Origin of the sequence: Sulfitobacter sp. W074 (assembly GCF_025142275.1) — a bacterium.
Taxonomy (GTDB): domain Bacteria; phylum Pseudomonadota; class Alphaproteobacteria; order Rhodobacterales; family Rhodobacteraceae; genus Sulfitobacter; species Sulfitobacter profundi.
In genome coordinates this window covers 1,739,557-1,797,227 of sequence record NZ_CP081130.1, presented here as the reverse complement: position 1 = coordinate 1,797,227, position 57,671 = coordinate 1,739,557, and the positions used below count along the sequence as shown (strand labels likewise).

Below are 57,671 nucleotides of genomic sequence, written 5' to 3'. Positions count from 1 at the left end.
CGCATCCCCGCCAGAAATCGCCACATCGCGTGAGATCGCCAAAGCCGCGGCCAACAGGCTGCGGTCGAACAGGGTTTCAGAGGTGCGCTGCGCCACTTCAAAGCGCCAAAACCCCAGAACGATCGAAAGCAACAGCAGCGGCGGCAGGATCAGCATGAACAGCCTAGAGCGCAGCGACATCGAGGTCATGCGCTATCGACCTCCAGCATATAGCCCAGCCCGCGCGCCGCTTTAATGCGGATGCCGAAGGGCTCCAACCGTTTGCGAAGACGGGAGACATGCGGCTCGATTGCGCTGTCTTCCTGCGCGGCCCCGGTGCCATAGACATGGGTGATCAGTTGTGATTTCGAGACGATCCGCCCGCGCCTTTCCAGCAGGCATTCAAGCGTCGCCAGTTCTTTGCGGGGGAAGGCCAGTGGCTGTTCATCCTTCAACAACTGGCGGTTAGTGCGGTCAAAGACCAAGGGACCAATCGCGTCGCGGGCGGCGAACTCAAGGTTCTTGCGCCGCGCCATGGCCCGGAGCCGCGCCTCCAACTCATCCATCTCGAAGGGCTTGGTCAGATAATCATCGGCCCCGGCATCCAGCCCGGCCACCCGCTCTGAAGTCTCTGCCCGCGCGGTCAGCAGGATCACCGGCGTTCCATCGCCGCGGCGGCGCAGGCGGCTCAGAACCTCCAGCCCATCACAGCCGGGCAAGTTGCAATCCAGCACGATTAGATCTGCCCCCTCATGGCGCAGAAATGCATCGGCCTCTTCCCCGTCGTGCAGCAGGTCTACTGCATGGCCGCGATCCCGCAGGCGATGGGCAATTCCTTGGGCAAGGGCTTCATTGTCTTCGATGACTGTAATGCGCATGATTAAAACTTAATCCTAATGCGCAAGTTTCGCGCAAGGTTGGAAAGGCAGAGTGCCCGTGTTGGAGGAGGGATTCGTTCCCTAAACAAATCCGAACGACGGCAGACGTGAAAGTCTGACCGGTACAGAATGTCTACGGGAGGACACCTATGACTATCAAGTATTTCGCCGCCACCGCTGCATCCGCCGCCTGCCTCGCCGCCCCGGCGCTGGCCGAGGTCGATTTTGCAGGCAAAACCATCGAGTGGGTCATCCCCTTCTCGGAAACCGGCGGCTCGGCCAAATGGGCCAACTTCTTTGCGCCGCTTTTGTCCGAAGAACTGCCCGGCAACCCCACGGTCGTCGTCAAGTTCATGCCGGGTGCAGGTTCAACCAAAGGCGCCAACTGGTTCCAAGAGCAAGAGCATGACGAGGGCACGGTCCTTTTTGGCACCTCCGGTTCGACCCAGTTCCCCTACCTGTTGGACGATCCGCGGGTGCGCTATGAGTACAGCGACTGGAACCCGGTCATGGCCTCGGGCACCGGCGGGGTCGCTTATCTGAACCCCACGGACGGTGAGAAATTCGACGGCACCGCCAATAACCTCAAAGACGTCAACTTCATCTACGGCTCGCAGGGGGCCACCCGCCTTGACCTCGTGCCGCTGCTGGCATGGGAAATGCTGGGCATGAACGTCGAGCCTGTCTTTGGCATCAAGGGCCGTGGCGATGGCCGTTTGATGTTTGAGCGCGGCGAGGCCACGATCGACTATCAGACCTCGTCGAGCTACCTCGGCGCCTCTGCGGATCTCGTCGAAAAAGGTCAGGCCGTGCCGATGATGACATGGGGCGCGCTGGACGAGGACGGCAACATCGTTCGCGACCCCACCTTCCCCGACATCGCGACTTTCAAGGAAGTTTGCGAAGCGACCGAAGGCTGCGCCACCGAAGGCGAGGCATGGGACGCATGGAAAGCCTTCTTTATCGCAGGTTTCCCTGTGCAAAAGATTGCCTTCCTGCCCGCAGGCACCCCCGACGATGTGATCGCGACCTACACGGCGGCCTTTGACGCGGTGCGCAACCGCGAAGACTTTGCCCAGATTGCCGAGAAACGTGTCGGTAAGTACCCCGTCTTCGTAGGCGAAGGCGCGGCAAAGGCGACGCAGCGCGGCACGACCGTCTCTGCGGAGGCGAAAGCCTTCGTCACCAACTGGCTGCAAGAAGCCTATGGCGTTTCGCTGAAGTAAGCGGAACCCTCTCGGCCCCGGGTCAATCCCGGGGCCACCCCCCTTTATTCTAACATTTCGAGGTCGGTGCGATGGATCTGTTCGCAACCGCTCTGCCTGCGCTTGGCGAGGCATGGGCTCTAATTCTGCAACCTATGGTTCTGGGATATCTGGTGCTGGGCGTGGTCATGGGCCTCGCTGTCGGGGTCTTTCCCGGCCTCGGCGGGATCGCGGGGCTGTCGCTGCTTTTGCCTTTCATGTTCGGCATGGACCCTGTGCTGGGTCTGGCGCTGATGATCGGCATGGTCGCGGTGGTGCCAACCTCTGACACATTCGCCTCGGTCCTCATGGGCATACCAGGGTCTTCGGCCAGCCAAGCCACGGTGCTCGATGGCTTTCCGATGGCCAAAAAGGGACAAGCCGCACGGGCGCTTTCGGCGGCTTTCACCTCATCGCTCTTCGGCGGTCTGGTTGGCGCGGCTTTCTTGACGATGTTCATCGTCATCGCGCGGCCCATCGTCCTGTCCTTCGGCCTGCCCGAAATGCTGATGATCTCGATCCTCGGCCTGTCGATGGTGGCGGTGTTGGCGGGGCGCGTAGCGCTCAAAGGTCTGGCGGCGGCGGGCCTCGGCCTGCTGATCGGCACCATCGGTGAGGCCGACGCGGGCGGCTCCCTGCGGATGGCGACCTATGACATTCCCTACCTGACGGACGGCTTGAAACTGGTAATCGTCGGCCTTGGCATCTTTGCCGTGCCAGAAATCGTCTCGCTTCTGCGCCAAGACCGGGCGATTTCCAAAGAAGCCAAACTCGGCGCGGGCTGGGGTGAAGGCGTGCGCGACTGGGTTGCCAACAAATGGCTGTCGGTGCGCTGCTCGTTGATCGGCGTGGTCGTCGGTGTCATCCCCGGCCTTGGTGGATCAGTCGTTGACTGGATCGCCTATGGCCACGCGGTTCAAACGACGAAAGACAAATCGAATTTCGGCAAAGGCGAAGTGCGCGGCGTGATCGGGCCGGAAAGCTCGAACAACGCGAAAGAGGGCGGCGGCTTGGTCCCTACCCTGCTCTTCGGCATTCCGGGTTCTGGCTCGATGGCAATTTTCATCGGTGCCATCGCGCTTTTGGGCTCTGGCGAGATCGAAGTCGGCCCCTCGATGCTGCGCGACAACCTCGACATCACCTATTCCATCGTCTGGTTGCTGGCGCTGGCCAACGTCGTCGGCACGCTCTTGTGCATCGCGGCCTCGGGCGGCATTGCCAAGCTGACCACCATCCGCTTCACCTATCTCGCGCCGTTCCTGTTCATGCTGATCTCTTTCGCGGCGTTCCAGTCGGGGCAGAACTTCGAAGACATCCTCGCGCTCTTCGTGATCGGCCTGATCGGCATCTTCCTGCGCCGCTTTGACTGGTCGCGCCCAGCCTTCTTGATCGGTTTCGTGCTGTCCAACCCGGTCGAGAAATTCTCGAACCAAGCGTTCCAGATCGCATCGTTCCGGTTCCGCAAATCTTTTGAGGAAGGCATGGAGTATGTCTTCTCCCCTATCGTCATCGTGCTACTGATCATCACTGTGGTCTCTGTCGTGCTCGGACTACGTCAAGCCAAGTCGATCATGGCCGAGGGCGATGTTCAGTCCGGCTCCAAACGCGCGCCGTTGGTCTTTTTGCTGATCATCATGGGCTACGTCGTGGCCGCGCTGATCAATGCCTCGCTGATCCCCGACTACAACATGACCGACAAGATCGTGCCGCTGGTCGTGGGGGGCATCGCCTTGGCCGCGCTGCTGATCTTGCTGGTGCAGATGATCCTGCGGCCTGAAGGAGATTCGATCTTTGCCGACAAGGAAGTCTCAGGCGAGGACGCTGATGCACCCTATGGCCTCTGGAGCACGCTCGCGTGGTTCGTGGGGCTGATCGTCGCCACCTATTTCGTCGGCTTTATCCTCGCGCTCTTGGGCTTTTTGATCAGCTTCCTGCGGGTTCGTGCACAGGCGCATTGGCCGAAAACCCTGATCCTGACCGCCTGCGGCATCGCGCTGATGTGCGTCATGGCCGGGGCACTCAACCGTGATTTCCCGCCGGGTCTGCTGCAAGGCGCAGTCGACCTGCCCTGGCCGCTGAACTGAGGAGTTTAGAGATGACACAGACAGCTATCCCCTATCTCTTCATGCGCGGCGGCACATCGCGGGGGCCATACTTCAACCGCGCGGATCTGCCTGAGGATCGCGAAACATTGGCCGAAGTGCTGCTCGCCGTCGTCGGCTCCGGCCATCCGCTCAACATCGACGGCATCGGCGGCGGCGCGGCGGTGACCACCAAGGTCGCGATGCTTTCACCTTCGGAGGACGGTTGGGCCGATGTGGACTATTTCTTTGCTCAAGTTTCGGTCGAGGATCGGCTGGTCGATTTTAAACCGACCTGCGGCAATATCCTGTCGGGCGTCGGGCCAGCGGCGGTCGAGTTGGGCCTCGTCCAACCCACCGGCGATGTGACAGATGTCAAAATCCACGCCGTCAACACCGGGGCCAAGGTGCTGTCCAAAGTGCTAACCCCCGGCGGCGTGCTCACCTATGACGGCGACACCGAGATCGCGGGCGTGCCCGGTGCCGGTGCGGCTGTGGCACTGAATTTCATGGGGGTCGTCGGCTCTTCGACCGGGGCGTTTTTACCCACGGGCAACATCCGCGATACCTTTGACGGGATCGACGTCACCTGCATGGATGTCGCCATGCCGATGGTCATTGCCCGCGCGGCGGACTTTGGTCTGACGGGGTATGAAAGCGTCGCCGAACTCGACGCGAACAAAGATTTCTTCGCGCGGATGGAGGCAATTCGCCTTCAGGCCGGGGCCGCCATGGGCATGGGGGATGTGGCAAAATCCGTCACGCCGAAGTTCGGCCTGCTGGCCCCTGCCCGCGATGGCGGCACAATCGCGACGCGCTATTTTATGCCGTGGAACACGCACCCCTCCATGGCGGTGACCGGGGCGCAATGCCTCGCGTCCTGCGCGCTCACGCCCGGCAGTGTGGCCGATGGCCTGCTCGACCGCCCCACCCAAAGCCCCGCCGACGTTGTGCTCGAACATGCTTCTGGCACGATTGACGTGCTGGTGGATTATGACACGTCGGACGGCTTCGCGCTGAACTCTGCCGGTCTGCTGCGGACGGCGCGCAAGCTGGCGGATGGCTGTGTCTTTGTCCCCTCACGCATCTGGGAGGGTCGCTGACATGCCCGTGATGAACCTTCTTGTCGCCTTCAACGGCTCCGACGCCTCCATCGCCGCATTGCGCTATGCCGCCTCACTGGCCAAACAGCGCGGCGCGCATGTCACGGCGATCCTTGCCCATACCGCGCATGAGGTGATCGACCGCCGCTCGCGCTGGATCCCCGAAGAGGCCCGCGCCCTATTGGAGGCTGCCAACAGCGAAATCTTGGCCGAAGTCACCCGCCGGTTCGAAGAGCTACGCCCGGCACTTGATCTGGGCGACGCGCTAGATTTTCGCGATGAGACTGGCCGCGTCGACACGCTGCTTTCCGAAGGCGCGCGGTACTATGACATGCTGATCGTCGGTGCCCGCGCCGAGAGTGATGATGCCCATGTGACCCACCACCCAGACCGGATCGCGCTGCAATCCGGGCGACCGGTGATCGTGGTTCCGGCAGGCTATGACGCAGGCGCGCAGCATAGTCATGCGGCATTGGCGTGGGACGGCGGACGCGCCGCCGCGCGGGCACTGTCGGACAGCCTGCGCCTGCTTGAGGCCGATGGCCGGGTCAGCGTTTTGACGGTCGGCAAACGCACCTCTTGGCCGATCGCCGATCTGATGAGCCATCTTGACCGCCACGGCGTCGAAGCGGTGCATGAGAACTTTCCCACCACCCATCCGGTGGCGCAGACCCTGCTGTCCTACTGCGAGCGGCACGATCCCTCGCTGCTGGTGCTCGGTGCCTATGAGCACTCCAAATTCCGCGAAGATTTCCTTGGTGGCGTGACCGCCGAGGTGCTGGAAAAGATCAAAATCCCCGTTTTGTTGTCCCATTGAGAAGCGAATGATGACCAATTACGAGAAAATCCACGTCGCCCGCCGTGATCTGGAAAAACTGCGCGCCGAGTTGATCGCCAAAATCGGCACGCAGAAGGACCGCGACCCTGATCTGCTGATCCTGCATGAGCGGGTCAGCAAAGCGATCAACGCGCTTTCCGCATAGGGTGCCGGGATGAAGGTTCATATCCTCGACGACTGGTTCGACACCCTGCGCGGGTTGCCTTGCTTTGACCTGCTGGCGGGACACGACGTGACCGTCTGGACGGATCATCAGCCTGTCGAGGCGGTCTTGGCCGACCGTTTGCAGGATGCCGATTGCGTGGTGCTCTTTCGCGAGCGGACCAAGGTGACGCGGGGGCTGCTTGAGCGCCTGCCGAACCTGCGCCTGATTTCGCAACGCGGCGCTTATCCGCATGTGGATGTCGCGGCCTGCACCGATCAGGGCGTGCTGCTGTGTTCCAACAAAGGCGCGGATGGGGCCAACCACGCGGCAGCTGAACTAACCTTTGCACTGATCCTTTCAGCCATGCGGCAACTGCCGCAGCAGATGGCAAGCGCCAAGGCGGGCAACTGGCAGATGGGGGTCGGACGCAGCCTGCGCGGACGGCGGCTGGGGCTTTATGGCTATGGGCGCATCGGGCGTGTGGTGGCGGACTATGCCCGCGCCTTTGGCATGGAGGTTGTCTGGTGGGGCTCTGAAGCCGGACGCGCGCGGGCGAAAGCCGATGGGGAAACCGTCGCCGAAAGCCGCGCGGCGTTTTTCGGGTCCTGCGACGTGGTCTCCCTGCATCTCCGGCTGACACCTGAGACCCGCGGCAGTGTCACCGCGGAAGACCTCAGCGCCATGTCGCCCCGCGCGGTACTGGTGAACACCTCCCGCGCCGGACTGATTGCCGAAGGCGCGCTGCTGCAAGCGCTCAACGCCGGGCATCTGGGCGCAGCGGCGGTGGATGTCTTTGATACCGAGCCGTTAACGGATCCCAATGACCCGCTGCTCTCGCACCCCAGATTGATCGCCAGCCCGCATATCGGCTTTGTCACCGAAGACGAATTCGACAAGCAATTCACCGATATTTTCGAACAGGTGAATGGCTTTGCGGCAGGCGCGCCGATCCATATGATCAACCCTTCCGTCTACGCGCCATAAGTCCCGCAACCAGCGGCGCGCCGACGATCACCAACACGATGCGGGTGAGGTGGTGCGTGATGACAAAACCCAGATCCGCGCCGGTGACGATGGCCAGCACCGTCATCTCGGCCTGCCCGCCCGGCGCGAAGGCAAGGAACGCCTCGACCGGATCGCCCAACCCGGCCCAAGTGACGAGCCCGGTGAAACCTGCGGCCAAGACGGCGAGCACCAGCACATAGGCGATGCCTGCCAGCACCACCCGTGTCAGCTCGCCCCATGTCACGCCCAGAAAATGCACGCCGATTCCGCAGCCGATAAAGAACTGCGCGGCAAGGATGGCCTCGGCTGGCGGGCGGCTGTGGATCAGGCCCGAGAGTGACAGAATGGCGGTCACGATCATGGGGCCAAGGATGGACGCGCCGAACAGGCCGATCCGCTCTCCTCCCTTCCAACCGATCAGGGCTGCGGCCGCCATCAAGGCCATCTCCCCCACCGGCAGTTCCGTTACCGGCGCGCCGATGGGATTGGTCAGCCCTGCCCCGTATGCCAGCGTCAGGAAAGCAGGCGCGAGGGTGACGATGATCAACACCCGCGTGGCATGGATCAATGACAACGCCCGCGGATCGCCCCCTGCTTCGGTGCCGAAGATCACCATGTCCTGCAAGCCGCCCGGCATCGCGGCGTAATAGGCCGTCGGCGCGTCGAACCCCCAAACATGCCGAAAGAAAGGGACGCCGATAATCCCGATCAGCGCAATAAAGACCGGGACCAGCGCCACCGACATCGCCATCTGTGGCAGTTGGTGGAAAAGGTCAGGCGTGATCGAGGCCCCCACCGCCACCCCAAGGATCGTGCGCGCCGCGACCGAGACTTGGCCGAAGCCTTTGATCGGCACGTTCGACAATGCCGCGATAAGGCAGGCGGCCATCGGCCCGAAAAGGAATGGCAGCGGCAGATCGAGCCACCAAAAGAGCAAAGTTCCAGCCGCGGCGAGGATCAAGGTCAGCGCACGACGGCGGGTCGGTTGGGAGAGGCGCATAGGGTTCAACTCACTTCTTCTTCCGGGCTTGACCCTTTCTGGATACGATTGTATCCACCTGTATGCAATACCTATCGGAGGGGGTTTCATGAGCGAAGAAGACCGCACACCGCAAGGCAACTCTGCCTACAATCAGTTGATGGATGAACTTCGCGCCGGACGGCTCAACCCCGGCGACCGCCTGCGTGAAACGGAGTTGGCCGAGCGCTTGGGCGTCTCCCGGACCCCCGTGCGCGAAGCGATCCGACAGTTGGAGGCCGATGGCGTCGTGGCCCATATCCCCCGCCAAGGGGCGAGTATCCGCACACTGGACTATGCTGAGGTGATGGAGCTTTACGAGATGCGCGCCGTGTTGGAGGGCACCGCCGCGCGGCTGGCCGCCCGCGCCGCCTCGGATATCGAAATCGAAGAACTTCAGGACATGAACCAGTCGCTCGCCACCTTGGGCAACGTGCCCGAAGCCTTCACCCTCAACCGCCAGTTCCACGCAGCCCTTCTGGACGCCGCGAAGAACCGTTTCCTGACCCGGTCGATCCATACGCTGCAAAAGACGCTGATGATCCTCGGCCCGACGACGTTGACCGACCCTGCCCGCGCCGAGAATGCGGTGGAAGAGCACTTTGGCGTCCTCGACGCGATCAAGGCCCGTGATGCCGCCCTCGCCGAAGCAGCGATGCGCGCGCATATCGAAGCGGCCCAACGGGTCCGGGTTCGTGCCCTGCGCGCGCAGCCCTCGCGTGATGAGACCTATGACGGAGACCTGCTGTGACCGAAGCTTACGATATCGTCGTGATCGGCGGCGGCAATGCGGCGCTTTGTGCCGCGATCACCGCCGCCGAGGCCGGTGCCCGCGTCTTGATCCTAGAGACCGCGCCAAAGCCTTACCGAGGAGGTAATTCGCGCCACACCCGGAACTTCCGCTGCATGCACCACGGGCCGCTGGGGCCGTTGGTGGAGAGCTACACCGAAGAGGAATACCTCGCCGATCTGATGAAGGTGACGGGCGGCAAGACGGATGAGCACCTCGCCCGCCTCGCCATCCGCACCTCAGAGGAATGCCTACCCTGGATGGAGGAACATGGCGTCCGCTTTCAGCCATCGCTCTCTGGCACCCTGTCACTGGCCCGCACCAACGCCTTCTTCCGTGGCGGTGGCAAAAGCCTTGTGAATGCGTATTACCGCACCGCCGAGGGTTTAGGCGTGGATGTGCTTTATGAAGCTGCCGTGACCCATCTCGAACTGGAAGGCGACCGGGTGACGCGGGTGGACTATACGCATGAGGGGGCGGCCAAGAGTCTCTCGCCCAAATCCGTCGTCGTTGCCTCTGGCGGCTTTCAGGCGGATACCGACTGGCTCGCCCGCGCATGGGGGCCAGCGGCAAAGAATTTCCTGATCCGGGGAACGCCCTATAACCGCGGCGTGGTACTGGCGGACCTGCTGGACCAAGGCATCGCACAGGTGGGCGACCCGACGCAGTGCCACGCGGTCGCCATCGACGGGCGCGCGCCAAAGTTCGACGGCGGAATCGTCACGCGGTTGGATTGCGTGCCCTTCTCCATCGTCGTTAACAAGGACGCACAGCGGTTCTATGACGAGGGCGAGGATGTCTGGCCCAAACGCTACGCCATCTGGGGCCGTCTGGTGGCCGCCCAGCCCGATCAGGTCGGCTATGTCATCATCGACGCGAAATCGCTGAACCTGTTCATGCCTTCGGTCTTCCCACCGATCAAAGCCGATACGCTGGCGGAACTGGCGGGAAAGATGGGCCTGCCTGCTGATGCGCTGGAGCACACCGTGGCCGAGTTCAACGAAGCCTGCGGCGATCAAAGTAACTTCCACCCAACCGAACTTGATGGCGTGGCGACCACGGGTCTGACCCCGCCCAAGACAAACTGGGCGCGACCGATCACCGAGCCGCCGTTCTACGGCTATTCCCTCAGGACCGGCGTCACCTTTACCTACCTTGGCCTGAAAGTAGATGAAAACGCGCAATGCTCCATCGGCGACCGCCCTGTCAGCAACCTCTGGGCGGCGGGCGAAACCATGGCGGGCTCGATCTTGGGCCAAGGCTATCTTGCCGGATTTGGCATGACCATCGGCACCGTCTTCGGACGTATCGCAGGCAAGGAGGCCGCAGCCCATGCAAATTGATCTACTCCAAGAAGCACGCCGTCAGGCCGAAATCTGCAACGCCTGCCGCTATTGCGAGGGCTACTGTTCGGTCTTCCCTGCCCTTCAGGCCGAACGCGCCTTTTCTGACGGGGATTTAACGCAACTGGCGAACCTTTGTCACAACTGCCGGGGCTGCTATTACGCCTGCCAATACACCGCTCCGCATGAGTTTGACCTGAACCTGCCCCAAGCCTTGGCCGATGTGCGCCAAGACAGTTGGGAGGAGTTCGCCTTTCCACGTGCCGCCGGGAAAACGTTCCAGAAAAACGGCCTCGCCATCGTGCTCGCCACTGTCGTGGGCTTTGCCCTGCTGTTCTGGGCTGCCCGTGCGCTGGCCGCCGCAGGAGGCGAAGGTTTCTATGCGGTGCTGTCTCACAATGCGATGGTGTCGATCTTTCTGCCCGCCTTTCTGTTTCCGCTGATCAGCATCGCCATCGGGCTGCGCCGTTACTGGCAAACCGTCGGCGGTGCCCCGGTTCGCCTCTCGCATCTGCGCGGGGCCGTTGCCTCAATCGCGTATATGCGCAATCTCAAGGGCGGGCACGGCGACGGTTGCAACTTTGAAGACGAAGACCGTTTCACCCACACCCGCCGCTATGCGCATCAGGCAATCATGTACGGCTTTCTGTTGTGCTTTGCTTCGACCAGCGTGGCGACGCTTATGCACTACCTGCTTGGTATGCCCGCTCCTTACGGGCTGTTCTCCGCCCCCAAAATCCTTGGACTGTCGGGCGGTGTTCTGTTGGTGTTGGGCTGTGGCAAGATGGTCTGGCTCAAGCTGCGGTCGGACAAATCGCTCGGTGCGACCAATGCCTTTGGCGGAGAGATCGCCTTTACCGGGTTGCTGGGGTTTGTCGGGCTGAGCGGGCTGTTGCTCTATGCGGCAAGCGGTTCTGGCTGGATGCCGGGGCTGTTGGTTATACACCTCGGCGCTGTGCTCGCGTTCTTTTTGCTGACACCCTTCACCAAAATGGCCCATGGTTTTTACCGAATGGCGGCTTTGGTAAGGGATGCGCAGCGGCGTGAGGCGGTTTGAGCGAAATGGTACAGCGCGGGCGGGGCGCGCGGCGGCGCAGGTTCATGACAAAACCGATGTTGGGAATTTTCATCCTCTGAGCCGATAAGGCCAGCATTGGGTTTTACCCAGCATCCAATTGCGGTAAAAAGCGCCTATCCGCTGAAGCTTAGGCTTTGGCGGCTTACAGGGTCGGGCGTTGCATGGAGCCGGAACATTGAGTTTTACAGCGCCTGATTCCGACCAATTGCCCCGCACATTGAACGATTATTACAGCCGTGCACGCGCAGGGATGAGCCCGCGCAACCGCGCGTATTTCTTGGCCGGTGCCGGGGATGGGCAGACTGCTTCAGCCAATGAAACCGCTTTTCAGCAGGCTGAGGTCACGCCACGGATGTTGCGCGATCTGCGGGGCGGGTCGACAGAGGTGTCGCTGCTGGGACAAAAGCTTGTTGCGCCCTTTCTGATTGCGCCCTTTGCCTATCACCGACTGCTGCATGACGCAGGCGAGAGCGCAACCGCCCGCGCGGCCGAGGCCCAGTCGATCAAGATGGTGCTGAGCGCGCAGAGCAGCGAACCACTCGACAGGGTGCGCAGCAGCGGCCCCGGCAGTGACTGGTTTCAGCTGCACTGGTTGGGGAGCAGAGAGGCCACGCAAGCGCTTGCGCAGATGGCACTGGACGCGGGTTTCACCAGATTGATCCTGACCATTGATGCGCCCGTCCAAGGGGTGCGGGACCGCGAAATCGAGGCGCAGTTTCAGCTGCCGCCCGATGTCAGCGCGGTCAATCTCGCGCGGTTCACGCCGCCTGCCTTCACGTCGCGTGAAGACGCGCAGTCGATCATTTTTGACCACATCGCCGAGACCCTGCCCACATGGGCTGATATCGCTTGGCTGATCGAGACGTTAGAGGCTCCGCTGCTGCTGAAAGGCGTACTGCATCCCGAAGATGCAGCGCAGGCGCAGAGGATCGGCGCGGCGGGCGTTATCGTGTCAAACCATGGTGGCCGGGTGCTGGACCGCGCGCCCTCAACGCTAAGCGCCCTGCCCGCCATAGTTGCCAAGGTCGGACCGGATTACCCTGTGTTGATGGACGGAGGCATCCGGCGCGGGGTCGATATCCTGATCGCGCTGGCGCTCGGGGCAAAGGCCGTTTTGATCGGGCGGCCCATCGCCTGCGGATTGGCGGTGGCTGGCGATCTGGGCGTCAGCCATGTGTTGCGCTTGCTGCGCGACGAGTTGGAAATCGCTATGTTGCTAAGCGGCTGCGCAACGGTGCAAGACATAGAACGCGATATGGTTCACCTGAAACTATAACGCAGCGGGATGATCAGCGTGAATTCGTCGCCTTTCAGATAGTTGGGCGGCGTGGGCATCTTTTCCAGCGTCTTGACCGTCTGCACGGCAGCCATGTCGAGGATTTCTGAACCCGAGGATTGCGCCACCTCGGCCGCGATCAGCGCCCCATAGCGGTCCAGCGTGAAGCGCACCTGAACCTCGCCTTCGATCCGGTCGCTGCGCGCCTTGGCCGGATAGGTTTTGCCACCGCTGATCAACAACACGATGCTTTTCTGCCAGTCGCGGATCTCTTCCGTCTGTTCGGCGGTCAGCCCTTCACTTTCAGCCTTGGCGGTTTCCGCTTCGGTGTCAGCCTCAACCCCGGCGACAGATTGCTCAGAGGCCTGCCGCGCCTCGGCGCCGATCTGGCTTTCCGCGTCGATTTGCTCGGGGTCCTGCTCGGCGGCGATCTCTTCGGCCACCTCCTCCGTCTCGGCTTCGGGCTCGGGGGCGGCCACGCCGAATTTCAGGCTCTCGTCCTCAACGTCATAGGGTATCTGACTTAGAATTGGCTGTTCGGCGGCCTTAGCGGCCTCCAAAACTTCAGGGCTTTCGGTTACCGTCGGTGCCTCCTGGGCCTCGATTTGCGCCACGCTGTCTTCTTGCAAGGCCGAGGGGGCCGCGATGATGTCCGACAGATCGAACATCATCGCGCCGGTAATCCCCTCTGTCTTGGGCTCGGCGGGTTCTGCGGCGGGGGGCTGATCAAGCAGCAAGACGGGAAGCCCTGCATGCAGCGCACCGCTTAGGGCGATCGCGACGCCCCAGAAAACGGGCCTGACGCTGCGCGAGGCGTAGGTCAGGCTCACTGCGCCGCCTCCGGCTCAGGCATGGCTGCCTCTTCTACATTTTCATCCAGTCCGACCAGCCCGACTTTCAGAAACCCGTCTGCGCGCAGGATGTTCATCACCCGCATGAACTCACCATAGGGCACGGATTTATCCGCGCGGATGAAGATCCGCGTGTCGCGTTTTTGCAAGGTGGCGATGCCGACGTCGATATAAAGCCTGTCGTGCGTCGTGGCCGTCTCGCCCACTGAAAGGGCGAGGTCTTCAGTGATGGTGATGAAAACCGGCTCGGCGGGGCGCTCCGGGGCTTCGGCGACCGCTACGGGCAGTTCCACCGGGATGTCGACCGTCGACAGCGGGGCCGCGATCATGAAGATGATCAGCAGAACCAACATGACATCGATAAAGGGGGTGACGTTGATCTCGCTGTTTTCGCTGAGATCGCCATCGTCGTCACCGCGCAGCCGCGCACCCACGCCGCCTACTCCGCCGCCGGGGCTGAAACGGACCCCAGATGGTAGGCGGGTCGTGCCCCTGCCATCTCGTCATCGGCAAGGTCCAGATCGCGCGACAAGGTCCGCTCGACCAGCGCGCCCGCATCGGCCAGCATCACCTTATAGCCCCCCAAGCCCCGCGCGAGGATGTTGTAAAAAATTACCGCAGGGATCGCCGCGACAAGGCCGATGGCCGTGGCCAACAACGCCTCGGCAATGCCCGGCGCGACGATGGCCAGATTGGTGGTGTTGCTTTCTGAGATCGAGATGAAGCTGTTCATGATCCCCCAAACGGTGCCGAACAGCCCAACAAAGGGTGCAACCGAGCCGACATTGGCCAAGACCCCAGCCCCCAGCCCCATGCGCCGGGCGGCCCCGGCCTCAATCCGCGCGATTTCCGACCCCACGCGCTCCTTGATCCCGGCCTTAATCCCCGTCTTCATCCCGGCACTCGTGCCCGAGGCTGCGCGCTCACGCTCGGCTGCGCGCACCATCTGCCCCATGACGCCTTTGCGTTTGGCGAAACGCGCACGCGCCGCAACCAGCGAGCCTGCCTTGTCCAGATCGCGATACCGGCGGCGCAGCACGCCGCGTTCCCATCGCAGGATCATCACCCGTGCGACAAAAATCACCCAGACCAGAGCTGAGGCAAAGAGCAGCGACAGCATGACGCCTTTGACAACCCAATCGGCCGCCATGAACATGCCAAGGGGCGACATCTCGTCATGCTCGGCCTGCTCAAGCAGCGTGGTCACCGTCTCAAGATCGAAAGCGGCGGCGGGGGCTGCGGCGATACAAAGGGCAGCAGCGGGAAAAACCAGAGAAAGCTTCATCGTTTAAGTCTCGGCCCATGTGCGAATAAGGTTGTGATAGATGCCGGTCAGACGCACCGTTTCGGGATCATTTGCCCCGATGCTGTCGCTGAGCGCCTGAATGGATTGATCCAGATCGAACAGGATGCGGCGGTTCGCGTCAGAGCGGATCATGCTTTGCAGCCAGAAAAAGGACGACACACGCGCCCCTCGGGTCACGGGGGTGACCTCATGCAGGCTGGTGGCCGGATAGAGGATCATATCCCCCGCAGGCAGTTTCACGGTCTGGCGGCCATAGTGATCCTCGATCACCAATTCGCCGCCGTCGTAGTCTTCTGGCTCGCTAAGAAATAGCGTCATCGACAGATCGGTGCGCAGCCGTTCCTGTGTCAGCGGATTGACCCGAATGGCATTGTCGATATGCGCCCCAAAGGTTTCGGCCTGCGCGTATTTGTTGAACATCGGCGGCAGGATTTTTGCGGGCAGCGCGGCAGACAGAAACAGCGGATCACTGGTCAGCTTTTGCAAGATGAACTTGCCCAATGTTTGCGCCGTGTCCGAGGTTGGCGGCAATTGTTGATTGCGTTTGACCTCCCGTGATTGCGCGCCTGCGGTCTTGGCTCCGTCCTCCCAATCAGCTGCATCAAGATGCGCGCGGACCTGTTTGACGTCGTCTTTGCTCAGGATCGAAGGGATCGTGATCAGCATATCATACCTCTTGCTGTCAGCGGGCAACCCCAGGAGGGCTGCCCGCCTTGATGGCTGCGGTTTAGAACTTCATTTCCAGAGAGAAGGAAACTTCACGGCCCGGCGCGACATAGGTGAATGGCGTGCCCGAACGGTAGGCAGCGTCATAGACCGTTTCATCCGCGACATTGGTGACGGCCATCTTCAACATGGTGTTGTCGGCGAATTCGTATTCACCCAGCAAGTCAAAGGTAAATGCGTCGGGAATGGACCGGCCATTGGCGGCCACGCTGCCCAGATCAATCGCACCTTGATAGTTCACACGCCCGCCCAGCATCAGCTTGTCGGTCACCTGATAGGTGGCGAGAAGATTCAGCTGCTCATGCGCAACGTTCGCCACCGAGAGGCCGATGTTGTCGCTGTCGGCACTGCGCAAGACCTTGCTGTCCATGAAGTTGGCGCCGCCAAAAAGGCTCAACCGTTCGGTCACCTTGCCCGCAACGCCGAGTTCAAGACCCCGCATGCGGTACTTCAGCGTGTCGGAGGTGACGGTCGCACCGCGTGGCCCGATATCCTCTCGCGCTTGGTCTTTGGTGGTTTGATAGAGCGCCGCAGTGAACAGAAGGTTCGGCGTGAAGCTGTATTTCGCACCGATTTCAAGCGAGGTGTTCTCTTCGGGCGCAAGCCCTGACCCGTTATCATCCAGCCCGCCGTAAAAACCGCCGCCCGCTTCCAGTTCCTGCCCCGCCGGGTTGGTCGAAGTAGCCGCCGCTGCATAGATGTTCAGACGGTCGGTAAAGGCATAGGTCGCCCCCAAGTTCCAGTTCAGCATGACATCATCGCGCGACAGCTCATAGGCATCTTCGCCGGTGCCGCCACTACGAGAGATGTCATACATATCCACCCGCAGCCCGCCGTTGACCTTCAGGCGGTTCGACAGGGTCACGGTATCCAGCGCATAGAGGGAGGTGGTCTTGACCGTCGTTTCCGTAAGGTCCGTTCCCAATACGGGTTCTTCGCCGCTCCAGCAGCCTTCCCCGATGGGATCGGGATTGACGGCGCTGACGGTGCAGCCGCGTTGGCCAGCCGGTGGCTCATAATCCTCGCTGGAGAGGTTCGAGTAGCTCAACTTCTCAATCTCTTCGCGCGAGGTGGCAAGACCAAGCACATAAGAATGCGACGCGCCGGCGAATTGGGCGGCCCCGCTCAGTTCCAGAACGTTGGCAAGCACATCGGTTTGCTGGTTCCAGCTTTTGAAGCTGAGACCGACTTCCCAATCCTCGGGATTGGTGGAATCATTGTCGATCAGGCTGCTGGGTGCTGTCAAAACATAGTCGTTGGTCGACCGTGCCGCACGGAATGTGTTGGTCAGCGTCATGCCGTTGTCAAAGGCATAGTTTGCCTTGGCCGTGGCCACCGTCTCTTCGACAGTCTGGAAATCGCGGCCCGGTACCCCGTAGAAAGTATCCCGGTCGATGCCGTATTCCGTGACCGGACCGACCAGGCCCAGGTCTTCGTTGTTGACGTAGGGCACCCCCCAATCGGGCGTCTGCTCGATCTTGGTGTAGCTCAGGTTGCCTTCCAAGGTCAGCGCATCGGTCGCCGCGAATTTCAGTGCCAGTGCAGCACCCCGGCGGTCATCGGTGATCTCATCGCGCCCGGCCACTTCGCCATCTTGCAGCATTCCGTTGAAACGCAGTTGCAGACGGTCGCTGATGACCTTGTTGGTGTCGATGGTCTGGCGCAGGGTGGTCGCGTCGGTGACAGTGGTCACCGTTTTGGTGAAATCAACATCCTGCGGGCTTTTGGAGATCAAATCGATCGCGCCGCCCGTGGTCCCGCGCCCGCCGACTGTGCCCGCCGGGCCTTTGGTGACTTCGACCTGCTCGGTGTTGAACGTCTCGGCGACACCGGTGCCGGGGCTGCGGATGCCATCGGTATAGGTGTCGTTATTGGCTTTGAACCCGCGGATATAGATGTTGTCTCCAAAGGAGTTCCCGCCCTCGCCGAAGCCAAGCGAAATGCCCGGTGTCGACCGCGCCAACTCGCGCACGCTGGTTGTGCCGGTGGTTTCCAAGACCTCTTGGGTGATCGCTGTCACCGTGCGCGGATTGTCTTTCAGCGGGCCGGGCATCCGACTGTTGGCAAGCGTGTTGGCTTTGAATGGGGCGTCTTGATCAACGTACGAACTGCCACCTGCCGCCGCTTTTGCGGCAGCGCGGGCCTGCGCATCGGCCAGTTCCTGCGCTTGGCGTTCCGCGGCTTCCTCGGCGGCGCAGACGGGGGTGCCCGCCAATGCAGCTGTGCAGACCGTGGGTTCAGCCGCCCGCGGCTGGGCCGCTCGGCGTGGCGCTGGCTGGGCGGCGCGCGGCGCAGGCTTTACCGCCGGCTGGGGGGTTGGTTCTTCGGTCGTCTCGACCTCGACTGTTGGCAGGATGATCAGATCACTGTCCTGCGCGGCGCCGGGTGTGGCCATGCAGGCCATGGCCAAGGAGGCTCCGAAGCCCCCGACCACCAGCGGGGAATGTCTGTGAATTTTGTCTGTGCAGTTTTGGGTGTCGTTGGTACGGCGCATAAGTCCCTCGCGGAGAAGATTTTTTCTTGCTGACCGCGCTTCCAACGGCTGGCTATTTGAATAGGTCACCGCTTAATCTGAGTATTTTAGTAAGTAAAGATATTAATCTTATTAAAATAGTCAAGTATAGCGCCGTGTTGTGAAGCTACACCACTTGGGGAGCGGCGTTTGCGCCCGGGCGCGGGCAGTGAAAGATTTCACGACTGAGGCTGGATGGGCGGTGAAAGCGGCTGGGCTCTTGCGTGGCGGCAGCCTGCGTCTTCGCTATTCGGGCGGGGGCGCATCGAACCGGTGCCCTCAAGAACAAGCGGAAGTCTGGTTCACAGAGGGTGTTTTCGGCGTCGCGCAGCGCGTCTGCAGACCGCGATCAGTGAGACCGCTACGTGATTTCGTATCTCCGACATCGGAAAGCGCAAAACGTCTGAACCAGTGGGTACAGCACCCCGACATAAATAAAGCTCCAGACCCAAAGGACCTGAAGCTTTGACTTTTTAAATTGCGAGCACTTAGGCGCCCTCGGGCTTCAAAACCCTCGCAAATGAGCGCCACAACCCCGTTTAGCTACAGCCGCTGGTGCCGCCGCAGGTGTTGCACTTCATGCAGGTGCCGTTGCGAACCAGCGTATAGTTGCCGCATTCGCCGCAGGCTTCGCCTTCGTAGCCCTGCATCTTGGCCTTGGCCCGTGCATCAAGGCTGACCCCGCCGGAACTGACAGCAGTGGAGGATTTCACCGCCAAGGCCATGTCACCGCTGCCGCTGATCTGTGGCGCGAGGCCCTGCAGGCCCGCATCTGTGTCCGCGCTTTGCCCGCCTTGCAGCACCACAAGATCTTGCGGCAGGCGGTTGCGCAGATACCCGGACGAGCTGATTTGCTTGAGCACCTCAAGCGATTTATTCGCCGCGTTCTCACTCAACTCGCTCACATTGCCAAGGTTCTCTTCCTCACCTCGACCCAGATCGTCAAAGGTCGCGCCTTCAGGCTTCACATGCGCCAGATCGGTCCGGTCGAGGTAGGACACGGCGAGTTCGCGGAACACATAGTCAAGGATCGAGGTCGCCTGTTTGATGCTGTCGTTGCCCTGCACCATGCCCGCGGGCTCGAATTTGGTGAAGGTGAAGGCGTCGACGAACTCCTCCAGCGGCACGCCGTATTGCAGGCCCACGGAAACCGCGATGGCGAAGTTGTTCATCATCGCCCGGAAACCCGCGCCTTCCTTGTGCATGTCGATGAAGATTTCACCCAGCTTGCCATCTTCGTATTCGCCGGTGCGCAGATAGACCTTATGCCCGCCGACATTCGCCTTCTGGGTATAGCCCTTGCGGCGCTGCGGCATCTTCTCGCGGTGCGATTTGATGATCTCTTTGACGATCACCTTTTCGACGATCTTCTCGGCCAACACGGCGGCTTTCTCATGCGCGTTGCCGCTTTCCAGCGTTTCGGCGGCGTCATCGTCGTCTTCGACCAGCGCGGCCGCCAGCGGCTGGCTCAGCTTTGAACCGTCGCGGTAAAGCGCATTGGCTTTGATCCCCAAGGACCAGCTTAGCTCATAGGCCTTTTGGCAGTCCTCGATGGTGGCGTCATTCGGCATGTTGATCGTCTTGGAGATCGCCCCCGAGATGAAGCTCTGAGCCGCCGCCATCATATGGATGTGGCTGTTGACCGACAGATAGCGTTTGCCCTTCTTGCCGCAGGGGTTGGCACAATCGAAGATGCCGTAATGCTCGGCCTTGAGGTGCGGCGCGCCTTCCAGCGTCATGGTGCCGCAGACGTGGTCATTGGCCGCTTCGATATCCGCCTTGCTGAAACCGAGGGAGCGGAGCAGATCGAAGGTCGGGTCGTTCAGCTTTTCGGTCGGGATGCCCAGCACCTGCGTGCAGAACGCCTCGCCCAGCGTCCATTGGTTAAACACGAAACGGATATCAAATGCCTGCTTCAGCGCGGCATCCACCTTGGCCAACTCATTCGCGCCAAAGCCGTGGCCCGCCAGCGTGGTATGGTTGATCGCAGGCGCGTTGCCGATGGTGCCGTGGCCCACGGCGTAGCTGACGATCTCTTCGATCTGGGCCGACCCGTAGCCGAGTTTTTCAAGCGCTGCGGGCACGGATTGGTTGATGATCTTAAAGTACCCGCCCCCGGCGAGTTTCTTGAACTTCACCAGCGCGAAGTCCGGCTCGATCCCCGTGGTGTCACAATCCATCACCAGCCCGATGGTGCCGGTGGGCGCGATGACAGAGGTCTGGGCGTTGCGGTAGCCATGCACCTCACCCAGTTTCAGCGCCTCGTCCCAACAGGATTTGGCGATGTCGACCAACCCGGCCTGTGGGCAATTGCCATGATCCAGCGGGACTGGCGTGACCGAAAGCTGTTCATAGCCATCCGCCTTGCCATAGGCGGCGGTGCGGTGGTTGCGGATGACGCGCAGCATATGCTCGGCGTTCTTGGCATAGCCCGGAAAGGCCCCCAATTCGCCCGCCATTTCCGCCGACGTTGCATAGGCCACGCCGGTCATGATCGCGGTCAACGCCCCGCCAAGGGCACGGCCCTCGTCACTGTCATAGGAATAGCCCATGTTCATCAGCAGCCCGCCGATGTTCGCATAGCCAAGCCCCAGCGTGCGGAAGTCATAAGACCGCTGCGCGATTTCTTTGGAGGGGAACTGCGCCATCATCACGCTGATCTCAAGCGTCACGGTCCACAGACGCGAGGCATGCATGTAATCCTCGACCTGAAAAACGCCGTCCTTGAGGAAGGTCAGCAGGTTCATCGACGCCAAGTTGCAGGCCGTGTCATCAAGGAACATGTATTCCGAACAGGGGTTCGAGCCGCGGATCGCACCGTCTTCGGGGCAAGTGTGCCAGTCGTTCACCGTGTCGTGGTACTGGATCCCCGGATCGGCGCAGGCCCATGCGGCATGGCCGACCTGATCCCAAAGATCGCGGGCCCGGATGGTTTTCACCACACGGTTTTCGGTGCGGCTGATCAATTCCCAATCGGCGTCCTTTTCCACCGCCTTGAGGAAGGCGTTGGTGACCCGGATCGAGTTATTGGAGTTCTGGCCCGAAACCGAGTTGTACGCCTCAGAGTCCCAATCGGTGTCATAGGTCGGGAATTCGATGCCGGTATGGCCCTGTTTGGCATAATCCAGCACGCGCTTGACGTAGGTCTCGGGGATCGCGACCTTTTTGGCCTCGCGAATCGCGGCCTTCAGCTGGTCGTTCTTGGCCGGGTCGTAGGCATCCGCCTCGGCGCCGTCCCAGGCCTTGATCGCGTCGAACAACAGGTTCAGCTTCTGCTCATGCATTTTGGAGCCAGCGACGATGCTCGCCACCTTTTGCTCTTCGAGCACCTTCCAGTTGATGAAATCTTCGATATCGGGGTGGTCGGCGTCGACGATCACCATCTTCGCCGCGCGACGGGTGGTGCCGCCGGATTTGATGGCGCCTGCGGCGCGGTCCCCGATCTTGAGGAACCCCATCAAACCCGACGACTTGCCGCCGCCCGACAGCTTCTCGCCCTCTCCGCGGAGCGATGAAAAGTTGGTGCCCGTGCCTGAGCCGTATTTGAAAAGCCGCGCTTCACGGACCCAGAGGTCCATGATACCGCCGTCGCCCACCAGATCGTCGGCGACCGACTGGATGAAGCAGGCGTGGGGCTGCGGGTGCTCATAGGAAGACTTCGAACGGGTCAGTTTCCCGGTCTTGTAGTCGACGTAGTAATGCCCCTGCGCCGGGCCATCGATGCCGTAGGCCCAGTGCAACCCGGTGTTGAACCATTGCGGGCTATTGGGGGCCGCGCGCTGGCTGGCCAACATGTGGCGCATTTCGTCGTAATAGGCGCGGGCGTCTTCTTCGGTCGAGAAATAACCGCCCTTCCAGCCCCAATAGGCCCAAGCGCCCGCCAGACGGTCAAAGACCTGCTTGGAAGAGGTCTCTCCCCCCATCTCGGCGCCCTCGGCGGGGACCGAGCGCCAGAGGAACTCCGGCACGCCCTTTTCTTTGACGCGGCGCGTGGCGCTTGGCACGCCCGCTTTGCGGAAATACTTCTGCGCGATCACGTCGCTTGCGACCTGGCTCCAGGATTTCGGGACTTCGACGTTGTCGAGCTTGAACACCACCGAACCGTCAGGGTTGCGGATCTCTGACACCGTGGTGACAAAGTCCAAATCCGCATAGGCGTCCTGCCCGGCTTTGGTGAAATTCCGTTCAATCTTCATCGTCGCTGCCCTTTTCCAAACTTTTAAAATCCTAAGCCGACCCGCTCTAAGCAGACCGTCTCCCCCCGCTTGTTGGCAGTTTGGGCAGAGCTTCGCCGTGCCACCTGCTGACGCGGGCGGCTGGAATCCCATTGAAACACTGGTGCTTGTATTCTGTCCCCACTGCCAAAGCGCCGGCTGCGTTACACACAACATCTTGTGGCGCTCTACTTGACCCCCACAAACTGACGTAGATAGACCTAATCGGTCAACGGTTTTTTTACGTTTTATTTCCGGCAAGACAGTTGACCGATGCGCCCCTATTTGCGCCATCCGCGCGCGAAGTGATTCAGCCTCAGGATATCCCCAAAGATACCCGCAAGCCCGGTGCAGCGTTGAATTCCAAATAATCCATTGCCCCGGCAGAGTTAGGGGCGGTGCTTGAGGGATTGGTCGAATTCATCCACAGGCCGAGACGCCCGAGAGAGCATCAGGCCCGCCGAAGCTGGCCACATATCGCCGCGGAAGGGGTCCAGCGCCCCTGCCCGTCAGCTCAATGCAAAACCGCGACAGAATCATCACGGTCTTCGCAGGCATTGGCGTAAATCTGCCAAAGCACAGGCGGCAGACACTATATCTTGTGCAGAATGGAAATATTCCAGCCGATACAGCCCCTAGATCGCTAAGGACTGAGATAATCTCAAGGCTGGAAGAAAGTGGTCGGAGCGAGAGGATTCGAACCTCCGACCCCCTGTACCCAAAACAGGTGCGCTACCAGGCTGCGCCACGCTCCGACTGGGGCTTCTTTAGCCATAAGCCCGCCGATTGAAAAGCCCCGATTGACCTTAAACTCAGAAAAACGACGAAGTCTTTAGCAAGGCCAGGCCGGGGTGTTCCCAGCAAAGGCCGGATGGCGGATTTCGCTGCCTTCCGTGATGCCCAGACGTTTCGCCAGACCGCCATTAATCTCCAAGACCGACAGCAGATCATCCCCGCCCGGAATCGGTGTCTCATCCAGTGGTATGGCGGAGTGGTGAATTTTCTGCACCACGCCCCTATCGTCGATGAACAACAGGTCGAGCGGGATCAGCGTATTGCGCATCCAAAAGCTCAGCGGTTGGGGGGTCTCATAGATAAAGAGCATCCCCGCACTCAGCGGCAGAGAGCGTCGGTGCATCAGTCCCTTGGCCCGCTCCGCCGTGTCATCCGCCACTTCGACGGAGAACCGCGCCTTGCCCCAGTCGCCCCGCAGGCTCACGCTATCGGCGCGACAGACCTCGGCCAGCGCCGCACCGGTCAGCAGCAGGCTGGCAAGCGCCGCCCCTGCAATATGCCCTGTCAGATGTCGTACCTTCAGCCGTCTATCACCGCGTCCCATGAACTTACCTCCGCCGCCAGATGGCCCCGATCGCCAACAATCACCCGCATGGCAAGCGCTTCGCCCGGTTGCAAATCACAAAGTCCGGATTGGCGCAGTACATCGATATGCAGAAACACATCTTCCGCGCAGCCAAAGACATTTGCAAACCCAAAACCCTTGGCCTTGTCGAACCATTTCACACGGGCGGGCTCGAACTCGGCAGCGGCAAGTTGATCGGGATCAAATCCTGCGAATTCGACCACGGCGGCGGGCGGCTCGCTGGGGGGCGTGACGGCAAGCACCTCGACCGCCTGCGCGCCGCGGTCGGTCTGCTGCACCCGCACCGTCACCCGCGCCCCATCAGCGACAGAGCTTTGGCCGAAATTGCGCAGAACATTGACGTGCAGTAATATGTCGGCCCCGCCCGCATCGGCCACGACAAAGCCGAAGCCTTTGAGCGGATCGAACCATTTGACCACGCCCTCAAGGGGATCGCTTAGTCCCGGCGTTTCTGCCGGTTGGGTATCAGACACATCTTTCATCGCTAATCCGTGCCGTCCTATCAAGGATTGAGCCGTGTGACGGCCCAGGGCGCTGCGGCATCCGCGCGGCGCCATTGAAAACGGTCATGCAGGCGGAATTCGCCATCTGCCCAGAATTCGATTTCCAGCGGGGTGATCCGGTAGCCGCCCCAGAACGGCGGACGTTTAGGGTTCACCCCCTGCTGCGCGGTCACTTTGGCGACTTCGGCCATCAACGCCCCGCGCCCCGACAGAGGCTGCGATTGGCGCGAGGCCCAAGCCCCCAAACGGCTCTTGAGCGAGCGCGATGCGTAGTAGTCATCGGCCTTTGGCCCGTCTTCGCGGCTGATCAGCCCACGCACCCGCACCTGACGGCGCAGCGATTTCCAATGCATGACAAAGGCCGCCTTGCCCGCGCCATCCAGTTCTTGGGCCTTTTGGCTTTCGTAATTGGTGTAAAAGACAAAGGCGTCCGGTTCGATCTCTTTCAACAGCACCATGCGGGCGTTTGGCAGCCCTTGCGAATCTACCGTGCTCAGCGCGATGGCGTTGGGGTCATTCGGCTCACTCGTGTCTGCTTCGGAAAGCCAACGCTGCGCAATCGCAAAGGGATCGTCCCCCGCAAATATACCAGTCCGCGTTTCCATTCGGCATCCCCTCCTAGAGTGTTCGAGCCCGTAACCGGTTCTTCGCCGGAATCTGAGTTATTCGCTAAGACATTTGTTAACGATCGGCAACTCAAAGGACAACCTTACCCGATTTCCGTCAGTTAGCCGCCGATCTTATGGCAAATCACGGGGGTGAAGCCGCCTGTGCAGTCTTGATGGCCGCGCTGCAATCGCCTAGACCAAGACAACCTAAACGGAACATAGACAAGGCGGCGGAATGGGAAACGAATTAATGCGGGGCAAGCGCGGGCTCATCATGGGGCTTGCGAATGACAAATCCATCGCATGGGGCGTGGCCAAATCGCTGGCCGATGCGGGGGCTGAGCTGGCTTTTTCCTACCAAGGCGATGCGCTCAAGAAGCGCGTTGGTCCTTTGGCCGAACAGCTTGGCAGCGACATCGTTCTGCCCTGCGACGTCGGCGACGAAGCCTCGATCGACGCGATGTTTGATGGGCTGAAAGAACGCTGGGACGGGCTTGATTTCATCGTTCACGCCATCGGCTTTTCCGACAAGGGGGAACTGCGGGGCCGCTACGTCGACACCAGCCGCGGCAACTTCGCCATGTCGATGGATATCTCGGTATATTCCTTCACCGCCGTGATGCAGCGCGCGGAAAAGATGATGTCGCCCGGTGCCAGCGCCCTGACGCTGACCTACTACGGCGCCGAAAAGGTGATGCCGCATTATAATGTGATGGGTGTGGCCAAGGCCGCGTTGGAGGCGAGCGTTAAATACCTTGCCGAAGATCTGGGCAAGGACGGCATTCGCGTCAACGCGATCTCGGCGGGGCCGATCAAGACGCTGGCGGCCTCCGGCATCGGTGATTTCCGCTACATTATGAAATGGAACGAATACAACTCGCCCCTGCGCCGCAATGTCACCACCGAAGATGTCGGCAAGGCCGCCCTCTTCCTGCTGTCGGATCTGGGCAGCGGCACCACGGGAGAGAACCTGCATGTCGACGCGGGCTATCACGTTGTCGGCATGAAGGCGGTTGACGCGCCCGACATGTCCAAGGAATAAGCCGCCCAAATTAATTCGCGCGGGTGCCCGCGCCAGCTGCTGCAAAGGACCATCATGACCAAATCCAAGGACGCCTCGCGCCTGCCCCATGAAAAGGGCTTTCACATCTCCTGGGATCAGATCCACCGCGACAGCCGTGCGCTGGCGTGGCGGCTCGATGGTCTTGGTCCCGACGATGGCGCGTGGCGTGCCGTGGTGGCGATCACCCGCGGCGGCATGGCCCCCGCGATGATCGTCGCGCGTGAGTTGGATATCCGCACTGTCGATACGATCTCGGTCATGTCCTACCATTCGGGCGGCGGCGCCGCCGACCAGCGCCGCGAGGCCAAGGTCCTGAAATCCCCCGACGCTGAGATGATGGGCGATGGCACCGGCATCCTGATCGTCGATGATCTGGTCGACAGCGGCAAGACCATTGAACTGGTGCGCGAACTTTACCCCAACGCCCATTTCGCCACCGTCTATGCCAAGCCCGAGGGCGAGCCGCAGGTCGATACTTTCATCACCGGCGTCAGCCAAGACACGTGGATCTTCTTCCCGTGGGACATGGCGCTGCAATATGTCGAGCCCTACCGCGGCAAGGACTGAGGGGCCCTGCGCCACCTTCCCCTGCCCCTTACCTGACCGGATACACCTATGCCGCTTTCGCGCACCGCCACCACTTTCTTCCCTCCGGTGATGGAGGCGCGGCGCTGGCTGGATGGCGTGACATTCACCGATGACCGTCCGCTGATCAACGTGAGCCAAGCCGCCCCCGTCGATCCGCCCCCCGAGGGGCTGCGCCGGGCGATGGCCGAGGTCACGCTGAACAACGATGAGGCGCATCTCTATGGCCCCGTGCTGGGCTTGCCGGAACTGCGCGCCGAACTGGCGCGGCAGACGGCAGAGAAATACGCGGGCGTGGTGACCGACGAACAGGTCTGCATCACATCCGGGTGCAACCAAGCCTTTGCCGCCGCCATTGCCACGCTCTGCGGTGAAGGCGATGAGGTGATCATCCCGACGCCTTGGTACTTCAACCACAAAATGTGGCTCGACATGAGCGGGGTCACCGCCGTGCCGCTGCCCGTCGAAGCCGACATGCTGCCCGACCCCGACAAGGCCGCAGCCGCCATCACCCCACGCACCCGCGCCATCGCGCTGGTCACCCCCAATAACCCCGGTGGCGTGGAGTATCCCGCCGCCCTCGTGCAGGAATTCTTCGACCTCGCGCGCCGTCACGGCATCGCGCTGATCCTCGACGAGACCTACCGCGATTTTCACAGCCGCCCCGGCGCGCCGCATGCGCTGTTCCGCGACCCCGACTGGCACGACACGCTGATCCACCTCTATTCCTTTTCCAAAGCCTACCGCCTGACCGGCCACCGCGTCGGCGCGCTGATCGCCAGCACGGCGCGGCTGGCGGAGGTTGAGAAGTTTCTCGATACCGTGGCCATTTGCCCGGCGCAGATCGGCCAACACGGCGCGCTCTGGGGGATGCAGAACCTTGGCCCGTGGCTGGCAGATGAACGCGAAGAAATCCTTGCGCGCCGCGCCGCGATTGCTGCGCTGATGCCCAAGATCGAACCGCTGGGGTGGGAATTGCTCGGGCTCGGCGGCTATTTCGCCTATTTGCGACATCCCTTTGACCTCTCCTCGGCAGAACTGGCCCCGCAATTGGTGCGCGATGCAGGCGTGCTTTGCCTGCCCGGCACGATGTTCCAGCCCGAGGGAGACGCGCGCGGCGAAAGCCAGTTGCGCATCGCCTTTGCAAACCTCGACACCGCCGGTCTCGAAGTGCTTTTCGACAGGCTTGCAGCCCTGCCACGCAACGCATAGACAGGTCCGAAATTAACGAGGGACCGTGTCATGGCCAAAAAAGGCTTCAGCTTTTCGAAAACCGCCGTCTGGGCCTTGATGGCCCTTTTGATCTTGGGTCTTGGCGGCTTTGGTGCGATCAACCTCAGCGGCAATCTGCGCAGCATCGGCAGTGTCGGGGACAAGTCGATCTCGGTCGATCAATACGCCCGCCAATTGCAGCAGGAAATCCGCGCGATTGAAGCACAAACCGGCGAGAGCCTGTCCTTTGCCCGCGCCCAAGAAATGGGTCTGGACCGCGCCGTTCTGCAACGGATCGTCCGCAACCGCGCGCTGGATCACGAAGCCGACGAAATGGGCCTCTCTATCGGCGATGCCACCCTGCGCGACGAGATCGTGGCCATTTCGGCGTTCCAAGGGATCGATGGCAACTTCGACCGCGAAGGCTATCGTTTCGCCCTTCAGCAAAGCGGCATGAGCGAGGCCGAGTTCGAGCGTTCGATCCGCGAAGAGGCCGCGCGCGGCCTGTTGCAGCGTGCGGTTCTGGGCGGCGTCTCAATGCCTGACACCTACGCCCGCACGCTGGTTGACTACGTTGCCGAACAGCGCAGCTTCACTTGGGCCCGGCTGAGCGCGGATGACCTCGACACGCCCGTGGCCGCGCCGACAGAAGAAGAGCTTCAGGCCTATTACGACGCCAACACCGATGACTTCATGCTGCCCGCCAGCAAAGGCATCACCTACGCATGGCTCCGCCCCGAAGACCTGCTGGACGAGGTAGAGGTGCCCGAAGAAGAGCTGCGCGCCGAATATGACGCCCGCAGCGATGAATACGACCAGCCCGAGCGTCGCTTGGTCGAGCGTCTGGTCTTTGCCAACGAAGAGGCCGCCACGCAGGCCGCAGCAGCGCTCGAAGTTGACGGCACCACCTTTGAGGCGCTGGTCGAAGAGCGCGGCTTGGCTCTGGCGGATGTGGATATGGGCGACGTGGCCAAATCCGATCTCGACGCCGCAGGTGACGCGGTGTTTGGAGCGCAAAGCGGCGACATCGTTGGCCCTCTACCCACTTCGCTTGGGCCGGCCCTCTTCCGCGTGAACGCGGTTCTGCCTGCGCAGAACGTACCTTTCGAAGAGGCCCGTGAGGTGTTGGAAGAAACCCTCGCCATTTCCCGCGCGACCCGCGCTGTCGAAGCCCGCGCACAGGAAATCGACGACCGCCTCGCCGGAGGGGCCACGCTTGAAGATCTGGTCGAGGAAACCAAAATGGACCTCGGCACCATCGACTGGACCCAAGAAAGCAGCGAGGGCATCGCCGCCTATGGCGCCTTCCGTGAAGCCGCAGCAAGCCTGAGCGCGGATGCCTTCCCGCAGATCGACCAGTTGGAAGACGGCGGCGTTTTCGCCATGCGCCTTGATGAGACCAAGCCAGAGCGCCCCGAACCTTTCGAGCAGGCCCGCGATGCGGTTGAGACCGCGTGGCGCAATGCCCAGATCGTGGAGGCGCTGACCGCCAAGGCCGAGAGCCTGACCGGCACATTGGCCGAAGCGGACGGTTTTGAGGCCGCCGGTCTCACGCCGCAGCTTGGCGAAGGCCTGACCCGCAGTTCCTATGTCGACGGCACGCCCGACGATTTCATGGATCAGGTCTTTGACCTCGACGAGGGTGGCGTCGCGGTCCTGCCCGCAGGGGACAGCGTCGTGGTTCTGCGCCTTGATGCCGTGACCCCCGCGGGCGAAGACGACCAGACCCAAGCGCTGATGACCCGTCTGTCACAGCAGTTGGATCAGGCGCTGGCCCAAGGTCTTTTCGATATCTACAGCAATGCAGTGATGCGCGATGCCGATCCCCAGATCGACCAGCGCGCGGTCAGTGCTGTGCATGTGAACTTTCCCTGATAGGCAAATTTGATGGCCCTGACCCCGGATTTCGACACTTTCGCCCGCGCCTATGAAGCGGGCGAAAACCAGATCGTCTACACCCGCCTTGCCGCCGACCTCGACACGCCGGTGTCGCTTATGCTCAAACTGACGGGCGCGGCGGAGAATGCCTTTGTGCTGGAGTCTGTCACAGGCGGTGACGTGCGCGGACGCTATTCCATCATCGGCATGAAGCCCGACCTGATCTGGCGTTGCCGGGGTGAGACCGCAGCACTGAACCGTGCGGCGCGCTATGATGCGGATGCCTTTGAGGACATGCCCGGCGATCCGCTGGACCGTCTCCGCGATGTCATCGCGGAATCGCGCATCACCCTGCCCGATGATCTGCCCCAAGCCGCCGCCGGTCTCTTTGGCTATCTCGGCTATGATATGATCCGGCTGGTCGAACATCTGCCCAATGTGAACCCCGACCCTCTGGGCCTGCCTGATGCGGTGATGATGCGCCCCTCGGTCGTGGCCGTGCTGGATGGGGTGAAGGGCGAAGTCACCATCGTCTCCCCCGCTTGGGTGTCCGAGGGCCAGACGGCGCGCGCCGCCTATGCCCAAGCCGCCGAGCGGGTGATGGACGCGGTGCGTGATCTGGAACGCGCCATGCCGCAGACCTCCCGCGATTTGGGAGAGGCCGAAGACGCGCCGGAGTCCGTGAGCAATTTCACCCACGACGGGTACAAGGCCGCCGTCGAAAAGGCGCGCGATTACATCAAGGCGGGCGATATCTTTCAGGTGGTGCCAAGCCAGCGTTGGGCTCAAGGGTTTACCCAAGCCCCCTTCGCACTTTACCGCAGCCTGCGGCGCACCAACCCCTCGCCCTTCATGTTCTATTTCAACTTCGGCGGCTTCCATGTGGTCGGCGCAAGCCCAGAGATCCTCGTGCGGGTCTTTGGCAACGAAGTCACCATTCGCCCCATCGCCGGCACCCGCAAACGCGGTGCCACGCCGGAGGAAGACCGCGCGCTAGAGGCCGATCTGCTAAGCGATCCAAAAGAACTGGCCGAACACCTGATGCTGCTTGATCTGGGCCGCAACGATGTGGGCCGGGTCGCCAAGATCGGCACCGTGCGCCCCACCGAAGAGTTCATCGTCGAACGCTACAGCCATGTCATGCACATCGTCTCCAACGTGGTCGGAGAGTTGAAGGAGGGCAAAGATGCGCTTGATGCCTTCTTTGCCGGGATGCCCGCAGGCACCGTCTCGGGCGCGCCCAAGGTCCGCGCGATGGAGATCATCGACGAGTTGGAACCCGAAAAGCGTGGCGTTTACGGCGGCGGCGTGGGCTATTTCAGCGCGGGCGGCGACATGGATATGTGCATCGCCCTGCGCACGGCAGTGGTGAAAGACGAAACGCTCTACATCCAAGCCGGTGGCGGCGTTGTCTATGACAGCGATCCAGAGGCCGAGTTCATGGAGACGGTGCATAAATCCGGCGCGATCCGCCGTGCCGCAGCCGATGCGGCGCGCTTTGGCGGTAAAGGAAACAGCTGACCATGCCAAACCGGGCCCCCTTTCAGATTGCGGGGCATTCCGTTGCCCCCGGCAGCAGCCTTGCGGTTGACCTGCCCGTTTCGATCCTGCCGGATCACACGCCGGTGCATCTGTCGCTTGAGATCTATCACGGCAAACGCCCGGGGCCGACGATGTTCGTCTCGGCTGCCGTGCATGGGGATGAGGTCATCGGCGTTGAGATCACGCGCCGACTGCTGCGCGCGCCGCAGCTCTCCGCCCTACGGGGTACGCTGATCGTGGTGCCAGTGGTGAACTCCTTTGGGTTTCTCAACCGCTCACGCTATCTGCCGGACCGGCGCGATCTGAACCGCTGTTTCCCCGGCTCGCCTTCGGGCAGCCTTGGCGCGCGGCTGGCGCATATTTTCCTGCAAGAGGTGGTGCTGCGCTGCGACTTTGGTGTCGATCTGCATTCGGCGGCGATCCACCGCACGAACCTGCCGCAGGTGCGTGTTTCGCCCGCGGACAAGGTGACGCATAAGATGGCGATGGATTTCGGCGCCCCGGTGGTGCTGACCTCGCCGCTGCGCGATGGGTCGTTGCGCGCGGTTGCGGCGCGCGAAGGCACGCCGATTCTGCTTTATGAAGCGGGCGAAGGGCTGCGCTTTGACGAGATGGCCGTGCGTGCCGGGCTCGCAGGCATCCTGCGGGTCATGCGCGGACAAGACATGCTGCCCGCCAAGGGCATCGCCAGCGCCCGCAGCGCGCCCTATATCTGCACCGCCTCGCATTGGCTTCGTGCCCCTGCGGGCGGCCTGCTGCGCACCTTCCGTGCCGAAGGTGAGACGGTGGCCGAAGGCGATCTGCTTGCCATCGTGTCGGACCCCTTTGGCAAAGAAGAGGCCGAACTGCTGGCCGATGCGCCGGGCATTCTTATTGGGCGTGCCATTCTGCCGATCGTCAACGAAGGCGACGCGGTCTTTCACCTCGCCAAGCTCAGCCCCCGCGCGGCAGAGGCGACGGTGGATGAACTGGTCAATCAGTTGGAAGAAGACCCGCTTTTCGACGAAGACGAGATCATCTAATTCAGGGCCATACCCTGCGCGGGGTCACTCCTCGCGCAGCAAGACTGCCGAGATCGGGACCAAGGCCACATCGCTGGCCCGGTCCTGCAGGCCCCAAAGCAGCAGCGCCGAGACGGTATCGGGCCGCAGACGGCCCAGCATGATCACCGCCCCCTCTTGCCCGGCCTTGAACGCCGCTTGATCGAGGAAGCGGCGGATCACCCGTGCGGTCTGGTCCTTGCTGTCGAAATCGCGAAACACCGGATCCGCAGGCACCCCGGCCTTCCGCGCCAGTTTCGGCATGGTGTTGAGCCCTTTGTCCTGCGTCACCAGCCCGTGGCCGGACTGCGCAAGGATATCCGTCACTTGATCGGCCAGCGCCCGGCTGCCTTGAAAGCCGCTCTGGGTCCCTTCCAGCACACCGACCACGGGCCCGATCCGGTCGAGCGTGGCGGCAAAGGCGGTCTCGGCGTCGCTTGGCTGTGCGCCCTGCGGCAGATCGACCAGCGCCAAGACCTCAAACCCGGCCTCGCGATAGGTTTCCACCCGTTCCGCCGCGTCCGAGAGGCCGCTGTCGACCGCAAAGCTCAGCGGATAGGGAAAACTGCGCAGCGCGGCCAGCCCGGCGCTGCCCGCGGTGACCGACGTGCCATCGTCGATCAACACCACGCTCATAAGCGGTTTGCCCTCGGGCAGGTCTCCGGCAAGGCTGTTGACCACCACGGGGCGCGGATCGTCGTTCACAATCTCGTCAGCCTCGGCGGGCTCTGCCGCGGGTGTCGCACCGGGGCGGTTGATCACCACCCCCGTATCACGGTCTGACAAAGTGACTGCGGGTGTGCCGATGATCGGTCGGCCATCGCTCTCCGTATCGGCGGGTTCAGGCGTCGCTTCCGCAGATTGCGGCTCTTCCACCGGCGCGGGGGCGTCTGCTGCGGTGGATTGAGGAGCAGCCTCGGGTGTAGGCGCATCTTCCTCGGCATCAACGACAGGCGGAGTTTCGACGATATCGCTCTCCGGTGCCGGTTCCGGCACCGCATCCTCTTCAACGGCAATCTCTTCCGCTGGCAGGGTGATCGCCTCGTCCTCCTCGACCTCCGGCGCTTCCATGCCTTGCGGCGCGTCAAACGCCCCTTCGATATCTGCCACATCCGGCGCAGGCGGCTGCGCGGGTTCGGTGCTGATCGAAAGCTCGTCGGCGGCCTGCGGTGCATCGGGGGCCACGGCCTGCGGATTGGGCAACACCGGTTCTTCCGCGCCCGGAGACATCGGGGTTTGCCCCTCTGGTGCCGCGGGGGTGCTGAGCCCCTCTGCGCTGCCGGTCTCTGGCAGGCTGGCCGACGTCTGCGTGTCGGGGTCAAGCGCGGCTAGGCTGTCTTGCTCAGGCACATCGGCACGCGGCGCGGGAGCATTCAACACAGGCGCAGAATCGCGGCTGCGCCCCTGCTCACCTGCATCGGTCACATTGATCCGCGCCGGGGCGGGACCAGAGCCGGGCGCATCACCCACCTGCGGCGGCAAGGGCAAGGGCATCATCAAAGACACTGCACCGGCCACACCGATGCACGTCACACCCCCCCAAATCAGCCCGCTCAGAACTCCGCGTGCCATCTGCGCTACTCCTGCTGTCTGCGCCATGGCCAGAAAGCCCGGCGTTCCCCTCAATTGGCTTGCCCCAAACTCTTGACGATGGGGTTCAAGCCTGAACATGTATGCCAAAACCTATACCGCGCTCCGGCGCGGTTTCTCCAGTCCTAATACAAAGAAATGCCTGCCTGTGCTGCTGCTCATCGATAACTACGACAGCTTTACCTATAACTTGGTCCACTATCTGGGCAGCCTCGGGGCGGATGTGCAGGTGCACCGCAACGACGCGCTCAGCGTGGACGAAGCGATGGCCATGAACCCCGCCGGTATCTTGCTGTCCCCCGGCCCCTGTGACCCTGACCAAGCGGGGATATGCCTAGAGCTAACCCATGCCGCTGCCGAAGCGCGGGTGCCGCTCTTGGGCGTCTGCCTTGGCCATCAGACCCTTGGCCAAGCCTTTGGCGGCAAGGTCGTGCGTGCGGATGACATCGTGCACGGCAAGCTGGGCCAGATGCAACATGAGGGGCGCGGTGTCTTTGCCGGGCTGCCCTCGCCCTTTGGGGCCACGCGCTATCACTCGCTGGTGGTGGAACGCGCAAGCCTGCCGGAGTGTCTTGAGATCACCGCAGCACTCGAAGACGGCACGATCATGGGCCTGCAACACCGCGACCTGCCGTTGCACGGCGTGCAATTCCATCCAGAATCGATCCGGTCCGAGCATGGTCACGCCCTGCTGCAAAACTTCCTGAATGAGATGAAGGTCCCGGCATGAGTAGCGCGTTGAAACCCTTGCTTGACGCCGCTGCCAACGGGCCGCTCACCTCGGAACAGGCCGTGGAGGCCTTTGAAATCCTCTTCGAAGGCGAAGCCACGCCAAGCCAGATCGGTGGCTTTCTCATGGCCCTGCGCACGCGCGGCGAAACGGTCACCGAATATGCCGCCGCCGCAAAGGTCATGCGCAGCAAATGCAACGCCGTGCGCGCGCCCGAAGGGGCAATCGACATCGTCGGCACGGGCGGCGATGGCAAGGGGACGCTGAACATCTCGACCGCCGCCGCGTTTGTGGCCGCAGGCGCAGGCGCGGTCGTAGCAAAACATGGCAACCGCAACCTTAGCTCGAAATCCGGCGCTTCCGACGCGCTGTCGCAGCTTGGCATTAACGTCATGGTCGGCCCTGCGGTGGTCGAGCGTGAATTGGCCGAGGCGGGCATCGGTTTCATGATGGCCCCCATGCATCACCCCGCCGTCGCCCATGTTATGCCCACAAGGTCCGAGCTTGGCACCCGCACGATCTTTAACATCCTCGGCCCGCTCACCAATCCCGCAGGCGTCAAACGCCAGCTTACCGGTGCCTACAGCCGCGATCTGATTGAACCGATGGCGCTGACGCTAAAACAACTCGGCTCTGAAAAAGCGTGGCTCGTGCACGGGTCCGACGGCACGGATGAGCTGACCATCACCGGTGTAAGCTGGGTCGCCGCACTGGAAGACGGCGTGGTTAACTTGCGCGAATTGCACCCCGAAGACGCGGGCCTGCCGGTCCATCCGTTTGAGGCCATCGCCGGGGGTGAACCTGCCGAGAACACCAAACATTTCAAAGCTTTGTTAGACGGCGCTCCATCAGGTTACCGCGACGCTGTGTTGCTCAACGCGGCCTCCGCCTTGGTCGTAGCGGATGTGGCCCCCGATTTGAAAACCGGCGTTGAAATGGCCCGTGAAAGCATCGACAGCGGCGCAGCGCGTGACCGGATCGAAAAAGTGGCGCAGATCAGCCAGTCGAAATGACACCGCCAAGCCTCAGCGCGCTTGGCGATTGGGCCGAACTACCCTTTTTCGCTGCGGACTGGCCGCGCATCGCCCAACGGCTAGCTGCCGAGCCGCGTGAGATTTTGCCGCCCGCTCCCAAGATATTCGCAGCACTTGAACACCTTCAGCCCGCAGCGGTAGAGGTGGTGATCCTCGGCCAAGACCCCTATCCCACACCCGGCCATGCGCACGGCTATGCCTTCTCAGCCGAGCCTCACGTGCGCCCGATACCACGATCTCTGGCCAATATCTTCAAAGAGTTACACGGCGATCTTGGCGCACCGCCTGAAGATCCAGATCTGCGGTTCTGGGCCGATCAAGGTGTCCTGTTGTTGAACAACGTCCTAACCGTTCCGGCAGGCTGTGCGAATGGACATGCGAAACTTGGCTGGCAAACGCTGACCGCTCAGGTGCTGGCCCGCCTCTCAGATCGCCCCCGCGCCTATCTGCTTTGGGGCGCACATGCGCAGAAGGCCGCGGCGCAAGTTGACCCGGTGCAAAACCTCAAGATCGAGACACCGCACCCATCGCCGCTTTCCGCCCGGCGCGGCTTCTTTGGATCGCGCCCCTTCAGCCGGGTGAATGACTGGTTGCAGGGCCAAGGCAAGCCCGGCATACATTGGACAAAGCCGTGAGGATGCCATGACCGCCACTATTCTGGAAAAAATCAAAGCCTATAAGCTGGAAGAAATCGCCGCTGCCAAGGCCGAAAAGTCGCAGGCTGACATGGAGGCCGCCGCCCGTGCAGCACCGCCCGTGCGCCCCTTTGCGCAGCGCCTGCACGAAGCCTCCCGCGAGGGCTATGGCCTGATTGCCGAGATCAAGAAAGCCAGCCCGTCGAAAGGGCTGATCCGGGAAGATTTCGAACCCGCCGACCTTGCCCGCGCCTATGCGGCAGGCGGCGCCACCTGCCTATCGGTTTTGACCGATACGCCCAGTTTTCAAGGCGCGAAAGAGTTCTTGGTCGAGGCTCGCGCGGCCTGCGATCTTCCGGTGCTGCGCAAGGATTTCCTTTACGACCCCTATCAAGTCGCCGAAGCGCGAAGCCTTGGTGCGGATTGCATTCTGATCATCATGGCCTCTGTTTCTGATGCGCAGGCCGCCGAGTTGGAGCAAGCCGCGCAGGACTGGGGCATGGATGCGCTGATCGAAGTGCATGACGCCGCAGAACTGGCCCGTGCCGAAAAGCTTACGAGCCGGATGATTGGGATCAATAACCGCAATCTCAATACCTTCGAGACCTCTCTTGATGTGACACGTCAACTCTCGGAAGCGGTGCCGCCCGATCGGATGCTGGTCTGTGAATCCGGCCTCTACACCCCTGCGGACCTCGCCGATATGGCGGTTTATGGCGCGCGCTGTTTCTTGATCGGCGAAAGCCTCATGCGGCAAGAAGATGTTGAACAGGCCACCCGCGATCTACTGGCCAGCCCCCTCATCCCGGGAGGCATGTAATGGCGCTAACGCATTTCGACGCCGAGGGTGACGCGCATATGGTCGATGTCTCGGACAAGGCCGTCACCTCTCGCGTGGCCAGAGCCGAAAGCTACATCAAGATGGCACCCGAAACGCTTGAAATTATTACCGAAGGGCGGGCCAAGAAAGGTGACGTTCTAGGCGTCGCAAGGCTTGCCGGGATCATGGCGGCCAAGCGTACGGCGGATCTGATCCCGCTTTGTCACCCATTGCCGATCACGAAAGTCAGCGTTGATCTAACGCCCGACGCCACCCTCCCGGGCATCCGGATCTCGGCCACCGTCAAGACCACCGGTCAAACGGGCGTAGAGATGGAAGCCCTCACTGCCGCCTCTGTCACCGCGCTCACGGTCTATGACATGGCGAAAGCGGTAGATAAGGCGATGGAAATTGGCGGCACGCGGGTCACATTGAAAGACGGTGGCAAATCAGGCCGTTATGAGGCGACATGATCAGCGTTGAAGCGGCAATGGCGGGTGTTTTAGACCTCGTCACCCCGCTAAAACCCGAAGAAATCGCTCTGCGGGCCGCAAATGGCCGCGTCTTGTCACAACCCGTGATGGCGCAGCGCAGCCAACCGCCCTTTGCCGCGTCCTCTATGGACGGCTACGCACTGCGCCGGGCTGAGGTCGAGCCGGACGCGATGTTCAAGGTGGTCGGCGAGGCTGCGGCGGGCCATGGCTACGCAGGTACGCTCCGCGCCGGGCAAGCCATCCGCATCTTCACAGGCGCACCGATCCCCGATGGGGCCGATTTCGTGGTGATCCAAGAGGATGTCACCCGGCGCGGCAACCTTATCACCCTTGGCCACCGCATTGATGACAAAGACAATATCCGCCCCGCGGGGGGAGATTTTACCCAAGGCGAAGAGCTCACCGCCCCGCGCATTCTGCGCCCTGCAGACGTGGCGTTGCTCGCCGCGATGAACGTCGCGAAAGTGCCCGTCACGCGCAAACCCGTCATCGCGATCCTCGCCACAGGGGATGAATTAGTGCAACCCGGCGAGAGCCCCGGCCCTGACCAGATCATCGCCTCCAACAGCTACGGCCTTGCCGCGATGTTCGAGGATGCAGGCGCCGAGGTGCGTATGCTGCCCATCGCGCGCGACACTGCGGCCTCGCTCAAACAAGCTTTCGCCTTGGCCCGCGGCGCGGACCTTATTGTCACGATCGGCGGCGCTTCGGTAGGCGATCACGACCTAATTGCGCCGGTCGCGGCAGAGCTCGGCATGGAGCAGGCTTTTTACAAAGTCGCCATGCGCCCGGGCAAGCCCCTGATGGCAGGCAAAATCGGAGCCTCAGCAATGATCGGGCTGCCGGGAAACCCAGTCTCAGCAATGGTTTGCGGGGCGGTCTTCGTGTTGCCGATGCTGCGGCGGATGTTGGGGTTGCAAGACGTACAAGCCCCCCTGCGCGATGCGCCCCTCGGGCGCGGCATTGGCCCAAATGGACCGCGAGCGCACTATATGCGAGCTCAGCTTCGCGATGGAGCGCTTTATCCGGATGATCGTCAGGATTCATCCCTTCTGTCCGTCTTGGCACAGGCGGATGCTTTGATGGTTCGTCCGCCCGCGGATCCAGCAAGGAATGCCGGGGATATACAGCAGTACATTTTGATTTAACGCCCGCAGCGGTTGACACAAAACAAGAACATCCGTAGAACAAAAGCAATAAAAGCTTCAGGGGCCGTGCAATGCTGACCAAAAAACAACTCGATTTGCTTTCTTTCATTCACCAGCGCGTGCAGCGCGACGGCGTCCCGCCGAGTTTTGATGAGATGAAATTGGCACTCGATCTGCGATCGAAGTCTGGCATTCACCGTTTGATCACGGCACTAGAAGAACGCGGATTTATCCGGCGCCTTGCCCATCGTGCCCGCGCAATCGAAGTGGTCAAACTTCCTGAAAGCCTCGGCGGTGCGCCCGGTTTTGCCCCGCGCGTGATTGACGGGGATCGCCCCGACACCCCGCCGCCGCCCGCAGCACAATCGGTCACGGCGCAGCACGCCTTTGATGTGCCGGTCATGGGCCGGATTGCTGCCGGTGTTCCGATTGAGGCGATTTCACAAGTCTCGCACAGCGTTACGGTTCCCGGTGGAATGATCGCCGGTCAAAGCGAGCATTACGCGCTTGAGGTACGGGGCGACTCGATGATTGAGGCGGGCATTAACGATGGCGACATCGTAGTGATCCGCGAGACATCTGTGGCCGACAACGGTGATATCGTGGTCGCGCTGGTCGAGGATCAAGAGGCGACGCTGAAACGTTTCCGTAGGCAGGGGTCTTCGGTCGCGTTGGAAGCGGCGAACGCGGCCTATGAAACCCGCGTACTGCCCTCGGACAAGGTTAAGGTTCAGGGCCGACTGGTGGGGTTGATCCGCACCTACTGACGCTTTGGCCTGCTGTTCCACAAACGCAGGCCGGCACGGTCCCTCGCCGTGGTGATCTGCCAACCGTGGGATGATTTGGTTAGCGCCAGGGCGCCGGTTTCACGTAGGCGAACAGGATCATAGATCGGGCAGCCCCAAGTCTCGGCTGCCTTTATCTCGACAGATGCCACCACGATATCTTCCGGCTGACAGCCGGTAAATGCGGCGACCGCCCGTTTTCCTGAAAGGTGGATAATTCTATCCTCTTGCGCGGCCCACCTTTGAGCGGCCATGGCCTGATCAACGCCGTCGCCGTCATTTTCCAACCAATTGCGGGCAACAAATCCAGCGCCCCTCTCTTTGCTGAGCGCCCTGCCCGCCGGGGTCATTACACCCACCAACGTCCCAGTATCAGCGACAAGCACATCGGGGCGCGTGGCCCCCTGCCAAACAGCGAAGGACAGCAGCATCGCGGGCGCGCCCAACCAGCGCATGCGGCCTTGCCACAAGATGAGCCATAGAAATCCAAGCGACAGAAGCGGCAGCACCCATCCCACCGGCCCCGGCACGAAACTGCGCGCGCCGGGCAGATGCGCCACCAGATCCGCGACCGATAGTATCCACCTCAGGCCGAGCCCCATGGCCCAAAGCGGAAGCCCCTCGCCCCCGACGGGCGCAAGGATGGCGGCCAGCACGGCGGCGGGAATGACCAAGACGCCCATCAACGGGACCGAAAGCAGGTTTGCGACCAGCCCGTAATGGGCGACCGTGTTAAAATGCGCGGCGGAGATTGGCGCGGTGGCGAAACCCGCAACGGCCGAAGAGATCACGACAGCAGCGACCGGGCGCAGGCGCTTGGGGATGACCTCACCTTCGAAGTCGCGCATCCAGCCAAAGACTGCGACAAGCGCAGTGGTCGCGGCGAATGACATCTGGAAGCCCGGCCCCATCAGCGCCTCGGGGCGCAGGATCAGCACGATGATCCCCGCCGCGGCGACGGCCCGCAACGAAATCGCCCGCCGCCCGATCATCAGCGCGCACAAGGCAACGGCGCACATAATATAGGCCCGCTCGGTCGCGACATTTCCGCCCGAGAGCGCGAGATAGCCGGTGGCGGCGATAAGCGCAGCTGCCGCCGCGATGCTGCGGCTGGGCCAGCCTGTGGCCGAGACCGGATGCAGAGCAAGGATCAACCGCGCCGCGCCAAAGACGACCGCGCTGAGCAGCCCCATGTGCAGCCCCGAGATCGCCAATAGATGCGCCAGATTGCTGCTGCGCAGGTTTTGTAGCGCGGCTTGCGAAATGGCGCTGCGGTCGCCGGTGGTGATGGCGGCGGCAAAACCGCCGATGTCACCGGGCAGATGCGCGCGCACCCGTGCCGATGCGGCCATGCGCAGCCGAAACAGGGCCAGACCGGGGTCCCTTTCGGCTGGTTCTGCGATCCCCAATAGCGGCACCCGGGCATAACCGACCGCCCCCAGCCCCGCGAACCAAGCGTGGCGCTGAAAATCAAATCCGCCGGGCTCAACCGGGCCCGCGGGCGGCGACAGATGCGCGGTGGTCATCACCTGCATGCCCGGCTTGGGCGCAACCGCGCCGGGGAGTTTCGAGTGGAGCGAGACCCGGACCCGGCTCGGCGTACGCGCGGGCGGCACCCGCTCCAACCGGACCTGATCAAGCGTGATACGCGGCGCATCCGATTGGCTGCGGTCAAGCGCCACGACGCGCCCTTCGACAGCGCCGTAGTAACGCCAGCCGAGCACGGGGGCGCTTATCGAATGCGCCCGAAACGCCGCGAGGAGCAATCCCAGCAGAACCAGGGCCAAACCGACCGCGAAGGGTGCGGTAACCTCAGGCAATGCCCGCGCCACAACCGCCAACGCGGCGACGGCGAGTGCGGTGGCCCAAAGCAATGGTATCGAAGGCTCCGCCGCCAGCGAAAAATACCATCCGATCCCCAAGGCGAGACAGACCGGCACCCAGCCGAACAGATGCCCCCGCTGGCGCAGCATCACGGTGCTGAACTGGTTCCAAAGGCCCATGCTTGCCCCCGCGGATCGCACTGGGTAGACAGACGTCAAATCCTAGGACCGGTAGGGTTACCAAACGGTAAACGCCGCTCCGAGCACAATATCTCTGACCGAAAGGCCCACCGCCATGAACGCCCCTGTTGTGACCCGTTTCGCCCCGTCTCCTACCGGGTTCTTGCACATCGGCGGGGCGCGTACCGCCCTGTTTAATTGGCTCTATGCCCGTGGTCGGGGCGGCAAATTCCTGCTGCGCATTGAAGACACCGACCGCGCGCGGTCCACCCCAGAGGCGACGAAAGCGATTCTCGCCGGCATGTCTTGGCTGGGCCTAGATCACGACGGCGAAATCGTCAGCCAGTTCGAAAACGCCCCCCGCCATGCCGAAGTCGCACATGAGCTTCTTGCGGCGGGCAAAGCCTATAAATGCTTCGCCAGCCAAGAAGAAATCACCGCATTCCGCGAGGCCGCACGCGCCGAGGGACGCAGCACGCTCTACCGCTCGCCCTGGCGCGACGCCGATCCGGCAAGCCACCCCGACGCGCCCTACGTGATCCGCATCAAGGCCCCGCTGGAAGGTACTACCGTGATCCGCGATCAGGTTCAGGGGGATGTGACCATCCGCAACGATCAGCTTGACGATATGATCCTGCTGCGCTCGGACGGTACACCGGTTTATATGCTCGCCGTGGTGGTGGACGATCACGATATGGGCGTGACCCATGTGGTGCGCGGCGACGATCACCTCAACAATGCCGCCCGCCAGATGATGATCTATGAGGCGATGGGTTGGGACGTGCCGGTCTGGGCGCATATCCCGCTGATCCACGGCGCGGACGGCAAGAAGCTGTCGAAACGTCACGGGGCCTTGGGGGCGCAGGAATATCAGGTAATGGGCTACCCGGCAGCGGGGATGCGCAACTACCTTGCCCGGCTGGGCTGGAGCCACGGGGATGATGAATTCTTTACCGACGCACAGGCCCAAGAGTGGTTCGACCTTGACGGCATCCGCAAAAGCCCCGCGCAATTCGACCTGAAAAAGCTCGAAAATCTTTGCGGCCAGCATATCGCGCAGGCCGATGATGCCGCGCTGCGGCGCGAAATCGAAGCCTATCTGGAGGCCGCAGGTCAGCCTGCCCTTACGGCACCCCAAGCCAAGGGTTTGGAGCGCGCGATGTATTGCCTCAAAGATCGCGCGAAGACATTCCCGGAACTGCTTGAAAAATCGACCTTTGTCTTAGCCGAGCGCCCGATCACCCCGGATGAGAAAGCGGCAAAGAACCTCGATACGGTATCCCGTGGCATACTGTCGGAATTGACGCCGCAATTGCAAAATGCTAGCTGGAACAAAGAAACGCTGGAGGAGGTACTGAACGGCTTTGCTGCCGCGCATGACACCAAATTTGGCAAGCTGGCGGGGCCGCTTCGGGCGGCTTTGGCTGGCAGGGCAGTCACCCCATCGGTTTTTGACATGATGTTGGTGCTGGGGCGCGATGAGACCCTTGCCCGACTGACGGACGCCGCGGCCTAAGTTTTGGTTCACCACTTCTTTGGGCGGCAGGTATAACTGAACGGGACAGCCCCATTTGGGGCTAGGCCCAGACGGCGGGGAGCATCTCCGCAGCCTACATTCGGGAAGGGATTTCATGACCAATAACAATAAAACCGCAACGCTGACGATCGACGATCAGAGCTTTGAGCTGCCGATTCACAGCCCCACCGACGGCCCCGATGTTGTCGACATCCGCAAGCTTTACGCTCAGGCGGGTGTCTTTACCTACGACCCGGGTTTCACCTCGACGGCAGCCTGCGACAGCACGATCACCTTTATTGATGGTGACGAGGGCGTGTTGCTGCACCGTGGCTACCCGATCGAGCAATTGGCGAGCAAATCGCATTACCTCGAAGTTTGCTACCTGTTGCTTTACGGTGAACTGCCCTCCCCCAAGGCGCTTGAAGATTTCGAATGTCTGGTGACCAACCACACCATGCTGCACGAGCAGATGATGAACTTCTTCCGTGGGTTCCGTCGCGACGCGCATCCGATGGCAATCATGGTGGGCGTGGTCGGCGCGATGTCGGCCTTCTATCACGACAGCACCGACATCAACGACGAGCATCAGCGCGAAGTCGCGACGATCCGTCTGATTGCCAAGATGCCGACCATCGCGGCGATGGCCTATAAATACACCATCGGCCAACCCTTCGTCTATCCGCGCAACGATCTGGACTATGCCTCGAACTTCCTGCGCATGTGCTTTGCCGTTCCGGCCGAAGACCATGAGGTAAACCCGATCCTGAGCCGCGCGATGGACCGGATCTTTACCCTCCACGCGGACCATGAGCAGAACGCCTCGACCTCAACCGTGCGTCTGGCGTCTTCTTCCGGCGCGAACCCCTTCGCTTGTATCGCCGCCGGCATCGCCTGCCTTTGGGGTCCGGCACATGGTGGTGCGAACCAAGCCTGCTTGGAAATGCTCAAGGAAATCGGCACGCCCGATCGCATTCCTGAGTTCATCGCCCGCGCCAAGGACAAGAACGATCCCTTCCGCCTGATGGGCTTTGGCCACCGCGTTTACAAAAACCACGACCCGCGCGCGACCGTGATGAAGGAAAGCGCCGACGAGGTTCTGGAGCTGATGGGTGTTGAAAACAACCCGATCCTTCAGGTCGCCAAGGAACTTGAAAAAGCGGCATTGGAAGATCCGTATTTCGCGGAGAAGAAACTGTTCCCCAACGTGGATTTCTATTCCGGCATCATCCTCGAAGCGATGGGCTTCCCCACATCGATGTTCACTCCGATCTTCGCGCTGGCGCGGACCGTGGGCTGGATCTCACAGTGGAAAGAGCAGATCAGCGATCCGCAGCTTAAAATCGGTCGTCCGCGTCAGCTTTACCTTGGTGAAGACAAGCGCGACTACGTCGATATTGAGAACCGCTGAACCAACCGACAGTAACATCGCAAACGCCCCGGATTTCCGGGGCGTTTCGCATTTTGCCCCGGCCCTGCAATCGGTACCCGCGTTGGACGTTGTTGACCCAAGGGCAACAATTGAGATGCGAAGCGGCGTGCGAATACCCCGGCTCCGAATCGCGTAAATCAACGCCACTTCTCGCGACGTATGCAATGGGTCCGAAAAACAGTGAATGTTTCCAAGCGTTTTGCCAGTTGCGAAACACCGAGGCGCAAATTACGGCCAAATTACGGCACTGTTTCGCCTTGCGTGACAATGGCCCAGTCCCGCTTGACGGGAATCCCCCCGGGGCGATACCCTCACATCAAGAGGCCTTTTCGGGGTGGGAAAGGCATCATCGCGGCACTGCATTGAGGGATTTCCCCTCTCGCGGTCCGGCTGGAGTCCGCCCCAAAGGTAGATGACATTTGGCAGCTTAGCAGCCCGCCCGCGACGAAGGAAAGCACGATGACCGGATCAGAACGGACCAAAGGGCTTCGCTGGGACTGCGCAACCGGTCTGACGCCCGCCAAGGCCAGTGAAATCCCCGGCCCTCAGGGTGCACTGGTGCCCGACACGCTGCATGATTGCGATCAGATCGCGGTCGTCTATGACAAGGGCCAGACCCCGCCACGGATCACCATCGCGCAGGTGTCGAACTCCGTACATACGGTTTTGGCGGATGGCGTCGCGGTGGCGGTGGTGGCGCGGGCCAATGGCCCGGCACCTTCGGCAAGCGATGTGCTTTTGGTCGAGCGAAGCTGCTAGCCTTACCGACCCTGAAACTTGGGGCTGCGCTTTTGGGTAAAGGCCGTGACCCCTTCGGCAAAGTCTTGTGACTTTCCGCAGCGGCCCTGCGCTTCGGCCTCGAGCGACAGTTGATCCTCCAACCCATTATCCCAAGACGCGCGGATCGCTTTCTTGGCCTCTGCATAGGCCGCTGTGGGACCGGCGGCCAGTTGCGCGGCCTTGGTGCGCCAATGGGCGTCGAATTCGGCATCCGGTACGGCTTGCCAGATCATGCCCCAATCATCGGCCTGCCGCGCGGTGATCTTATCGGCGAAAAGGGCCGCGCCCATCGCCTTGGCCATGCCCATCTGGCGCGGCAGCGCATAGGTGCCGCCCGCGTCAGGGATCAGGCCAATGCGGGTGAAAGCCTGCATGAAATAAGCGCTCTCACTGGCAAAGACGACATCGGCGGCCAGCGCGATATTCGCCCCCGCCCCCGCCGCCGGACCGTTCACGGCGGCGATGGTCGGCACGGGGCAGTTGATGATGGCGCGCAGCAGCGGGGCATATTCTTCGCGCAGAGTTTTCTCCAGATCGGCGACGCCGCCTGCCCGGTCGGCCAAGTCCTGCCCCGAGCAAAAGGCCTGGCCCGCCCCCGTCAGGACCACGACCCGCGCCGCGCGCCCGCCTTCGGTCACCGCATGTGTCAGCTCCGCCCGCATTTGGGTGGTCAGCGCATTCATCTTGTCGGCGCGGTTCAGCGTGATCAGCGCGACATCATCGGTCAGCGCATAGGTGATCGTTTCATAGTCCATCTTGCTATCCTTGATTGCTTGGCCGCAGCATATCAAAGCAAGTTGCCACTGCCAGTGCAACGGGGCGTCAGCGGTCGAGAATATCGCGCAGGCGGGCTTCTTCCTCGGGCGAGAGTGGGGCCTCGGTCGGGGTTTTGCTGCGCGCACGGCCACGCAGATAGACCACCCCGAGCCCTCCGGCCAACAAAAGCATCAGCGGTCCCGCGCCCCACAGCAGCCAATTGGCCCCCGTGGCCTGCGGGTTCAGCAGGACATATTCACCGTAGCGGTCGACGATGAAATCCACCGCTTCCTCATCGCTGTCGCCGGCCACCAACCGCTCGCGCAGCAGAATTCGCAGATCGCGCGCAAGGCTTGCGTTGCTCTCATCGATGCTTTCGTTACGGCAAACGAGACAGCGCAGACCTTGGCTCAACTCCCGCGCTCGGGCCTCCAATGCGGGATCGTCCAACACCTCGTCAGGCTGAACCGCCCAAAGCGGGCTGGCGAGCAAGGCCAAGATCAGCAGCAGTCGCTTCATTCCGCAGGCACTCCTGCTGGTTGTTTGCGTGCGCCCGCCGCGACACGGAAGCGCCGGTCGCTCAGGCTCAGTACCCCGCCAAGCGCCATCAGCGCACAACCGATCCAAATCCAATTGGTCATCGGTTTGATATAGGTCCGCACAGCCCAACCGCCGCCGTCCTGGGCATCGCCGATCACCACATAGATGTCCCGGGCGAGGTTATAATCGATCGCCGCCTCGGTCGTCGGCATCTGCGCCACGGGGTAGAACCGCTTTTCAGGCCGCAGGGTCGAGATCACATCGCCCTCCTGCGCCAGCGTGATCTCAGCCATAGTGCTGAGGTAGTTCGGCCCCCTGACTTCACTCACGTCGCGGAGGGTCAGCGTGTAGCTGCCCACGTCAAAAGGCTCATCAATCCGGGCCACGCGGATGTCATCCACGGCCCAAGCCATCAGCCCCGCGATCCCGGCCATGGTGATGCCCAGCCCGCCATGCGCCGTGGCCTTGCCCCAATCAGCGCGCGGCAGACGCCGTAGACGGCGCAACTTACCCGGGCCGCGGCCCAAACGCTGCATCACATCCACCGCGGTGCCCATCAGCAGCCATGCCCCAAGGAACATGCCCACAGGCCCCAACAGCCCGCGTCCGGACTGCATGGCAAAGGCCAAGCCCCCAAGCGCCAGCGCCAAGAGGAAGACATAGCGCAGCGGATATAGCGCCCTCATGATCTTGGCCCGTTTCCACGGCATCGCGCTGCCGATCGGCAGGATCAGTCCAAGCGCTACCATGAAGGGAGTAAACGCAGCGTTAAAGAATGGCGGGCCGACACTGAGTTTGCGGTCAAGGAACATCTCGGCCACTAGCGGCCACATGGTGCCCACGAAAACGACGAAACAGGCCACAGCCAGCAGCAGATTGTTCACCACCAAGGCGGTCTCACGGCTCAAAAGGCCAAAGACGCCCTTAGCCTCAAGCGCCGATGCGCGCAGCGAGTAGAGCACCAGCGCCCCGCCGGTGAAAGACCCCAGAATGGCCAGAATAAAGACCCCGCGCTCAGGGTCGTTGGCAAAGGCATGGACGGAGGTCAGCAGACCAGAACGCACGATAAAGGTGCCGATCAGCGAGAAACCGAAAGCAAGGATCGCCAACAGGATGGTCCAGCTTTTCAAGCTCTCGCGTTTTTCCACCACAATCGCCGAATGCAGCAGCGCCGCCGCCAAGAGCCAGGGCATGAAGCTCGCATTCTCGACCGGATCCCAGAACCAGAAACCGCCCCAGCCAAGCTCATAATAGGCCCACCAAGACCCGAGCGCGATGCCGATGGTCAGAAACACCCAAGCCGCCAGTGTCCAAGGCCGCAGCCACCGGCCCCACGCCGCATCCACGCGCCCTTCGATCAGCGCCGCCACGGCAAAGCTGAAGGCCATGCTGAGGCCAACATAGCCGAGATAGAGAAATGGCGGGTGAAAGGCCAAACCGGGGTCTTGCAAGAGCGGGTTCAGGTCTTGGCCATCAAAAGGCGGCGTGCCCATGCGCAAGAAAGGGTTCGAGGTGAAAAGGATGAACGCCAGAAAAGCCACGCCAATCGCGGCTTGGACCGAGAGCACCCGCGCGCGCAGGCGCGGCGGCAGATTGCCGCCAAACCACGCGGCCATGGCACCGAAAAGCGCCACGATCAGCACCCACAGCAGCATCGAGCCTTCGTGGTTGCCCCATGTCCCGCTGATCTTATACAGCATCGGCTTGGCGGAATGGCTGTTGGCCACCACCAGTTGCAGGCTGAAATCCGAGGTGATGAAGGCCCACATCAGCGCGCCAAAGGACAGGGCAATCAGGATGAACTGCGCCGCCGCCGCCGGTTCGGCCATCGCCATCCAAGCAGCACGGCCCCGCCAAGCGCCCCACATCGGCACCACCATCTGTACAAGGGCCACGCCAAAGGCGAGCACAAGCGCGAAATGTCCAAGCTCTGTAATCATGGGTCGGACTATAGGGGGCCTAAGCCCCCTAAGCCATGGCAAATCAAACCTAGGAAACGGTCAATCGGTCGCAGTCAGGCGCGGCTGCGGCGCCATGCGTCTAGGGCCGGATTCTCCGACGGCGTGACTGCGGCAAGGGCCAAGCGGCTGTCGGCACCCGTGTCGGCCACATGGGGGCTATCTGCACGCAACGCGCGCAGCGTCTCGATATTCTCGACCACCTGTGGCACCCGAGCGATTGTGCCCACGATGGCGCGCTGAAACTCCTGCGATTTCATCTGCTGCCGCGCCCCGAAGTAGAAGGACACGATCACGCCCAACAGCCACCAAAGCGGCTCTGGCACCAGCGCAATGCCCTGCATCCGTTCGGCAAACCACAAAGGGTTAACCATGGCCGTGACGAACAGCCCCAAGGTGCCGAGCGCAAGCATCGGGCGGGGCAAACGGTTGATCCCATCCATGAAGCGGTCAAAGCCGCCCTGCCGAGCTTGGGCGAACTCCGCCCCATATTGCGCCATCGCTTTGCCCTGCACCGCATGGGCACGCTGCGCCCCGGCCTCGGCATTCTCGCGAAACACTTCGACCGTGTCGCGGATGACATTGCGCTCGCCGCCGAAAACCGTCGTAAAAATACGTTCGATCAGCCCCATTGTGCCACCCTCCGTGCGAAATCTGCGTCGCTCATGCGATATTGTGGTGCGATGAACTCTTCGGCGCGCCGGATCCAGCCGCCCTTGCCGCCAGCCCGGCTGCGCGCGTATTTTCGGCTGGCGGCGCGACGGTCGGCGAGACGGAAGTAGTAGTTGCGCCGCGCGATACCGTAGGCGTCGACCAGATGATCGGGTGCGGCCTGCCATGCGGCTTGGGCGGCGCGGATCGTCTGCGGCCCGATGGCCCCGTCAACACCGATCTCCTGCCCCATCTCGCGCAGCAAGCTTTGCAGGATCTTCACCGCATTGCTGCCCGCATTGACATACATGTCAAAAACGCTCGGCTGCAACGGCGCGGGCAATTCCGCGATGCGCGGGGCGTTGAAGTAATGTCTGACAAAGATATCCACCGCCTGCGCGCGACTTAGGCGGCGCACGTCGGCCACATCGACCGCCCCATCCCCCGTCAGGTCCAGTCCCAATCGGCGCATGGTATGGATCGTCACCCCGAATTTCGTCGCCCCGCCGGGGTCATCGGGGTCATTCACAAAGCCGCCCTCCCGGACGACGATGGCGCTGGCGATCTCTCGGACGGTCTGCATCGCGGGCTCTCCTGTCTTGGGTGCAAACAGGCTCGGCCGGATGGGTTAACGGGGCCTCAGCCCCGCGTGCGTTGCGCGCAGATCACCCTTCGGGCTCGCGGTAGACGCCCTGCTCTTTCAGCGCATCCGTTACTTCCTTGGGCATGTAAGTCTCGTCATGTTTGGCAAGGATTTCAGAGGCTTCGAAAGTCCCATCGATATAACGTCCGGTGCCGACCATGCCTTGGTTCTCTTCAAACAGATCAGGCAGCACCCCGGTAAAGACGACCGGCACGGAGGCCCCACCATCGGTCACGGCAAAGCGAATCTGTTCGCCCTGTCCGCGTTTGAGTGACCCTTCTTCGACCAGACCGCCAATGCGGAACACCTCTGCCGGGCCGGGCGGCTCGGCGATGACTTGGCTCGGCGCGCGGAAATAGTTGATCCCGTCGCGCAGCGCATAGCCGATCAGAGTAGTCGACAGCACCAAGGCCACCGCCGCAACGGCAATGATCTGGATCCGGCGCTGTTTCTTGAGGCTCTTCATGGGAACAGCGGGGCCATCATCAGCCCCTCGGTTTCCGGCAAGCCGAGCATCAGGTTCGCGTTTTGCAACGCCTGACCGCTGGAGCCTTTGGTCAGATTATCGAGCGCCGCGACCACGGTCGCCCGCCCGGTCTGACGGTCGGCGACCACGCCGATATGGCAGAAGTTCGAGCCGCGCACATGCCGGGTGCTGGGCGCTTCGCCGAAGGGCAGCACCTCGATAAAGGGCTCATCTGCATAGGCGTTCTGCAGCGTCTCATAAATCGTCTGCGCGTCGCCTTTGACATAGCAGGTGGCCAAGATGCCGCGGTTTGCGGGCACCAAATGCGGGGTGAATTGCACCTGCACGGGCCGCCCGGCAATGGCCGAGAATTCCTGATCGAATTCACCCAGATGCCGGTGCGTGCTGCCAAGCGCATAGGCGTGATAGCCCTCGCTCAACTCCGCATGAAGCAGGTTTTCCTTGAGCGAGCGCCCCGCGCCCGAGACCGCGCATTTCAGGTCGAGAATGATGTCATCCAGATCAATCACACCCGCGGCGATCAGCGGGCGCAGGGCAAACTGCCCCGTCGCTGCGTTGCAGCCCGTGCCTGCCACCAACCGCGCGGCTGAAATCTCTTTGCGGTAGAATTCGGTGAGGCCGTAAACCGCCTCTTTCTGCTGCTCTAGGGCGGCGTGTTCATTGCCGTACCACTTGGCGTAATCCTCTGGGTCGCGCAGGCGGAAATCGGCAGAGAGGTCGACGATCTTCAGGTCTTTGGGCAGTGCCGCGATCACCTCTTGGCTGGTCTTATGCGGCAACGCGCAAAAGCACAGATCAATCTGCGAAAAGTCGATTTCTTCAATCGTGACCAATGTGGGCAGATCAAAATGGCGCAGATGCGGAAACACCTCGGCCATAGATTGCCCCGCCTTGGAGTTCGCCCCCAAAGCTTTGATTTTCATTGAGGAATGGCCAGCGATTAGCCGGATGAGTTCTGCCCCGGTATAGCCGGAGGCGCCAAGAATGGCGATGTTCTGGGTCATGGTCTGTCCCCTTGTTCGGAACGAAATATAATTGGAGTTCAGGCGGCGGTGAATGTGATCTGTCGTCGCAGGAACTGCGTCGCACGGTCGCTCACCCGGGCGGGATCGCCGGTGGTGAGAAACGCCGCCTCGCCACTGCCCATCATATTGGGATGCCGCTCAAGATAATCCGCCAATGAATCCGCCACCAACTCGGCTTGGCTAAACACTTTGACTTGCCCGCCCAAGGCCGCCTGAAACGCCTCCTGCATCAGCGGGTAATGGGTGCAGCCCAAGATCGCCGCGTCGGGGTCGGGCATTTTACGTTTCAACGCATCGACATGGCTGCGCACCAGCGCTTCGGCGAGGATCATATCGCCCTCTTCGATGGCATCGACCACCCCACCGCAGGCCTGCGCTTCGACATCCACCCCGATGGCGCGGAAGGACAGTTCACGCTGAAAGGCGCGGCTTGCCACCGTCGCGGGCGTGGCGAAAAGCGCCACATGGTTCACCGCCACTTCGCGCGGCGGGGAGTTATCGCCCCATTGGCGTTCGGTCATCGCCTCGATCAGCGGCACAAAGACGCCCAACACCCGTTTCTCGCGCGGGATCCAGCCCTCTTGCATCCGGCGCAGCGCAGCGGCCGAGGCGGTGTTACAGGCAAGGATCACCAGATCGCAGCCCGCATCGAACAGCCGCTGCACGGCGGCGCAGGTCAGCGCATAGATATCATCGGCATTGCGCACGCCGTAGGGCGCATGGGCGCTGTCAGCGAGATAGACAAAATCCACCTCCGGCAGCCGTTCTTGCACCTTGTTCCAGACGGTCAGCCCGCCCAGCCCCGAATCGAAAATACCAACTGCCATGGTCTATCGTCACCTGTCGGCTCTATGCCGTTCCTCAAACTCGTAGCCAAGACCCTGATACTGGCCCGGCTTTGGTGACAACTCATAAGTGGCTTTGCGCAGGAAATCCATCATCGCTTTTGCGTCCCCCGCAAGCGGGTCAAGCATGGTGCGCGGAATCGGGTCGCCGATGGCCACGCGCACGGGGCTATCGACACGGGCGCGGAACTCTTTGATCAGCAGCCCCATTCGCAGATTGGCATGCAGGTGGCTGGCGATTTGGAACAGCCGGCTGGTGTGGCCGTCGAAATAGATCGGCACCACCGTGGCGTCAGACTTGGCGATCATCCGCGCGGTGAAACTGCGCCATCCGGGGTCCATCGGTTGCGAAAAGGGCCGCGCGGCGGTGCTGACCGTGCCGCCCGGGAAGATGCCAATCGCACCGCCTTGGTCTAGATAGGTCAACGCGGTCCGGCGCGTGGCGAGGTTCAGCGCCAGCGCGGCGCGATCTTCGGCAAAGCTGATCGGCAAAAGATGGTGTGCCAGATCCGGCGCTTGGCTGAACACCGCATTGGCCATGATCCGAAAGTCACCGCGCGTCCGGCTGAGGATATGGCCTAGCATCAGCCCGTCCAGAATGCCGTAGGGATGATTGGCGATCAGAATGACAGGGCCACGCTTTGGAATATCGGCCAAAGACCCGCGCATCACATCCAATGTCAAACCACAGCGCCGCACCATGGCATCAAAGAACCCCAGCCCCGCGGCCAGATCGTCTTCGTAGCCCTCGGCCCGTTTCAGTAAGGACACCCGCCCGGTGGTGTTTTCCATCAATCGGATGAGCGCCCTCCCGCCCCGAGTTCGGGCGGAATGGGCATAGCTTATGTCATGGGCGTAGGTCACATCTGGGCCTCAGGATCGCACTGATGCTCTCCCTAGCCCAGAAATGTAACAGCCGTATTACTCCGCGGCCTTGGCCGTGGAGGTGCCGCCCGCGCGGATCACCGCCAGCAGTTCCTCGCGGCGCTTCTCGGCCTTGGCTTCATTGGCCTGTTTCACCGGACCGAAACCGCGGATTTGCAAGGGCAGTTCGGCCAGCGCCACGATGGCGCCGCGGGTCTGATCGGTCAGTTTGGGCAGCACTTCGGCCATGTCGGCCTCATACTGTTTGATCAACGCACGTTCCATCTTGCGCTCGGCGGTATAGCCAAAGGGGTCGAAAGGCGTGCCGCGCAGACCCTTGAACTTCGCCATAACCCGCAGCGGCCCTTCGAGCCATTGGCCGAATTCGCGCTTCTGGGGCCGACCGTTGGGCCCCATCTTGGACAAGAGCGGCGGCGCCATGTGGAAGGTCATGTTGAAATCGCCGTCGAACTGCGCCCGCGCCTTGTCACGGCTGGTGATCAACAGGCGGGCGACCTCGTATTCGTCCTTGTAGCTCAGGAGCTTATGATAGCCCATCGCCATCGCCGCCTTGACGTCACGGTCCTCAATACCGTCGAGCATCTTCGTGTAGCGCTTGGCCAGTCCCTTACCCTGATACTCGGTCAGGTGGTTCTCACGGAAGGCGATCTTCTCCCCCAGCGATTTGGGCAATTCCACCACGTTATCAGGCTGGCTTACCGCTTTGGCGTCTTCGGGATAGAGCACGGCCCAGCGGCCAATCTCAAACGCGCGCTTGTTGCGCTCTACCGCCGCACCGTTCATCTCAATCGCCTGCATCAGGCTTTCGAACGAGAGGGGCAGAAGGCCGCGCTGCCATGCGGCGCCGAAGATCATCATGTTGGAAAAGATCGAATCTCCCAAACTCGCCTTGGCCAGATCCGAGGCATCAAACATCGCGACATCATCCTTCAAACGCGCTTCGAGCGCGAGGCTCAGCCGGTCATAGGGCATCTGAAACTCGGTATCGCGGGTGAAATCGCCGGTGATGATCTGGTGCGAGTTCACCACCGCACCGGTGCGCCCGGCGCGGGTCAGACCCAGTGTCTTATGGCCGGCGGAAACCACCAGATCGCCGCCGATCAGCGCATGCGCCTCGCCGGTGGCCACACGGATTGCGCTGATGTCTTCGGGACGCTCGGCCAGACGGCAGTGGATATGCACCGCACCGCCCTTCTGGGCGAGGCCCGCCATCTCCATCATGCCAGCCCCCTTGCCATCAAGTTGAGCCGCCTGCGCCAGCAGCGCGCCGATGGTGACGACCCCGGTGCCGCCCACGCCGGTGATGACGACGTTATGGGTGCCGTCGATCTTGGGCAGGTCTGGCTGCGGCAGGTCGGGGATGGTCAGTTCGGTGGTCGGATCCTTGCGGATCTTGGCGCCTTCCAACGTCACGAAGGAGGGGCAGAACCCGTCAAGACAAGAGAAGTCTTTGTTGCACTGCGACTGGTCAATGGCGCGTTTGCGGCCCAGCTCGGTCTCGTTCGGGACCACGGCCACGCAGTTCGACTGCACACCGCAATCGCCGCAGCCTTCGCAAACGTCCTCGTTGATAAAGACACGCTTGTCGGGGTCCGGGAACAGCCCGCGCTTGCGGCGGCGGCGCTTCTCGGCGGCGCAGGTCTGGATATAGACGATGGCCGACACGCCCTTGTGCTTGCGGTAGGCCTTTTGCACATTCGGCATCTCGGCGCGCTCGTGTATTTCGACGCCCTTGAAGCGGCTGAGGTCCACGTCTTCCTTCTGGTCATAGACCACGGCGAGGTTCTTCACGCCCATCGCCTTCAACTCTTCGACGATGCGGTAGGCGTCAAGGTCGCCTTCGTTGTGCTGACCGCCGGTCATTGCAACCGCGTCGTTATAGAGGATCTTATAGGTGATGTTCGTCCCCGCCGCGATGGCGGCCCGAATGGCCAGCACACCGGAGTGGTTGTAGGTGCCGTCGCCAAGGTTCTGGAACACATGCTCTGTATTGGAGAACGGCGCTTCGCCGATCCAGTTCGCGCCCTCGCCGCCCATATGGGTGAAGCCCGTGGTCTCACGGTCCATCCATTGCACCATATAGTGACAGCCGATCCCCGCATAGGCGCGGGAGCCCTCTGGCACTTTGGTCGAGGAGTTATGCGGGCAGCCCGCGCAGTAATACGGCAGTCGCGCGGCGATATCTTCGGCATTGTCCGACCGGCGTGCCTCGTTCAGCGCCTCAAGCCCCGCGCGGATCCCATCGGTCTCGCGGCCCTCTTCCAACAGAATGCCGCCGATCTTTTCGGCGATCAGAATAGGGTCGAGCGCGCCACGGGTCGGGAACAACTCTTCGCCGTGCTCCATGCCCGCGCCACCTTTGTGCCACCCATAGACGCGGCGGTGGGTATCATTGAACAGCGCTTCCTTGATCTGCACTTCGATCAGCTTGCGCTTTTCTTCGACCACGACCACCAGATCAAGCCCGTCGGCCCATTCGTGGAACCCCTGCATGTCGAGCGGGAAGGTCTGACCGATCTTATAAGTGGTGATGCCTAGCCGCTCGGCTTCGTTCTCATCGATGTTCAGCAGGCTCAGCGCGTGTACCAGATCGAGCCAGTTCTTGCCCGCGGCGGCAAAGCCGATCTTGGCCCCGCGCTTGCCCCAGACGCGCTTGTCCATCTTGTTGGCATGAGAGAACGCCTCGGCGGCGAAGCGCTTGTAGTCAATCATCCGCGCTTCTTGCAGATGCGGGGTGTCGCCCAGACGGATACTCAGCCCGCCATCGGGCATGTCGAACTCAGGGATCACCAGCTTCATCCGGTTCGGATCGCCGTTGACGACGCTCGTCGCCTCCACGGTGTCCTTCATCGTCTTCAGGCCCACCCAAAGGCCCGAAAACCGGCTGAGCGCCCAGCCGTAGATGCCGTAATCAAGGATTTCCTGCACACCAGCGGGCGAGACCACCGGCATATAGGCATCCACCATCGCCCATTCCGACTGGTGCAACACGGTGGAGGATTCGCCGGTATGGTCATCCCCCATCGCCATCAACACACCACCATGAGGCGAAGTGCCCGCCATATTCGCATGGCGCATCACATCCCCGGTGCGGTCCACCCCCGGGCCTTTGCCGTACCATAGGCCATAGACGCCATCATATTTCCCCTCGCCGCGCAGTTCCGCCTGCTGGCTGCCCCAAAGCATCGTCGCCGCGAGGTCTTCGTTCAGCCCCGGCTCAAAGCGCACGTTATGCTCGGCGAGTTTCTTCTCTGAACGCTGCATTTGCAGGTCGACCCCGCCCAGCGGACTGCCCCGGTAGCCGGTCACATAGCCTGCGGTGTTCAGCCCCGCCGCGCGGTCGCGGGCGGACTGCATCATCATCAGCCGAACCAGCGCCTGCGTGCCGTTCAGCAGCACCGGGCTTTTCTCAAGGTCGAAACGGTCGTTCAGTGAAATCTTTTGCGTTGTCATGGCGGGCCCTCCCTAGCACGTCAGTCTTGCATGATTGCCTCCTATATAGGTCACAGCTGCTGACCTGTATAGCAGTTATTCCGCAACGGCAGCCCTGCAGGGGACGGTTTGTGCTGTTTTCTCCCGGCTATTAAGGTAGGAGAAAGGCTGGGCAAGGAAAGTACGGGCCATGGATTGGGACAAACTCAGAATTTTTCACGCCGTGGCCGATGCCGGGTCGCTGACCCATGCAGGCGACAAGCTTAACCTGTCGCAATCTGCCGTCAGTCGGCAGATTCGCGGGCTTGAGGAACAGCTTAATACCAACCTCTTTCACCGCCATGCGCGCGGACTGATCCTGACCGAACAGGGCGAGCTTTTATTCGACGCGACCTCGGCCATGGCCAAGCGTCTTGACGCCGCCGCCGCACGCATTCGCGACAGTGAGGAAGAAGTCTTTGGCGAATTGCGCGTGACCACCACCACCGGTTTCGGCACCCTCTGGCTCGCCCCGCGGCTGCCCAAACTTTATGAGCAATATCCTGACCTTAAGGTCGACCTGATGCTCGAAGAGCGCGTGCTCGACCTGCCGATGCGCGAGGCCGACGTAGCGATCCGCATGAAAGAACCAAGTCAGGCCGATCTGGTCCGCAAACGGCTGATGACCGTGCGGATGGGGCTCTACGCCAGCCCCGAATATCTGGAAAAACACGGCACGCCAGAGCGGATGGAAGACATGACCGACCACCGGTTGATCTGTCAGAACACCGACAGCGATCAAGTCGGCGCCGGGCTGCAACTGGTCAAAGAGCTGATGATGTATGACCTGCGTTCGCTCTTGACGGTGAACAACTACTTCGGCGTGTTGCAAGGCGTGGTGCATCACCTTGGCCTTGGCGTGCTGCCCAACTACCTGATCCAAGACTTCCCGCATATCGTGCAGGTGATGCCCGATATCGAATCCGCCGAAGTGCCGGTCTACCTCGCCTATCCCGAAGAGCTTCGCCAATCCAAACGCGTCGCGGCCTTCAAGGATTTTGTGCAGGAAGAGATCATAACCTACCGCAAACTATGGCGCGAACGGGTCGAAGGCGACAACTGAACCGCAGCCCCGCCGCAAGCCATGCAATAAGCGCATATCGGCCATGATGACTTGCGATGTTAAATAGCCTTGATTTGAACAGCCCTGCCTCCTATTTCACCATTATGAAGATTGACAGCCTGAGGGCGCGTCGCTTCATACCTCCCTGTTGGACTTGGCCGAGCTTTTAGCTCGGCCTTTT

51 protein-coding genes and 1 tRNA gene (1 of these 52 running past the window's edge) are annotated in these 57,671 nt (G+C 61.9%); 27 read left to right on the top strand and 25 right to left on the bottom strand.

Annotated features, from left to right (window positions below):
- On the bottom strand, positions 1–189 hold the beginning of the coding sequence (locus K3762_RS08835) for a sensor histidine kinase (protein ID WP_132443478.1). Its footprint begins 1,176 nt before the window's first position; the window shows 189 of its 1,365 coding nt (coding positions 1–189); the start codon lies at positions 187–189; its stop codon lies beyond the left edge, outside the window.
- Entirely contained in the window at positions 186–857 is a 672-nt protein-coding gene (locus K3762_RS08830) for a response regulator transcription factor (protein ID WP_120350978.1), read from the bottom strand. Before K3762_RS08830 ends, K3762_RS08835 begins: the two co-directional genes overlap by 4 nt.
- Positions 858–1,006: 149 nt before the next feature.
- Between K3762_RS08830 and K3762_RS08825 the strand changes: the two genes are divergently transcribed.
- The 6 genes from K3762_RS08825 (at position 1,007) to K3762_RS08800 (ending at position 7,252) form a co-directional block, all read left to right on the top strand.
- Positions 1,007–2,083, top strand: a complete 1,077-nt coding sequence (locus K3762_RS08825) for a tricarboxylate transporter (RefSeq protein ID WP_132443479.1) — start codon at positions 1,007–1,009, stop codon at positions 2,081–2,083.
- A gap of 71 nt (positions 2,084–2,154) precedes the next feature.
- Complete coding sequence (locus K3762_RS08820; protein WP_132443480.1) at positions 2,155–4,185, top strand: tripartite tricarboxylate transporter permease; 2,031 nt, start codon at positions 2,155–2,157, stop codon at positions 4,183–4,185.
- An 11-nt stretch (positions 4,186–4,196) separates the two neighbouring features.
- Positions 4,197–5,285 (top strand): 4-oxalomesaconate tautomerase, encoded by a 1,089-nt coding sequence (locus K3762_RS08815; protein ID WP_132443481.1) that lies wholly within the window; start codon positions 4,197–4,199, stop codon positions 5,283–5,285.
- Between the two features lies 1 nt (position 5,286).
- Positions 5,287–6,102 carry a universal stress protein gene (locus K3762_RS08810; RefSeq protein ID WP_132443482.1) on the top strand — a complete coding sequence of 272 codons (816 nt, stop codon included), beginning with the start codon at positions 5,287–5,289 and terminating at the stop codon, positions 6,100–6,102.
- Between the two features lie 7 nt (positions 6,103–6,109).
- On the top strand, positions 6,110–6,268 hold the full coding sequence (locus K3762_RS08805) for a hypothetical protein (RefSeq protein WP_165935525.1): 159 nt from the start codon (positions 6,110–6,112) through the stop codon (positions 6,266–6,268).
- A 9-nt stretch (positions 6,269–6,277) separates the two neighbouring features.
- Positions 6,278–7,252 carry a D-2-hydroxyacid dehydrogenase family protein gene (locus K3762_RS08800; RefSeq protein WP_132443483.1) on the top strand — a complete coding sequence of 325 codons (975 nt, stop codon included), beginning with the start codon at positions 6,278–6,280 and terminating at the stop codon, positions 7,250–7,252.
- Here the strand turns inward: K3762_RS08800 and K3762_RS08795 are convergent.
- On the bottom strand, positions 7,227–8,273 hold the full coding sequence (locus K3762_RS08795) for an AbrB family transcriptional regulator (protein WP_132443484.1): 1,047 nt from the start codon (positions 8,271–8,273) through the stop codon (positions 7,227–7,229). The genes K3762_RS08800 and K3762_RS08795 overlap by 26 nt on opposite strands.
- 88 nt (positions 8,274–8,361) lie before the next feature.
- On the opposite strand from K3762_RS08795, the gene K3762_RS08790 reads away from it, so the two are divergent.
- The 4 genes from K3762_RS08790 (at position 8,362) to K3762_RS08775 (ending at position 12,778) form a co-directional block, all read left to right on the top strand.
- A complete protein-coding gene (locus K3762_RS08790) occupies positions 8,362–9,042 on the top strand; it encodes a GntR family transcriptional regulator (RefSeq protein ID WP_132443485.1) in 681 nt (226 codons plus the stop codon).
- Positions 9,039–10,424 carry an FAD-dependent tricarballylate dehydrogenase TcuA gene (gene tcuA, locus K3762_RS08785; RefSeq protein WP_132443486.1) on the top strand — a complete coding sequence of 462 codons (1,386 nt, stop codon included), beginning with the start codon at positions 9,039–9,041 and terminating at the stop codon, positions 10,422–10,424. Before K3762_RS08790 ends, tcuA begins: the two co-directional genes overlap by 4 nt.
- Positions 10,414–11,481, top strand: a complete 1,068-nt coding sequence (gene tcuB, locus K3762_RS08780) for a tricarballylate utilization 4Fe-4S protein TcuB (RefSeq protein WP_132443487.1) — start codon at positions 10,414–10,416, stop codon at positions 11,479–11,481. Before tcuA ends, tcuB begins: the two co-directional genes overlap by 11 nt.
- Positions 11,482–11,677: 196 nt before the next feature.
- Positions 11,678–12,778, top strand: a complete 1,101-nt coding sequence (locus tag K3762_RS08775) for an alpha-hydroxy acid oxidase (RefSeq protein WP_240791527.1) — start codon at positions 11,678–11,680, stop codon at positions 12,776–12,778.
- Here the strand turns inward: K3762_RS08775 and K3762_RS08770 are convergent.
- The 10 genes from K3762_RS08770 to pdxH form a co-directional block, all read right to left on the bottom strand.
- Positions 12,763–13,608, bottom strand: coding sequence for an energy transducer TonB (locus K3762_RS08770; protein WP_132443488.1), 846 nt, complete (start codon positions 13,606–13,608; stop codon positions 12,763–12,765). The two genes, K3762_RS08775 and K3762_RS08770, sit on opposite strands and share 16 nt — an antisense overlap.
- Complete coding sequence (gene exbD / locus K3762_RS08765) at positions 13,605–14,063, bottom strand: TonB system transport protein ExbD (protein WP_120350966.1); 459 nt, start codon at positions 14,061–14,063, stop codon at positions 13,605–13,607. Before exbD ends, K3762_RS08770 begins: the two co-directional genes overlap by 4 nt.
- 5 nt (positions 14,064–14,068) lie before the next feature.
- The gene (gene exbB, locus K3762_RS08760; RefSeq protein WP_132443489.1) at positions 14,069–14,914 is read right to left on the bottom strand and encodes a tonB-system energizer ExbB; all 846 of its coding nucleotides are present in this window, start codon (positions 14,912–14,914) and stop codon (positions 14,069–14,071) included.
- A gap of 3 nt (positions 14,915–14,917) precedes the next feature.
- Positions 14,918–15,601, bottom strand: a complete 684-nt coding sequence (locus tag K3762_RS08755) for a Fe2+-dependent dioxygenase (protein WP_132443490.1) — start codon at positions 15,599–15,601, stop codon at positions 14,918–14,920.
- 61 nt (positions 15,602–15,662) lie between these two features.
- Positions 15,663–18,056, bottom strand: coding sequence for a TonB-dependent siderophore receptor (locus tag K3762_RS08750; protein WP_260008944.1), 2,394 nt, complete (start codon positions 18,054–18,056; stop codon positions 15,663–15,665).
- A 656-nt stretch (positions 18,057–18,712) separates the two neighbouring features.
- Complete coding sequence (locus tag K3762_RS08745; protein WP_260008941.1) at positions 18,713–22,369, bottom strand: vitamin B12-dependent ribonucleotide reductase; 3,657 nt, start codon at positions 22,367–22,369, stop codon at positions 18,713–18,715.
- A 696-nt stretch (positions 22,370–23,065) separates the two neighbouring features.
- Positions 23,066–23,142: transfer RNA gene (locus K3762_RS08740), tRNA-Pro, on the bottom strand.
- A gap of 77 nt (positions 23,143–23,219) precedes the next feature.
- Positions 23,220–23,726 (bottom strand): DUF192 domain-containing protein, encoded by a 507-nt coding sequence (locus K3762_RS08735; protein WP_132443492.1) that lies wholly within the window; start codon positions 23,724–23,726, stop codon positions 23,220–23,222.
- Entirely contained in the window at positions 23,702–24,250 is a 549-nt protein-coding gene (locus tag K3762_RS08730) for a cold shock domain-containing protein (protein WP_206054259.1), read from the bottom strand. Before K3762_RS08730 ends, K3762_RS08735 begins: the two co-directional genes overlap by 25 nt.
- Positions 24,251–24,270: 20 nt before the next feature.
- Positions 24,271–24,876: a pyridoxamine 5'-phosphate oxidase gene (gene pdxH / locus K3762_RS08725; RefSeq protein WP_120350954.1), complete on the bottom strand. Its 606-nt coding sequence runs from the start codon at positions 24,874–24,876 to the stop codon at positions 24,271–24,273.
- Between the two features lie 238 nt (positions 24,877–25,114).
- Here pdxH and fabI point away from each other — a divergent pair, with 238 nt between their 5' ends.
- From fabI to K3762_RS08695, 6 genes are read left to right on the top strand one after another with little or no spacing between them, the layout of a single operon-like run.
- The gene (fabI, locus tag K3762_RS08720; protein ID WP_132443493.1) at positions 25,115–25,921 is read left to right on the top strand and encodes an enoyl-ACP reductase FabI; all 807 of its coding nucleotides are present in this window, start codon (positions 25,115–25,117) and stop codon (positions 25,919–25,921) included.
- A 54-nt stretch (positions 25,922–25,975) separates the two neighbouring features.
- Positions 25,976–26,509, top strand: a complete 534-nt coding sequence (gene gpt, locus K3762_RS08715; RefSeq protein ID WP_067629419.1) for a xanthine phosphoribosyltransferase — start codon at positions 25,976–25,978, stop codon at positions 26,507–26,509.
- A gap of 48 nt (positions 26,510–26,557) precedes the next feature.
- Positions 26,558–27,739, top strand: a complete 1,182-nt coding sequence (locus tag K3762_RS08710) for an aminotransferase (protein ID WP_132443494.1) — start codon at positions 26,558–26,560, stop codon at positions 27,737–27,739.
- Between the two features lie 30 nt (positions 27,740–27,769).
- Positions 27,770–29,614: a peptidyl-prolyl cis-trans isomerase gene (locus K3762_RS08705; RefSeq protein WP_260008936.1), complete on the top strand. Its 1,845-nt coding sequence runs from the start codon at positions 27,770–27,772 to the stop codon at positions 29,612–29,614.
- Positions 29,615–29,626: 12 nt separating this feature from the next.
- Positions 29,627–31,138: an anthranilate synthase component I gene (trpE, locus tag K3762_RS08700; protein WP_260008934.1), complete on the top strand. Its 1,512-nt coding sequence runs from the start codon at positions 29,627–29,629 to the stop codon at positions 31,136–31,138.
- A gap of 2 nt (positions 31,139–31,140) precedes the next feature.
- Positions 31,141–32,181, top strand: coding sequence for a succinylglutamate desuccinylase/aspartoacylase family protein (locus K3762_RS08695; RefSeq protein ID WP_067935596.1), 1,041 nt, complete (start codon positions 31,141–31,143; stop codon positions 32,179–32,181).
- Positions 32,182–32,205: 24 nt separating this feature from the next.
- On the opposite strand, the gene K3762_RS08690 is transcribed toward K3762_RS08695, so the two are convergent.
- Positions 32,206–33,771: a divergent polysaccharide deacetylase family protein gene (locus K3762_RS08690; protein WP_260008932.1), complete on the bottom strand. Its 1,566-nt coding sequence runs from the start codon at positions 33,769–33,771 to the stop codon at positions 32,206–32,208.
- A gap of 166 nt (positions 33,772–33,937) precedes the next feature.
- On the opposite strand from K3762_RS08690, the gene K3762_RS08685 reads away from it, so the two are divergent.
- The 7 genes from K3762_RS08685 (at position 33,938) to lexA (ending at position 39,417) form a co-directional block, all read left to right on the top strand.
- Positions 33,938–34,519, top strand: coding sequence for an aminodeoxychorismate/anthranilate synthase component II (locus K3762_RS08685; protein WP_132443498.1), 582 nt, complete (start codon positions 33,938–33,940; stop codon positions 34,517–34,519).
- Positions 34,516–35,532 carry an anthranilate phosphoribosyltransferase gene (gene trpD / locus K3762_RS08680; RefSeq protein ID WP_132443499.1) on the top strand — a complete coding sequence of 339 codons (1,017 nt, stop codon included), beginning with the start codon at positions 34,516–34,518 and terminating at the stop codon, positions 35,530–35,532. The genes K3762_RS08685 and trpD overlap by 4 nt, the downstream gene beginning before the upstream one ends.
- A complete protein-coding gene (locus K3762_RS08675; protein ID WP_132443500.1) occupies positions 35,529–36,188 on the top strand; it encodes a uracil-DNA glycosylase in 660 nt (219 codons plus the stop codon). The genes trpD and K3762_RS08675 overlap by 4 nt, the downstream gene beginning before the upstream one ends.
- Positions 36,189–36,195: 7 nt before the next feature.
- Entirely contained in the window at positions 36,196–37,008 is an 813-nt protein-coding gene (trpC, locus tag K3762_RS08670; RefSeq protein WP_120350946.1) for an indole-3-glycerol phosphate synthase TrpC, read from the top strand.
- On the top strand, positions 37,008–37,481 hold the full coding sequence (gene moaC / locus K3762_RS08665) for a cyclic pyranopterin monophosphate synthase MoaC (RefSeq protein ID WP_067941390.1): 474 nt from the start codon (positions 37,008–37,010) through the stop codon (positions 37,479–37,481). The genes trpC and moaC overlap by 1 nt, the downstream gene beginning before the upstream one ends.
- Positions 37,478–38,650, top strand: a complete 1,173-nt coding sequence (glp, locus tag K3762_RS08660; protein WP_132443501.1) for a gephyrin-like molybdotransferase Glp — start codon at positions 37,478–37,480, stop codon at positions 38,648–38,650. The genes moaC and glp overlap by 4 nt, the downstream gene beginning before the upstream one ends.
- Before the next feature lie 71 nt (positions 38,651–38,721).
- Positions 38,722–39,417, top strand: a complete 696-nt coding sequence (gene lexA, locus K3762_RS08655; protein ID WP_120350944.1) for a transcriptional repressor LexA — start codon at positions 38,722–38,724, stop codon at positions 39,415–39,417.
- Here lexA and K3762_RS08650 read toward each other — a convergent pair.
- The gene (locus K3762_RS08650; protein WP_132443502.1) at positions 39,411–41,438 is read right to left on the bottom strand and encodes a ComEC/Rec2 family competence protein; all 2,028 of its coding nucleotides are present in this window, start codon (positions 41,436–41,438) and stop codon (positions 39,411–39,413) included. The genes lexA and K3762_RS08650 overlap by 7 nt on opposite strands.
- 115 nt (positions 41,439–41,553) lie before the next feature.
- Here K3762_RS08650 and gltX point away from each other — a divergent pair, with 115 nt between their 5' ends.
- The 3 genes from gltX to K3762_RS08635 all read left to right on the top strand — a co-directional run bounded on the left by gltX (position 41,554) and on the right by K3762_RS08635 (position 45,145).
- Positions 41,554–42,954, top strand: a complete 1,401-nt coding sequence (gltX, locus tag K3762_RS08645; RefSeq protein ID WP_132443503.1) for a glutamate--tRNA ligase — start codon at positions 41,554–41,556, stop codon at positions 42,952–42,954.
- A gap of 115 nt (positions 42,955–43,069) precedes the next feature.
- A complete protein-coding gene (locus K3762_RS08640; protein ID WP_067626303.1) occupies positions 43,070–44,365 on the top strand; it encodes a citrate synthase in 1,296 nt (431 codons plus the stop codon).
- 480 nt (positions 44,366–44,845) lie between these two features.
- Positions 44,846–45,145 carry a hypothetical protein gene (locus tag K3762_RS08635; RefSeq protein ID WP_120350941.1) on the top strand — a complete coding sequence of 100 codons (300 nt, stop codon included), beginning with the start codon at positions 44,846–44,848 and terminating at the stop codon, positions 45,143–45,145.
- Positions 45,146–45,147: 2 nt separating this feature from the next.
- Here K3762_RS08635 and K3762_RS08630 read toward each other — a convergent pair whose 3' ends face one another.
- The 10 genes from K3762_RS08630 to K3762_RS08585 form a co-directional block, all read right to left on the bottom strand.
- Entirely contained in the window at positions 45,148–45,921 is a 774-nt protein-coding gene (locus K3762_RS08630) for an enoyl-CoA hydratase-related protein (protein WP_260008925.1), read from the bottom strand.
- Positions 45,922–45,988: 67 nt separating this feature from the next.
- Entirely contained in the window at positions 45,989–46,441 is a 453-nt protein-coding gene (locus K3762_RS08625; RefSeq protein ID WP_120350939.1) for a cytochrome c-type biogenesis protein, read from the bottom strand.
- Positions 46,438–48,402 carry a heme lyase CcmF/NrfE family subunit gene (locus K3762_RS08620; RefSeq protein ID WP_260008923.1) on the bottom strand — a complete coding sequence of 655 codons (1,965 nt, stop codon included), beginning with the start codon at positions 48,400–48,402 and terminating at the stop codon, positions 46,438–46,440. The genes K3762_RS08625 and K3762_RS08620 overlap by 4 nt, the downstream gene beginning before the upstream one ends.
- A 74-nt stretch (positions 48,403–48,476) precedes the next feature.
- Positions 48,477–49,052 (bottom strand): holin family protein, encoded by a 576-nt coding sequence (locus K3762_RS08615; RefSeq protein WP_132443505.1) that lies wholly within the window; start codon positions 49,050–49,052, stop codon positions 48,477–48,479.
- A complete protein-coding gene (locus tag K3762_RS08610; protein WP_132443506.1) occupies positions 49,043–49,654 on the bottom strand; it encodes a holin-associated N-acetylmuramidase in 612 nt (203 codons plus the stop codon). The genes K3762_RS08615 and K3762_RS08610 overlap by 10 nt, the downstream gene beginning before the upstream one ends.
- Before the next feature lie 82 nt (positions 49,655–49,736).
- Positions 49,737–50,180 (bottom strand): cytochrome c maturation protein CcmE, encoded by a 444-nt coding sequence (gene ccmE, locus K3762_RS08605; RefSeq protein ID WP_067937768.1) that lies wholly within the window; start codon positions 50,178–50,180, stop codon positions 49,737–49,739.
- The gene (argC, locus tag K3762_RS08600; RefSeq protein WP_132443507.1) at positions 50,177–51,205 is read right to left on the bottom strand and encodes an N-acetyl-gamma-glutamyl-phosphate reductase; all 1,029 of its coding nucleotides are present in this window, start codon (positions 51,203–51,205) and stop codon (positions 50,177–50,179) included. Before argC ends, ccmE begins: the two co-directional genes overlap by 4 nt.
- 38 nt (positions 51,206–51,243) lie before the next feature.
- Positions 51,244–52,053, bottom strand: coding sequence for a glutamate racemase (locus tag K3762_RS08595; RefSeq protein WP_120350934.1), 810 nt, complete (start codon positions 52,051–52,053; stop codon positions 51,244–51,246).
- Between the two features lie 9 nt (positions 52,054–52,062).
- Complete coding sequence (locus K3762_RS08590; protein WP_240791529.1) at positions 52,063–52,935, bottom strand: lysophospholipid acyltransferase family protein; 873 nt, start codon at positions 52,933–52,935, stop codon at positions 52,063–52,065.
- A 57-nt stretch (positions 52,936–52,992) separates the two neighbouring features.
- The gene (locus K3762_RS08585) at positions 52,993–56,409 is read right to left on the bottom strand and encodes an indolepyruvate ferredoxin oxidoreductase family protein (protein WP_260008913.1); all 3,417 of its coding nucleotides are present in this window, start codon (positions 56,407–56,409) and stop codon (positions 52,993–52,995) included.
- Between the two features lie 169 nt (positions 56,410–56,578).
- Between K3762_RS08585 and K3762_RS08580 the strand changes: the two genes are divergently transcribed.
- Entirely contained in the window at positions 56,579–57,490 is a 912-nt protein-coding gene (locus K3762_RS08580) for a LysR family transcriptional regulator (RefSeq protein WP_132443509.1), read from the top strand.
- Positions 57,491–57,671: the final 181 nt, after the last annotated feature.

What these genes read in the sequence shown, in the direction of transcription:
- gltX (WP_132443503.1), top strand. Translation starts at nt 41,554, where the DNA reads ATGAACGCCCCTGTTGTGACCCGTTTCGCCCCGTCTCCTACCGGGTTC.
- K3762_RS08695 (WP_067935596.1), top strand. Translation starts at nt 31,141, where the DNA reads ATGCCAAACCGGGCCCCCTTTCAGATTGCGGGGCATTCCGTTGCCCCC.
- moaC (WP_067941390.1), top strand. Translation starts at nt 37,008, where the DNA reads ATGGCGCTAACGCATTTCGACGCCGAGGGTGACGCGCATATGGTCGAT.
- K3762_RS08750 (WP_260008944.1), bottom strand. Translation starts at nt 18,056, where the DNA reads ATGGCCACACCCGGCGCCGCGCAGGACAGTGATCTGATCATCCTGCCA.
- K3762_RS08820 (WP_132443480.1), top strand. Translation starts at nt 2,155, where the DNA reads ATGGATCTGTTCGCAACCGCTCTGCCTGCGCTTGGCGAGGCATGGGCT.
- K3762_RS08795 (WP_132443484.1), bottom strand. Translation starts at nt 8,273, where the DNA reads ATGCGCCTCTCCCAACCGACCCGCCGTCGTGCGCTGACCTTGATCCTC.
- K3762_RS08710 (WP_132443494.1), top strand. Translation starts at nt 26,558, where the DNA reads ATGCCGCTTTCGCGCACCGCCACCACTTTCTTCCCTCCGGTGATGGAG.
- K3762_RS08730 (WP_206054259.1), bottom strand. Translation starts at nt 24,250, where the DNA reads ATGAAAGATGTGTCTGATACCCAACCGGCAGAAACGCCGGGACTAAGC.
- K3762_RS08620 (WP_260008923.1), bottom strand. Translation starts at nt 48,402, where the DNA reads ATGATTACAGAGCTTGGACATTTCGCGCTTGTGCTCGCCTTTGGCGTG.
- K3762_RS08675 (WP_132443500.1), top strand. Translation starts at nt 35,529, where the DNA reads ATGACACCGCCAAGCCTCAGCGCGCTTGGCGATTGGGCCGAACTACCC.
- gpt (WP_067629419.1), top strand. Translation starts at nt 25,976, where the DNA reads ATGACCAAATCCAAGGACGCCTCGCGCCTGCCCCATGAAAAGGGCTTT.
- K3762_RS08625 (WP_120350939.1), bottom strand. Translation starts at nt 46,441, where the DNA reads ATGAAGCGACTGCTGCTGATCTTGGCCTTGCTCGCCAGCCCGCTTTGG.
- fabI (WP_132443493.1), top strand. Translation starts at nt 25,115, where the DNA reads ATGGGAAACGAATTAATGCGGGGCAAGCGCGGGCTCATCATGGGGCTT.
- argC (WP_132443507.1), bottom strand. Translation starts at nt 51,205, where the DNA reads ATGACCCAGAACATCGCCATTCTTGGCGCCTCCGGCTATACCGGGGCA.
- trpC (WP_120350946.1), top strand. Translation starts at nt 36,196, where the DNA reads ATGACCGCCACTATTCTGGAAAAAATCAAAGCCTATAAGCTGGAAGAA.
- trpE (WP_260008934.1), top strand. Translation starts at nt 29,627, where the DNA reads ATGGCCCTGACCCCGGATTTCGACACTTTCGCCCGCGCCTATGAAGCG.
- K3762_RS08630 (WP_260008925.1), bottom strand. Translation starts at nt 45,921, where the DNA reads ATGGACTATGAAACGATCACCTATGCGCTGACCGATGATGTCGCGCTG.
- K3762_RS08745 (WP_260008941.1), bottom strand. Translation starts at nt 22,369, where the DNA reads ATGAAGATTGAACGGAATTTCACCAAAGCCGGGCAGGACGCCTATGCG.
- K3762_RS08580 (WP_132443509.1), top strand. Translation starts at nt 56,579, where the DNA reads ATGGATTGGGACAAACTCAGAATTTTTCACGCCGTGGCCGATGCCGGG.
- tcuB (WP_132443487.1), top strand. Translation starts at nt 10,414, where the DNA reads ATGCAAATTGATCTACTCCAAGAAGCACGCCGTCAGGCCGAAATCTGC.
- K3762_RS08810 (WP_132443482.1), top strand. Translation starts at nt 5,287, where the DNA reads ATGCCCGTGATGAACCTTCTTGTCGCCTTCAACGGCTCCGACGCCTCC.
- K3762_RS08615 (WP_132443505.1), bottom strand. Translation starts at nt 49,052, where the DNA reads ATGGGGCTGATCGAACGTATTTTTACGACGGTTTTCGGCGGCGAGCGC.
- K3762_RS08815 (WP_132443481.1), top strand. Translation starts at nt 4,197, where the DNA reads ATGACACAGACAGCTATCCCCTATCTCTTCATGCGCGGCGGCACATCG.
- K3762_RS08610 (WP_132443506.1), bottom strand. Translation starts at nt 49,654, where the DNA reads ATGCAGACCGTCCGAGAGATCGCCAGCGCCATCGTCGTCCGGGAGGGC.
- glp (WP_132443501.1), top strand. Translation starts at nt 37,478, where the DNA reads ATGATCAGCGTTGAAGCGGCAATGGCGGGTGTTTTAGACCTCGTCACC.
- exbB (WP_132443489.1), bottom strand. Translation starts at nt 14,914, where the DNA reads ATGAAGCTTTCTCTGGTTTTTCCCGCTGCTGCCCTTTGTATCGCCGCA.
- K3762_RS08800 (WP_132443483.1), top strand. Translation starts at nt 6,278, where the DNA reads ATGAAGGTTCATATCCTCGACGACTGGTTCGACACCCTGCGCGGGTTG.
- K3762_RS08825 (WP_132443479.1), top strand. Translation starts at nt 1,007, where the DNA reads ATGACTATCAAGTATTTCGCCGCCACCGCTGCATCCGCCGCCTGCCTC.
- K3762_RS08790 (WP_132443485.1), top strand. Translation starts at nt 8,362, where the DNA reads ATGAGCGAAGAAGACCGCACACCGCAAGGCAACTCTGCCTACAATCAG.
- ccmE (WP_067937768.1), bottom strand. Translation starts at nt 50,180, where the DNA reads ATGAAGAGCCTCAAGAAACAGCGCCGGATCCAGATCATTGCCGTTGCG.
- K3762_RS08805 (WP_165935525.1), top strand. Translation starts at nt 6,110, where the DNA reads ATGATGACCAATTACGAGAAAATCCACGTCGCCCGCCGTGATCTGGAA.
- K3762_RS08830 (WP_120350978.1), bottom strand. Translation starts at nt 857, where the DNA reads ATGCGCATTACAGTCATCGAAGACAATGAAGCCCTTGCCCAAGGAATT.
- trpD (WP_132443499.1), top strand. Translation starts at nt 34,516, where the DNA reads ATGAGTAGCGCGTTGAAACCCTTGCTTGACGCCGCTGCCAACGGGCCG.
- K3762_RS08640 (WP_067626303.1), top strand. Translation starts at nt 43,070, where the DNA reads ATGACCAATAACAATAAAACCGCAACGCTGACGATCGACGATCAGAGC.
- pdxH (WP_120350954.1), bottom strand. Translation starts at nt 24,876, where the DNA reads ATGGAAACGCGGACTGGTATATTTGCGGGGGACGATCCCTTTGCGATT.
- K3762_RS08650 (WP_132443502.1), bottom strand. Translation starts at nt 41,438, where the DNA reads ATGGGCCTTTGGAACCAGTTCAGCACCGTGATGCTGCGCCAGCGGGGG.
- K3762_RS08635 (WP_120350941.1), top strand. Translation starts at nt 44,846, where the DNA reads ATGACCGGATCAGAACGGACCAAAGGGCTTCGCTGGGACTGCGCAACC.
- K3762_RS08755 (WP_132443490.1), bottom strand. Translation starts at nt 15,601, where the DNA reads ATGCTGATCACGATCCCTTCGATCCTGAGCAAAGACGACGTCAAACAG.
- lexA (WP_120350944.1), top strand. Translation starts at nt 38,722, where the DNA reads ATGCTGACCAAAAAACAACTCGATTTGCTTTCTTTCATTCACCAGCGC.
- K3762_RS08690 (WP_260008932.1), bottom strand. Translation starts at nt 33,771, where the DNA reads ATGGCACGCGGAGTTCTGAGCGGGCTGATTTGGGGGGGTGTGACGTGC.
- K3762_RS08705 (WP_260008936.1), top strand. Translation starts at nt 27,770, where the DNA reads ATGGCCAAAAAAGGCTTCAGCTTTTCGAAAACCGCCGTCTGGGCCTTG.
- K3762_RS08585 (WP_260008913.1), bottom strand. Translation starts at nt 56,409, where the DNA reads ATGACAACGCAAAAGATTTCACTGAACGACCGTTTCGACCTTGAGAAA.
- K3762_RS08595 (WP_120350934.1), bottom strand. Translation starts at nt 52,053, where the DNA reads ATGGCAGTTGGTATTTTCGATTCGGGGCTGGGCGGGCTGACCGTCTGG.
- K3762_RS08735 (WP_132443492.1), bottom strand. Translation starts at nt 23,726, where the DNA reads ATGGGACGCGGTGATAGACGGCTGAAGGTACGACATCTGACAGGGCAT.